The organism is Bacillus inaquosorum KCTC 13429 (genome assembly GCF_000332645.1).
GTDB lineage: Bacteria > Bacillota > Bacilli > Bacillales > Bacillaceae > Bacillus > Bacillus inaquosorum.
The window spans coordinates 230687-288357 of record NZ_AMXN01000005.1 but is presented as its reverse complement, the minus strand read 5'-3'; the positions used below and the strand labels follow the sequence as shown (position 1 = coordinate 288357).

General features: G+C 45.8%; 31 protein-coding genes (2 of these 31 running past the window's edge). 28 read left to right on the top strand and 3 right to left on the bottom strand.

Annotated features, from left to right (window positions below):
- The 6 genes from purL to purD form a co-directional block, all read left to right on the top strand.
- Window positions 1–1385: the 3' portion of a phosphoribosylformylglycinamidine synthase subunit PurL gene (gene purL / locus BSI_RS06505; RefSeq protein WP_004397714.1), read on the top strand. The gene continues 844 nt to the left of window position 1, outside the view; 1385 of the gene's 2229 nt are visible here — the last part of the coding sequence; the start codon falls outside the window, past its left edge; it ends in the stop codon at window positions 1383–1385.
- A complete protein-coding gene (purF, locus tag BSI_RS06510; protein ID WP_003233947.1) occupies window positions 1361–2791 on the top strand; it encodes an amidophosphoribosyltransferase in 1431 nt (476 codons plus the stop codon). Before purL ends, purF begins: the two co-directional genes overlap by 25 nt.
- A 100-nt stretch (window positions 2792–2891) precedes the next feature.
- Window positions 2892–3932, top strand: coding sequence for a phosphoribosylformylglycinamidine cyclo-ligase (gene purM, locus BSI_RS06515; RefSeq protein ID WP_004397697.1), 1041 nt, complete (start codon window positions 2892–2894; stop codon window positions 3930–3932).
- Complete coding sequence (purN, locus tag BSI_RS06520) at window positions 3929–4516, top strand: phosphoribosylglycinamide formyltransferase (protein WP_004397695.1); 588 nt, start codon at window positions 3929–3931, stop codon at window positions 4514–4516. The genes purM and purN overlap by 4 nt, the downstream gene beginning before the upstream one ends.
- Window positions 4513–6051, top strand: coding sequence for a bifunctional phosphoribosylaminoimidazolecarboxamide formyltransferase/IMP cyclohydrolase (gene purH / locus BSI_RS06525; protein ID WP_004397693.1), 1539 nt, complete (start codon window positions 4513–4515; stop codon window positions 6049–6051). Before purN ends, purH begins: the two co-directional genes overlap by 4 nt.
- Before the next feature lie 15 nt (window positions 6052–6066).
- A complete protein-coding gene (gene purD / locus BSI_RS06530; RefSeq protein ID WP_004397691.1) occupies window positions 6067–7335 on the top strand; it encodes a phosphoribosylamine--glycine ligase in 1269 nt (422 codons plus the stop codon).
- A 36-nt stretch (window positions 7336–7371) separates the two neighbouring features.
- On the opposite strand, the gene BSI_RS06535 is transcribed toward purD, so the two are convergent.
- Complete coding sequence (locus BSI_RS06535) at window positions 7372–7794, bottom strand: Lrp/AsnC family transcriptional regulator (RefSeq protein ID WP_004397689.1); 423 nt, start codon at window positions 7792–7794, stop codon at window positions 7372–7374.
- 143 nt (window positions 7795–7937) lie between these two features.
- Between BSI_RS06535 and BSI_RS06540 the strand changes: the two genes are divergently transcribed.
- Complete coding sequence (locus tag BSI_RS06540) at window positions 7938–9212, top strand: APC family permease (protein ID WP_004397687.1); 1275 nt, start codon at window positions 7938–7940, stop codon at window positions 9210–9212.
- Window positions 9213–9226: 14 nt separating this feature from the next.
- On the opposite strand, the gene BSI_RS06545 is transcribed toward BSI_RS06540, so the two are convergent.
- Complete coding sequence (locus tag BSI_RS06545; protein WP_004397684.1) at window positions 9227–9460, bottom strand: YgaP family membrane protein; 234 nt, start codon at window positions 9458–9460, stop codon at window positions 9227–9229.
- 130 nt (window positions 9461–9590) lie between these two features.
- Between BSI_RS06545 and BSI_RS06550 the strand changes: the two genes are divergently transcribed.
- The 3 genes from BSI_RS06550 to BSI_RS06560 are packed head-to-tail and all read left to right on the top strand — an operon-like array spanning window position 9591 to window position 12672.
- Window positions 9591–11333 carry an adenine deaminase gene (locus BSI_RS06550; RefSeq protein ID WP_004397681.1) on the top strand — a complete coding sequence of 581 codons (1743 nt, stop codon included), beginning with the start codon at window positions 9591–9593 and terminating at the stop codon, window positions 11331–11333.
- Between the two features lie 26 nt (window positions 11334–11359).
- Window positions 11360–12355 (top strand): DUF3048 domain-containing protein, encoded by a 996-nt coding sequence (locus tag BSI_RS06555; protein ID WP_004397666.1) that lies wholly within the window; start codon window positions 11360–11362, stop codon window positions 12353–12355.
- A gap of 2 nt (window positions 12356–12357) precedes the next feature.
- A complete protein-coding gene (locus tag BSI_RS06560; RefSeq protein WP_003219429.1) occupies window positions 12358–12672 on the top strand; it encodes a YerC/YecD family TrpR-related protein in 315 nt (104 codons plus the stop codon).
- A 37-nt stretch (window positions 12673–12709) separates the two neighbouring features.
- On the opposite strand, the gene BSI_RS06565 is transcribed toward BSI_RS06560, so the two are convergent.
- Entirely contained in the window at window positions 12710–14287 is a 1578-nt protein-coding gene (locus BSI_RS06565; protein ID WP_004397657.1) for an FMN-binding glutamate synthase family protein, read from the bottom strand.
- 282 nt (window positions 14288–14569) lie between these two features.
- On the opposite strand from BSI_RS06565, the gene pcrB reads away from it, so the two are divergent.
- The 18 genes from pcrB to BSI_RS06655 form a co-directional block, all read left to right on the top strand.
- Entirely contained in the window at window positions 14570–15256 is a 687-nt protein-coding gene (gene pcrB, locus BSI_RS06570; RefSeq protein ID WP_003240137.1) for a heptaprenylglyceryl phosphate synthase, read from the top strand.
- 61 nt (window positions 15257–15317) lie between these two features.
- Window positions 15318–17537, top strand: a complete 2220-nt coding sequence (gene pcrA / locus BSI_RS06575; protein WP_003240136.1) for a DNA helicase PcrA — start codon at window positions 15318–15320, stop codon at window positions 17535–17537.
- 23 nt (window positions 17538–17560) lie between these two features.
- Complete coding sequence (gene ligA, locus BSI_RS06580; protein WP_003240134.1) at window positions 17561–19567, top strand: NAD-dependent DNA ligase LigA; 2007 nt, start codon at window positions 17561–17563, stop codon at window positions 19565–19567.
- A gap of 15 nt (window positions 19568–19582) precedes the next feature.
- Complete coding sequence (locus tag BSI_RS06585; RefSeq protein ID WP_003240132.1) at window positions 19583–20773, top strand: CamS family sex pheromone protein; 1191 nt, start codon at window positions 19583–19585, stop codon at window positions 20771–20773.
- 124 nt (window positions 20774–20897) lie between these two features.
- Window positions 20898–22091: an MFS transporter gene (locus BSI_RS06590; RefSeq protein ID WP_003240131.1), complete on the top strand. Its 1194-nt coding sequence runs from the start codon at window positions 20898–20900 to the stop codon at window positions 22089–22091.
- Between the two features lie 81 nt (window positions 22092–22172).
- On the top strand, window positions 22173–26669 hold the full coding sequence (locus tag BSI_RS06595; RefSeq protein WP_032732205.1) for a non-ribosomal peptide synthetase: 4497 nt from the start codon (window positions 22173–22175) through the stop codon (window positions 26667–26669).
- Window positions 26666–28171, top strand: a complete 1506-nt coding sequence (locus BSI_RS06600; protein ID WP_003240126.1) for a serine hydrolase domain-containing protein — start codon at window positions 26666–26668, stop codon at window positions 28169–28171. The genes BSI_RS06595 and BSI_RS06600 overlap by 4 nt, the downstream gene beginning before the upstream one ends.
- Window positions 28161–29144: a cysteine peptidase family C39 domain-containing protein gene (locus tag BSI_RS06605; protein WP_003240124.1), complete on the top strand. Its 984-nt coding sequence runs from the start codon at window positions 28161–28163 to the stop codon at window positions 29142–29144. The genes BSI_RS06600 and BSI_RS06605 overlap by 11 nt, the downstream gene beginning before the upstream one ends.
- Window positions 29141–29842 carry a thioesterase II family protein gene (locus BSI_RS06610; protein WP_003240123.1) on the top strand — a complete coding sequence of 234 codons (702 nt, stop codon included), beginning with the start codon at window positions 29141–29143 and terminating at the stop codon, window positions 29840–29842. The genes BSI_RS06605 and BSI_RS06610 overlap by 4 nt, the downstream gene beginning before the upstream one ends.
- 1 nt (window position 29843) lies before the next feature.
- Window positions 29844–30698 carry a 3-hydroxyacyl-CoA dehydrogenase family protein gene (locus BSI_RS06615; RefSeq protein WP_003240121.1) on the top strand — a complete coding sequence of 285 codons (855 nt, stop codon included), beginning with the start codon at window positions 29844–29846 and terminating at the stop codon, window positions 30696–30698.
- Between the two features lie 15 nt (window positions 30699–30713).
- Window positions 30714–31775, top strand: a complete 1062-nt coding sequence (locus BSI_RS06620; protein WP_003240119.1) for an HAD-IIIC family phosphatase — start codon at window positions 30714–30716, stop codon at window positions 31773–31775.
- A gap of 25 nt (window positions 31776–31800) precedes the next feature.
- Window positions 31801–32070, top strand: coding sequence for an acyl carrier protein (locus BSI_RS06625; protein WP_003240117.1), 270 nt, complete (start codon window positions 31801–31803; stop codon window positions 32068–32070).
- Window positions 32057–33199 (top strand): acyl-CoA dehydrogenase family protein, encoded by a 1143-nt coding sequence (locus BSI_RS06630; protein WP_003240115.1) that lies wholly within the window; start codon window positions 32057–32059, stop codon window positions 33197–33199. The genes BSI_RS06625 and BSI_RS06630 overlap by 14 nt, the downstream gene beginning before the upstream one ends.
- Window positions 33200–33220: 21 nt before the next feature.
- Window positions 33221–42316, top strand: coding sequence for a hybrid non-ribosomal peptide synthetase/type I polyketide synthase (locus tag BSI_RS06635; protein WP_003240114.1), 9096 nt, complete (start codon window positions 33221–33223; stop codon window positions 42314–42316).
- A gap of 19 nt (window positions 42317–42335) precedes the next feature.
- Window positions 42336–45005, top strand: coding sequence for a non-ribosomal peptide synthetase (locus BSI_RS06640; RefSeq protein ID WP_003240112.1), 2670 nt, complete (start codon window positions 42336–42338; stop codon window positions 45003–45005).
- The gene (locus BSI_RS06645; protein WP_003240111.1) at window positions 44998–49524 is read left to right on the top strand and encodes a type I polyketide synthase; all 4527 of its coding nucleotides are present in this window, start codon (window positions 44998–45000) and stop codon (window positions 49522–49524) included. Before BSI_RS06640 ends, BSI_RS06645 begins: the two co-directional genes overlap by 8 nt.
- Before the next feature lie 17 nt (window positions 49525–49541).
- Entirely contained in the window at window positions 49542–57095 is a 7554-nt protein-coding gene (locus BSI_RS06650) for a type I polyketide synthase (protein WP_003240108.1), read from the top strand.
- Window position 57096: 1 nt separating this feature from the next.
- A protein-coding gene (locus BSI_RS06655; protein WP_003240106.1) for a type I polyketide synthase crosses the window boundary here: on the top strand, window positions 57097–57671 show its 5' end (the start). The gene runs 5854 nt beyond the window's last position; 575 of the gene's 6429 nt are visible here — the first part of the coding sequence; it begins with the start codon at window positions 57097–57099; its stop codon lies off the right edge, out of view.

Sequence of the window (57671 nt, the reverse complement as noted above, 5' to 3'; positions counted from 1 at the left end):
CAAGTGCCGAAATGGCAAGTAAAGCCGGTTCTGGTATTGAGATGAATCTTGACCTGATTCCTCAGCGTGAAACAGGCATGACCGCTTATGAAATGATGCTTTCTGAATCACAGGAACGGATGCTTTTGGTTATCGAACGCGGACGTGAGCAGGAAATCATCGATATTTTTGACAAGTACGATCTTGAAGCGGTTTCTGTCGGACGTGTGACAGATGATAAAATGCTTCGCCTGACACATAAAGGAGAGGTAGTGTGCGAGCTGCCTGTTGATGCCTTGGCAGAAGAAGCACCGGTTTACCACAAGCCTTCTCAAGAGCCTGCTTACTACCGCGAGTTTTTAGAGACAGACGTTCCGGCTCCTCAAATTGATGATGCCAATGAAACGCTGAAGGCCCTCCTCCAGCAGCCTACGATCGCAAGTAAAGAATGGGTTTACGATCAGTATGACTACATGGTGCGGACGAATACAGTTGTCGCTCCTGGGTCTGACGCAGGTGTTCTCAGAATCCGCGGAACGAAAAAGGCGCTGGCGATGACGACAGATTGTAATGCCCGTTATCTCTATCTTGATCCTGAAGTCGGCGGAAAAATCGCTGTCGCTGAAGCAGCGCGCAACATCATTTGCTCAGGTGCAGAACCGCTTGCCGTCACAGATAACCTTAACTTCGGAAACCCGGAGAAACCGGAAATCTTCTGGCAGATCGAAAAAGCGGCTGACGGCATCAGTGAGGCGTGCAATGTTCTCAGCACACCGGTTATCGGCGGAAACGTATCGCTTTATAACGAATCAAACGGCACAGCGATCTACCCGACACCTGTTATCGGCATGGTCGGCTTAATTGAAGATACAGCACACATTACAACACAGCATTTCAAACAAGCGGGAGATCTCGTTTACGTGATCGGTGAAACAAAACCTGAGTTTGCTGGTAGTGAGCTGCAAAAAATGACAGAAGGCAGCATTTACGGCAAAGCGCCGCAAATCGATCTTGATGTAGAGCTGTCACGCCAAAGAGCGCTACTTGGCGCGATTAAAAAAGGCTTCGTTCAATCTGCACATGATGTGTCTGAAGGCGGCTTAGGCGTAGCGATTGCAGAAAGTGTCATGACGACGGAAAACCTTGGCGCAAACGTGACTGTTGAAGGAGAGGCAGCGTTATTATTCTCTGAATCTCAATCCCGCTTTGTTGTTTCTGTGAAAAAAGAACATCAAGCAGCGTTTGAAGCAGCGGTGAAAGATGCGGTTCATATCGGTGAGGTAACAGCTGACGGACTTCTGGCGATTCAAAACCAAGACGGACAACAATTGATTCATGCGCAAACGAAAGAGCTTGAGCGCGCATGGAAAGGAGCTATCCCATGCTTGCTGAAATCAAAGGCTTAAATGAAGAATGCGGCGTTTTTGGGATTTGGGGACATGAAGAAGCCCCGCAAATCACATATTACGGCCTCCACAGCCTCCAGCACAGAGGACAGGAGGGCGCGGGAATTGTCGCAACTGACGGTGAAAAACTGACGGCGCACAAAGGCCAAGGCCTGATCACTGAAGTGTTTCAAAACGGCGAGCTCAGCAAAGTAAAGGGGAAAGGCGCAATCGGGCACGTTCGGTACGCGACGGCTGGAGGCGGCGGATATGAAAATGTTCAGCCGCTCCTCTTCCGGTCCCAAAACAACGGCAGCCTGGCGCTTGCCCATAACGGAAATCTCGTCAATGCCACTCAGCTGAAGCAGCAGCTTGAAAATCAAGGGAGCATTTTTCAAACCTCTTCGGACACAGAGGTTTTGGCTCACCTGATCAAAAGAAGCGGCCACTTCACGCTGAAGGATCAAATTAAAAACTCGCTTTCCATGCTGAAAGGCGCTTACGCGTTCTTGATCATGACCGAAACAGAAATGATTGTCGCGCTTGACCCGAACGGGCTTAGACCGCTGTCAATCGGAATGATGGGTGATGCTTATGTTGTCGCATCAGAAACATGCGCATTTGATGTGGTCGGCGCAACGTATCTTCGTGAGGTAGAACCGGGCGAAATGCTGATCATCAATGATGAAGGCATGAAATCAGAGCGTTTTTCCATGAATATCAACCGTTCCATTTGCAGCATGGAGTACATTTATTTCTCAAGGCCTGACAGCAACATTGACGGCATTAACGTGCACAGTGCGCGTAAAAACCTCGGGAAAATGCTGGCTCAGGAATCAGCAGTTGAAGCTGACGTCGTAACAGGGGTTCCGGATTCCAGTATTTCTGCGGCAATCGGCTATGCAGAAGCAACAGGCATCCCGTACGAGCTTGGCTTAATCAAAAACCGCTATGTCGGCAGAACGTTTATTCAGCCGTCTCAGGCTCTGCGCGAGCAAGGCGTCAGAATGAAGCTGTCTGCGGTGCGCGGGGTTGTGGAAGGCAAACGCGTCGTCATGGTGGATGACTCTATCGTGCGTGGAACAACAAGCCGCCGGATTGTCACGATGCTCAGAGAAGCGGGTGCGACAGAGGTGCATGTCAAAATCAGTTCACCGCCAATCGCTCATCCGTGCTTTTACGGCATTGATACGTCCACACATGAAGAACTGATCGCGTCTTCCCATTCTGTTGAAGAAATCCGTCAGGAAATCGGAGCCGACACTCTCTCATTTTTGAGTGTGGAAGGGCTGCTGAAAGGCATTGGCAGAAAATACGATGACTCTAATTGCGGACAGTGTCTCGCTTGCTTTACAGGGAAATATCCGACTGAAATTTACCAGGATACAGTGCTTCCTCATGTAAAAGAAGCGGTATTAACCAAATAAAACTTGAAAATGACATAAAGGCAGCGCAGTTCGGCTGCCTTTCTCATTCTGCCCTCGTTCGGGGAGATATTTTGAAAAGCGCCTTAAAGGAGTGAATAGGATGTCTGAAGCATATAAAAACGCAGGAGTTGACATCGAAGCCGGATATGAAGCTGTAAAACGAATGAAAAAACATGTGGAGCGCACAAAACGGCTTGGCGTTATGGGCAGCCTTGGCGGTTTTGGCGGCATGTTTGACCTGTCTGAGCTTTCTTATCAAAAACCTGTTTTAATTTCGGGAACGGACGGTGTCGGCACAAAATTAAAGCTAGCTTTTTCCATGGATAAGCATGACACGATTGGCGTGGACGCTGTTGCAATGTGTGTCAATGATGTGCTGGCACAAGGTGCAGAACCGCTGTTTTTCCTTGATTATTTAGCGGTCGGCAAAGCGGACCCTGTGAAAATTGAGCAGATCGTACAAGGTGTAGCAGACGGCTGTGAGCAGTCAGGTTCAGCCTTAGTTGGCGGCGAGACTGCTGAAATGCCGGGACTATATACAGCTGATGAATACGATATTGCCGGTTTCTCAGTCGGAGTGGCGGAAAAGGACGAAATCGTGACTGGAGAAAACATCAAAGAAGGTCATCTTTTGATCGGCCTGAGCTCCAGCGGCCTTCACAGCAACGGATTTTCCCTTGTCAGAAAAGTGCTTTTGGAGGATGCGGAGCTGGATCTTGATAAAACATACGAACCGTTTGACCGCCCCCTTGGCGAGGAGTTGCTTGAACCGACAAGAATTTACGTGAAGCCTGTGCTTGCGGCGGTGAAAAGCGGAAAAGTCGACGGCATGGCGCACGTGACAGGCGGAGGATTCATCGAAAATATCCCGCGCATGCTTCCAGAAGGCTTAAGTGCGGAAATCGATAACGGCTCATGGCCGATCCCGCCAATTTTCTCTTTCCTGCAAGAGTATGGCAAGCTGAAGGAAGAAGACATGTTCAACGTCTTTAATATGGGGATCGGCTTTGTTTTGGCAGTCAAAGAAGAGCATCTGACGGATGTGATCGGAACGCTTGAAAGCCATGGCGAAAAAGCCTATTTGATCGGGCGTGTGAAACAAGGAGAAGGCGTCACATTCGGCGGTGCGGCACTTTCATGAAAAAGTTTGCGGTATTTGCATCCGGAAACGGTTCAAACTTCGAAGCCATCGTCACGCGTTTGAAAGAGGAGAACTGGGATGCGTCCGTATCGCTCCTCGTTTGCGATAAACCGCAGGCGAAAGTCATCGAACGGGCGGAAACGTTCCATATTCCATCCTTTGCATTTGAGCCGAAGTCTTATGAAAACAAGGCCGCATTTGAACGGGCCATTATTGAACAGCTTCGCCTTCATGACGTTGAATTGATTGTTCTTGCCGGATATATGAGGCTGATCGGTGACACGCTGCTTCAGGCATACGGAGGAAAAATCATCAACATTCACCCGTCGCTTCTTCCCGCGTTTCCTGGGATTGATGCAGTCGGGCAGGCGTACCGCGCGGGTGTGAAGGTTGCCGGAATCACCGTGCATTATGTCGATGAAGGAATGGATACAGGCCCGATCATCGCTCAAAAGGCAATCGAAATTGACGAACACGATACATTGGAAACAATCGAACAGCGGATTCACAAGCTTGAGCATAAATGGTATCCGATTGTGATTAAACAGCTATTAGGATTAAATAACAGAGGTGAAAAGGCATGACCATTAAACGTGCATTAATCAGTGTTTCAGATAAAACAAATCTCGTTCCTTTTGTAAAAGAACTGACAGAGCTTGGCGTTGAAGTCATTTCAACAGGCGGAACGAAAAAGCTTCTTCAAGAAAACGGTGTGAATGTCATCGGAATTTCTGAAGTGACAGGCTTTCCTGAAATTATGGACGGACGGCTAAAAACACTTCATCCGAATATTCACGGCGGTCTTCTGGCAGTTCGCGGCAATGAAGAGCATATGGCGCAGATCAATGAACACGGGATTCAGCCGATTGACCTCGTTGTCGTCAACCTTTATCCATTTAAAGAAACGATTTCTAAAGAAGATGTCACATATGAAGATGCGATTGAAAATATCGACATCGGCGGCCCGGGTATGCTGCGTGCGGCATCAAAAAACCATCAGGATGTGACGGTTATCGTTGATCCGGCGGATTACAGCCCAGTGCTGAATCAAATCAAAGAAGAAGGCGGCGTATCACTTCAGAAAAAACGCGAGCTGGCGGCAAAAGTATTCCGTCATACTGCGGCATATGATGCACTGATCGCTGATTATCTGACAGATGTTGTCGGTGAAAAAGAACCGGAACAATTCACTGTAACATTTGAGAAAAAACAATCGCTTCGCTACGGAGAGAACCCGCATCAGGAAGCAACATTCTACCAAAGCGCGCTTCCTGTTAAAGGATCTATTGCGCAAGCAGAACAGCTCCACGGAAAAGAGCTTTCTTACAACAACATTAAAGACGCGGATGCAGCAGTTCAAATCGTTCGTGAATTCACTGAGCCGGCTGCGGTTGCCGTAAAGCATATGAATCCTTGCGGCGTAGGAACAGGAAAAACGATCGCAGAAGCGTTTGACAGAGCATTTGAAGCGGATAAAACATCTATCTTCGGCGGCATTATCGCGCTGAACCGTGAAGTGGACAAAGCAACTGCAGAGGCGCTTCACAACATTTTCTTAGAAATCATCATTGCGCCTTCATTCAGCCAAGAAGCGCTTGACATCCTGACTGCGAAGAAAAATCTTCGTCTGCTGACGCTTGATGTGACAGCTGCCGTTCAAAAAGAAAAACAGCTGACATCCGTTCAAGGCGGGCTGCTGATTCAAGATTTAGATATGCACGGCTTTGATGATGCTGAGATCAGCATTCCGACAAAAAGAGAGCCGAACGAGCAAGAGTGGGAAGACTTGAAGCTTGCTTGGAAAGTCGTAAAGCATGTGAAATCAAATGCGATCGTTCTCACAAAGGACAACATGACAGTCGGCGTTGGAGCAGGCCAAATGAACCGCGTCGGATCAGCGAAAATTGCCATTGAGCAAGCAGGAGAAAAAGCGAAAGGCAGCGCACTTGGATCTGATGCATTTTTCCCAATGCCGGATACTGTTGAAGAAGCGGCAAAAGCGGGCGTTACGGCTATCATTCAGCCGGGGGGATCTGTACGTGATGAGGATTCCATCAAAAAAGCGGATGAGTACGGCATTGCCATGGTATTCACCGGCATTAGACACTTCAAACATTAAGGGGATGAAAACGACGTGAATGTATTCATTATCGGTAAAGGCGGAAGAGAGCATACGCTGGCATGGAAGGTGGCGCAAAGCAGCCTCGTTGATACGGTATTTGCCGCTCCGGGAAATGACGGCATGGCAGCTTCCGCACAGCTTGTAAACATTGAGGAAAGCGACCACGCCGGGCTTGTCTCATTTGCAAAAGAAAATCAGGTCGGCCTGACCATTGTCGGCCCTGAGGTTCCTTTAATTGAAGGTCTGATTGATGAATTCGAAAAAGCCGGTTTGCGTGTATTCGGCCCGTCAAAAGCCGCTGCGATCATCGAAGGAAGCAAACAGTTCGCTAAGGATTTAATGAAGAAATATGATATTCCGACCGCAGAATACGACACGTTTACATCCTTTGAAGAGGCAAAGGCATATGTGCAGGAAAAAGGCGCTCCGATTGTCATAAAAGCGGATGGACTTGCGGCTGGAAAAGGCGTAACCGTTGCAATGACAGAGGAAGAAGCGATTGCATGTCTGCATGATTTTCTTGAGGATGAGAAGTTCGGTGATGCGAGCGCGTCTGTTGTCATTGAAGAATTTCTTTCCGGCGAAGAGTTTTCTCTTATGGCATTCGTCAAAGGAGAAAAGGTGTATCCAATGGTGATTGCCCAGGATCACAAGCGAGCGTTTGACGGAGACAAAGGCCCGAATACGGGCGGAATGGGCGCTTACTCTCCAGTTCCGCAAATTTCGGAAGAAACCGTCCGCCATGCCGTAGAAACAATCGTCAAGCCCGCTGCAAAAGCAATGGTACAAGAAGGCCGTTCCTTCACTGGCGTTTTGTACGCGGGATTGATGCTCACCGAAACCGGCTCGAAGGTCATCGAATTTAATGCCCGCTTTGGCGATCCTGAAACACAGGTCGTACTTCCGCGCATGGAATCTGATCTGGTACAAGTGCTTCTTGATCTTTTAGAAGATAAGGAAGTTGACTTGAAATGGAAGGATACTGCGGCAGTAAGTGTTGTGCTTGCTTCAGAAGGGTACCCGGAAAGCTACGCAAAAGGCACGCCGATCGGCAGCCTTGCAGCGGAAACTGAGCAGGTTGTGGTCTTCCATGCCGGAACGAAAGCAGAAGGTGGAGAGTTCGTCACAAACGGCGGCCGCGTCGCCAATGTGACTGCTTTTGATGAAACGTTTGAAGCGGCGAGAGACCGAGTGTACAAAGCCGTTGATGAGATCATCAAGCCGGGACTCTTTTTCAGAAAAGACATTGGGGCACGCGCTTTAAAAGCTGCCCAAAAATAAAATGTAGAAAACCCGCAGATTAAGCTGCGGGTTTTTTTATACAAAAGCGGGGTGGTGAGCGGAAGAAGAAAGCACAACCAGCGTAGTCGGTTTTCCGTGGGCCATCGAAGCGTCAATAAAATCTTCAAGCGTATGTACTGATTCTGTCACCACTTTTGTCACATAGCTGTACATCCCTGTAATGCGGTGGTTTTCTGCCACATCCGGGTGCGCTGCAGCAAAGGCGGCATAGTGTTTACAGCTTTTCGGCTCCATCAGAATAAAAGCCGTTACGTGCTTGTTTAGTTTTTCGTAACAGATATTCGCGCTGTAGCCGGTAATCACTCCTCTGTCTTCCAGCTTCCTGACACGTTCCGCCGCGCTTGGCGAGCTGAGTCCGACAAGCTTTCCCAGCTCAACCATCGTTAATCTGCCATTTCGCTGCAAATGCGAGAGAATTTGAAGGTCTGTATCGTCCATTTGTCTGGCTCCTTTACATGTTTAAGCAAATTCGTGAAAATTCCTTTTATCATAAGGTGATGCTGTTGATTTAACTTAATTGTAGCATATGGATGCCGTCTTATTTTTCCTATAATAAAGCCATCAACGGAAGAGGAGGCATCATGTTGCCAGAATTGCAGCGTTCTATCACTTGGATTCAAGGGACGGCATTAACGATTGGGGCCGTTTTAGGCTGCGGGATATTAATCCTGCCGTCTGTCACTGCTGACGCAGCCGGTCCCGCTTCTTTATTTGTTTGGGTGTTCATGTCTTTCTTATCTTTTCTTCTTGTCGGCACGCTGGCCCGGCTTGTGAAAATAGCGCCCAGCGCGGGAGGAATCACGGCTTATGTGCAGCTGGCTTTTCAGAAAAAAGCCGGAGCGATTTTGGGCTGGATCATGTTAGGGTCCGTTCCGATCGGCGTTCCTGTCATCGCTTTGACTGGCGCGCATTACGTCAGTTACGTTACAGAGGCTTCGGATTGGCAGATTACTTTAATTGCAGGTTGCATGCTGGCTGTCTCCATTTTGCTTCATATAAGAGGCATTCAACTATCTGCAAACATCAGTACACTCGTCATTTGTGTCATCGTATTTCTGCTTGTCGCTTCTATTGCCGTGTCATTGCCTCACGTCAGGATAGCAGAATTTAAGCCGTTACTTCCGCATGGCTGGTCTGCCGCAGGGTCTGTTTCTGTTATGATTTTTTTCTCTTTTGTAGGCTGGGAAATGATTACCCCATTGGCTGAGGAATTTCATCGCCCTGAGAAAGATGTCCCGCTCAGCTTGTTCTTGGCAGCGGCTTGTGTAGCAGGGCTGTATATCATGCTGTCTTTTGTGACGATAGGGACTCATTCCTATGGAGAGAATGGAGAAATCGCATCGCTTGCGATGCTTATCTCAAAAGGGGCCGGGGAAAGCGGAGTATATGTAACGGTATGTTTAGCACTGTTTATTACATTCGCCACCATTCACGCCAATATTGCGGGTTTTTCCCGAATGGTATACGCATTAGCGAGAGAGGGGCACATCCCCTTATATTTCGGGAAACTCAGTGAGACAAAACATACGCCTATCCGTGTATTGATAGTGCTGGCCGCAGTGTTTGGCTTAGTGCTTGCGGCGCATGGCTTGTTTCAAATCGATTTGACGGCTCTGTTAAAAGGGCCGAGTGCGGCATTCATTGCCTCTTACATATGTACAATGGCAGCAGCACTGAAACTGCTGAAATGGAGAGATTCAGGCTGGTGGATGGCGCTCGGGGCGTTTATGGCGTGCGCAGTGATTTACACGTTCAGCGGCTGGGCACTCCTTTATCCGGCAGCTCTGGCAGCCGCAGGGTATCTCTATATGAAGACAACGGGATGTCATGAGAAAAAGCTTGATCATGTTTTGTGATCAAGCTTTTCCGTTTATCTGTCTTGATGCTCTTGTTCGTTAATTCCGATAGCGCCGTTTTGAAACATGTAGGTCACAGGGCAGAAGCGCAAGATTCCCGAACCTGCTTTCAAGGCCCCCATAAAGATGTAAAAGAGGTGCATTCTGCACCAAGGCTTTTTCGTAAACTTTGCGCTGGCGGCTGACATAATCGTCAGTCCGCAGGCGATTCTGAAGACGGCATTGATGAGACTGATGTTTGGCTTCATGGAAATCCGCTCCTTTTTACTTGAAAAAGTTTTTTAAATTGAACCTTCAAAAATTTGTAACGTTTTTATCGTGCGTGATGAGTAAGGATGTGATAACATGAGTCTAATACATGTAAAGGAGAGTATGTGAATGTCCGAACGCACCTTTAACTGGAAAAACAAAGACATCAGGGCACAGGTTGATGTTGTAGACTCAAAGCTGCTTCCAACGCTCCTTTTACGGAATGCTCTCGTCTTAAATCCATATGTAAAACAATGGCTGAAAAAAAACATTTGGATTTATCAGGACCGTATTGTTTATGTAGGTCATGAACTTCCGAATAGAGCCGAAGAAATTCATACGATTGATTGTGAAGGAAAATACATTGTGCCAGGGTATATCGAACCGCACGCACATCCTTTTCAAATATATAATCCCCAAACGCTGGCGGAATATGTGTCTCAATACGGAACAACGACATTTGTGAATGATAACTTATTTTTGCTTTTACAAAGCGGAAAAAAGAAAGCGCTTACGATTTTAAATGAACTCAAAAAGCAGCCGGTCCAGTATTTTTGGTGGTCACGCTATGACCTCCAGACCGAGGTTCTGAACGAGGATCACGTTCTTCCGTTTGACGTCAGAAAACAGTGGATTGAACATCCGGATGTCATTCAAGGCGGAGAAATGACCGGATGGCCTCGTTTGGTAGATGGTGATGATTTAATGCTTCACTGCATGCAAGCTACAAAGAAACAGCGGAAACGCATTGAAGGGCATTTTCCCGGCGCTTCAGATAAAACGCTTACAAAAATGAAGCTGTTCGGAGCGGATTGTGATCATGAAGCGATGACAGGTAATGAAGTGATGAGAAGGCTGGAACTGGGCTACTATGTTTCCCTTCGGAACTCTTCCATTCGCCCTGATGTAAGAAACATATTGCAGGAGCTGCATGAGAAGGGCTTCCGCTATTATGACCACTTCTTTTATACGACAGACGGCGCGACGCCGAATTTCTATAAAGGCGGCATGACAAACGAGCTGATCCGCATCGCGTTAGAAGAAGGAGTTCCGGCAATCGATGCCTACAATATGGCATCATTTAATATCGCGAAGTATTACCAAATGGATGACTATTTAGGAGTTGTCGGACCGGGTAGACTGGCATCACTGAACATACTTGAAGACCCGTTAAACCCGAATCCTGTGACCGTTCTATCAAAAGGGATTATCCTTCGTGAAGACGGCAGTGATATGAAGGCGTTTACAAAGATGGACTGGAACAAAGGCGGTCTTGTCCCGCTTGAGCTTTCATATGATATGACGATGGATGATTTGCAGTTTTCGATGCCGATGGGCGTGAAAATGCGGAATGCGGTCATTATGGAGCCGTATATGATTGAGATCGACAATTCGATGGAGCAGCTCTCGTTTGACCATGATGAAAGTTATTTGACGATGCTTGACAAACATGGGAAATGGCGCGTCAATACGATGATAAAAGGGTTTGCCTCAAGCGTGCAGGGATTTGTGAGCTCCTTTACGACGACGGGGGATATTGTCGCGATTGGAAAAAATAAAGCGGATATGCTGCTCGCTTTCGCTCGCATGAAAGAAATCGGAGGAGGAATTGTTCTTGCGGAAAACGGGAACATTCTGCATGAAATTCCGCTTGCGCTGTGCGGATGCGCCTCTTCGGAAACGTATGAAGATGTACTTGAGAAGGAACAAAAGCTGAGAGATCTTTTGACTGAAAGAGGCTACGAATTTTGTGATCCCGTCTATACGCTGCTCTTTTTGCAAAGTACGCACCTTCCGTATATACGTATTACGCCGAGAGGAATCTTCGACGTCATGAAAAAAACTGTACTCTTTCCATCGATAATGCGTTAAAATATAAAAGAGCGGGGAGCCGACATATGAAAAAATGGATGACAGTTTGCGTGCTGTGTTTCGTGTTTTTTCTGCTTGTATCCTGTCAGCAGAAGGATGCTGTCCCTGATTCTGCAAAGAAGCCGAAAGCTTCTTTGACGGGACTGGCGACTGAACAGAAGGTGACTGAACGCCGGCCTGTTGCTGTTGTGGTGAACAATCACCCGAAGGCGAGGCCGCAGTCAGGACTGTCTAAAGCCGACATTGTCATAGAAGCGCTTGCCGAAGGGCAAATTACAAGATTTCTGGCCATTTTTCAAAGCCAGATGCCTGAAACTGTCGGCCCTGTGCGGAGCGCGCGGGAATATTTCGTCACTCTCAGCAATGGCTTTGACAGCATATTTGTCCATCACGGCTGGAGTCCCGGCGCCAAAGAGCAGCTGGAATCCGGAGCTGCCGATTATATTAACGGATTGGATTTTGACGGAAGCTTATTTTGGAGAGCCGATTTCAGCAAACCGCCCCACAATTCCTACACGTCTTATGATTACATAAAAAAGGCGGCGGAACAAAAGGGATATAAGCTGAAGCGGAAAACAGATCCGCTGCTGTTTCAAACATCAGAAGCAAAACCTGTAAATGAATCTTACAATGTTCGGGTAGATTATGGAACAAAGAACGTTACAAATCTTGTCGAATACAACTATGATAAAAAAGCTGAAGCTTATAAAAGAAGCTCTGATGGTGTCATAACGACAGACCGGGAAACCGGAAAGCCGGTTGCAATGCAAAATATTTTCATTGTTGAAGCCAGCCATCATACTATTGATCAAGATGGAAGGCGGGACATCGATCTGGAATCAGGAGGGAAAGGTCTGTTGTTTCAGCACGGAAACGTCATTGAAACAGACTGGAAACAAGTAAACGGAAGAATTGTGTCGGTAAAAGACGGCAAATGGCTGCCGTTTGTGCCAGGAAAGACTTGGATTAATATCGTGCCTGATCTCGATGCGGCTTCCATTAGTAAAGGAGAAGGTGTGTAACGATGCAAATCGATAAATTACGCGGCAAAGAGCTGGACCAGTTATTCAACTCGATCTTATCGCTGAAAGACCTGGAGGAATGTTACCGGTTCTTCGATGATCTTTGCACAATTAACGAAATTCAATCGCTGGCTCAGCGCCTTGAAGTGGCGCGCATGCTTCGCGAAGGAAACACGTACCATAAGATTGAAACAGAAACAGGCGCTTCCACAGCTACGATTTCCCGTGTGAAACGCTGCTTAAATTACGGTAATGACGCTTATGAAATGGCGCTTGACCGTGTGAAGGAGACGGAAACAGAGTCTTCTTCGAAATAACAAAGAACCGCCCTGCCGTTCGGCAAGGGCGGTTTCTTTATGAAACAAATTGGTGAATGAGTTTGTCGATGTCGACGATGCTGCCATCCTCTTTTCGATAGACAACATGCTCCTTGGAAAAGTGGATCGGCGAATTAATGCCGGCTGCGGCAGCGAGGTTAAACAGCCCCTCGCGTAGCGAAATGACGTAGTTGCAGACACGGTGCTGCTTTTCCTCGACGCTTAGTGCTTTTTGCAGTTTGGGATCTGTTGTCGCCACACCTGCCGGACAAGTGTTGGTGTGGCATACGAGAGCGCGGATGCAGCCGACCGAAAACATCATGCCGCGTGCAATGTTAACAAAGTCAGCGCCGAGGGCTAAGGCCACCGCGATTTTGTCAGGAGTCAGGAGCTTTCCGGAAGCAAAGATTTTCAGTTGGCCGCGCAAGCCGTATTGTCTAAGCAGCGTATCAACAAGAGGCAGGGCTGTCATAATCGGAAGGCCGACTGTGTCAGCGAGCTCATAAAAGGAAGCGCCGGTACCGCCTTCGCTCCCGTCGATCGTGATAAAATCCGGATGCTTTCCGCTTTTCTTCATATAAGAAAAAAGCTCGTGTAATTCGTCAGGATGGCCTGCGACAAGTTTGATTCCGACTGGCTTTTGTCCGACATCTCTAAGTTTCTCAATAAAGTCGAGCATTTCAGGAGTGCTTGAAAATTCATGAAAGCGGTTCGGGCTGTCAATCGACTTCCCGGGTTCAACATTCCGTATGTCTGCCACTTCTTCTGATACCTTGGCGCCATCCACATGGCCGCCGCGGGTTTTGGCTCCTTGCGCCAGCTTTAGCTCAAACGCTTTAATTTGGTCAAGCCTGCTTTTTCTTTTAAACTCCTCCCATGAAAATTCCCCATTTCTTTTGCGTACGCCAAAAAGCCCCGGCCCGATTTGGCAAATGATATCGGCGCCTCCCTTTAAGTGATACTCAGACAATCCCCCTTCACCGGTATTCATCCAAGTGCCGCCTGCCTGATGAAGCCCGTTTGAGAGCGCCGTAATCGCCCGTTCTCCAAGGGAACCGTAGCTCATGGCAGACTGGCCGACTAATCCCTTTACATAAAAAGGCTGCTCGCATGTATGCTCGCCGATCACTTGCACATCATCAGGGTGGAGAAAATACGGATCGGCCTTGATGTGCTCGGCGTGTTCCTTGCGTTTGAACAGATTGTCAGCATCGAGTTGATAGATTTGGGTTTCAATTTTAGGCGTTTGGTTTACACGCATTTCTTCTTTTTGTTTCGGAAACAGAGCGTTACGGATATAATAGCCCGGTTTATCAAAATCTCTTACAGATCCAAAGCCCATCATTCTGCTTTTGTATTTGCCCGAGATGACGGTTTGCTCATATTCCTTTCGTGAAAAAGGCTGCTCCTCGTTGTCATTGCTGTATAAATACTGCCTGAGCTCCGGCCCGATTTTTTCAAGGATATATCGAAACCTTCCGATCACAGGATAGTTGCGGAGGATCGAATGCTCCTGCTGTTTTTCATCCTTTATGTAGATCCAGACAAACAAAATGATGGGGATGGCAATGATCCCGATGATAAATGCGATGAGTGCAATGATGATGGTTTCCATCTGTCAGCCTCCCTTTTTTATGTAATCATTTCCACAGTTGAACGCTTTCCAAACAATAACAGTTTGGACGGAAGAAATTACAGAAACTCTTTTGGGGGACTTACAGCGTAGGTGCTTCCACATGTCATACGAATGCTCATGAGCGCTCTCTTTTTTTATGAAAAAAGAATCAAAACACCTTTTTCAGTGAATAACGAGATTAACGGCTTTTTCCGTTTTTCCGCGCTATGTGAATTTGTTATAATGTTTAAATGGTAACAAACGAATGGAGGAACGTATGACGTGTACGATGTAACGGAGTGGAAGCATGTCTTTAAACTCGATCCAAATAAAGATTTGCCTGATGAACAGCTGGAGATTCTTTGTGAATCAGGAACGGATGCGGTCATAATCGGAGGAAGCGATGGTGTGACAGAGGACAATGTCCTGCGGATGATGTCTAAGGTGAGACGGTTTTTAGTGCCGTGTGTCCTTGAGGTGTCAGCGATTGAAGCGATCGTTCCCGGCTTTGACTTATATTTTATTCCGAGTGTATTAAATAGTAAAAATGCGGACTGGATTGTCGGAATGCACCAGAGAGCCATGAAGGAATTCGGAGAACTGATGTCTATGGAAGAAATCGTGGCGGAAGGCTACTGCATTGCAAATCCGGATTGCAAAGCCGCGGCATTGACTGAAGCGCAAGCCGATCTGAGTATTGACGATATTGTCGCCTATGCGCGTGTGTCTGAGCTGCTGCATCTTCCGATTTTTTATTTAGAATACAGCGGCGTGCTTGGAGACATAGAAGCCGTGAAGAAAACGAAGGCTGTATTGGAAACGTCCACCTTGTTTTACGGCGGCGGCATCAAGGATGCGGAAACGGCAAAGCAATATGCAGAGCATGCCGACGTGATCGTTGTAGGCAATGCGGTGTATGAGGATTTTGACCGGGCTTTGAAAACAGTAGCGGCTGTGAAAGGCGAGTAGTAAATTGACCGGATTTGGTTTATGATAGAACATATGTTTTGTATAGGCGGGTGAACAAATTTTGAATTACATTAGCAATCAATTATTAAGCGGACTAAACCCTGTTCAGCAGGAAGCTGTCAAAACAACGGACGGGCCTCTCTTGCTGATGGCCGGAGCGGGAAGCGGAAAGACGCGTGTCCTGACACACAGAATCGCTTATTTAATGGCGGAAAAGCATGTGGCGCCGTGGAATATTCTGGCGATCACATTTACAAATAAAGCGGCACGCGAAATGAAAGAACGTGTGGAAAGCATTCTTGGACCGGGTGCGGACGATATCTGGATTTCTACATTCCACAGCATGTGCGTGCGGATCTTGCGCAGAGATATCGACCGGATTGGGATCAACCGCAATTTCTCCATCCTTGATACGGCTGACCAGCTTTCAGTGATCAAGGGAATTTTGAAGGAGCGCAATCTTGATCCAAAGAAGTTTGACCCAAGAAGCATCCTCGGCACGATCAGCAGTGCCAAAAACGAATTGACCGAACCGGAGGAATTCTCTAAAGTTGCCGGCGGCTACTACGATCAGGTGGTCAGCGATGTGTATGTTGATTATCAGAAGAAGCTTTTAAAAAACCAGTCGCTCGATTTCGACGATTTAATTATGACAACGATTAAACTGTTTGACCGTGTGCCGGAAGTGCTTGAATTTTATCAGCGCAAATTCCAGTACATCCACGTCGATGAGTATCAGGATACGAACAGAGCCCAATACATGCTCGTGAAGCAGCTTGCGGAGCGCTTCCAGAACCTTTGCGTTGTTGGGGACTCTGACCAGTCGATCTACAGATGGCGCGGAGCGGACATCGCCAACATTCTTTCCTTTGAAAAAGATTATCCGAACGCGAGCGTGATACTGCTTGAACAAAACTACCGTTCAACGAAACGGATTTTGCGCGCGGCTAACGAGGTCATCAAAAACAACTCAAACCGCAAACCGAAAAATTTGTGGACGGAAAACGATGAAGGCATCAAAATCTCCTATTACCGAGGAGATAATGAGTTCGGCGAAGGACAGTTTGTGGCCGGTAAAATTCATCAGCTTCACAGCTCAGGCAAGCGGAAGCTGTCGGATATCGCCATTTTGTACCGGACAAATGCGCAGTCGCGTGTGATTGAGGAAACGCTTCTCAAAGCAGGCTTGAACTATAACATTGTCGGCGGCACAAAGTTCTATGACAGAAAAGAAATTAAAGACATTCTCGCGTACCTGCGCCTCGTATCCAATCCGGATGACGATATCAGTTTCACGCGCATTGTCAATGTGCCGAAGCGCGGAGTCGGCGCGACATCACTTGAAAAGATCGCTTCGTATGCGGCGATGAACGGCTTGTCCTTTTTCCAAGCGATTCAGCAGGTCGATTTTATCGGCGTCAGCGCCAAGGCGGCCAACGCGCTCGACAGTTTCAGGCAGATGATTGAGAACCTGACCAATATGCAGGATTATTTATCCATTACAGAGCTGACAGAAGAAATTCTTGATAAGACGGAATACAGAGAAATGCTGAAGGCCGAGAAATCAATCGAAGCCCAAAGTCGTTTAGAAAACATCGACGAGTTCCTGTCCGTAACGAAAAACTTTGAACAGAAAAGCGAAGACAAAACACTCGTTGCGTTTTTGACAGACTTGGCGCTGATCGCAGACATCGATCAGCTTGATCAGAAAGAAGAGGAGTCCGGCGGCAAGGATGCAATTACCCTGATGACACTGCACGCAGCAAAAGGACTGGAGTTCCCGGTTGTTTTCTTGATGGGGCTTGAAGAAGGCGTCTTCCCGCACAGCCGTTCTCTCATGGAGGAAGAGGAAATGGAAGAAGAACGCCGCCTTGCTTACGTTGGGATTACAAGGGCGGAGCAGGAGCTTTATCTGACCAACGCTAAAATGCGCACCTTGTTTGGCCGAACAAATATGAACCCGGAATCTCGCTTTATTGCTGAAATACCGGATGATTTATTGGAAAACCTAAATGAGAAAAAAGAAACGAGAGCGCCGTCTGCGAGAAAAATGCAGCCGAGACGCGGTCCTGTTTCACGTCCGGTATCCTACGCCAGCAAAACAGGCGGCGACACCTTAAACTGGGCAGTCGGAGATAAGGCGGGCCATAAAAAATGGGGAACAGGAACTGTCGTCAGTGTGAAAGGCGAAGGAGAAGGAACGGAGCTCGATATTGCCTTCCCGAGCCCTGTCGGCGTGAAACGCCTGTTAGCAGCATTCGCTCCCATTGAAAAGCAGTAATTGAAGAGGAAAGGAAGAAGCAGATGGACAAAGAAACAGCGAAGCAGCGGGCAGACGAACTGCGCCGCACCATCAACAAGTATAGCCATGAATATTACACCTTAGATGAACCGAGCGTCCCTGATGCCGAATACGACAGATTGATGCAGGAGCTGATTGCGATCGAGGAGGAGCATCCAGACCTCAAAACGCCTGACTCTCCTACGCAGCGTGTCGGCGGAGCCGTGCTTGAAGCGTTTCAGAAAGTCACCCACGGCACGCCGATGCTCAGTTTGGGCAACGCCTTTAACGCAGATGATCTCCGTGATTTCGACCGCCGGGTTCGCCAGGCCGTCGGTGACGATGTGGCGTATAATGTGGAGCTGAAAATAGACGGTCTTGCTGTTTCTCTCCGTTATGAAGACGGCTATTTTGTCAGAGGGGCCACAAGGGGTGACGGAACGACGGGAGAGGATATTACGGAGAATCTGAAGACGATCCGCAATATTCCGCTCAAAATGAAACGTGATCTGTCAATCGAAGTGCGCGGCGAGGCGTATATGCCAAAGCGTTCGTTTGAAACGCTCAATGAGGAACGGATCAAAAACGAAGAAGAACCATTCGCCAATCCGCGAAATGCCGCCGCGGGATCACTCAGACAGCTCGATCCGAAAATTGCAGCGAAACGAAATCTTGATATCTTCGTCTACAGTATAGCGGAGCTTGATGAGATGGGTGTGGAGACGCAAAGCCAGGGGCTTGATTTTCTCGACGAAATCGGATTTAAAACGAACCAGGAACGAAAAAAATGCGGCAGCATAGAAGAAGTCATTGCGCTGATCGATGAGTTTCAGGCTAAGCGCGCTGACCTTCCGTATGAAATTGACGGCATCGTGATTAAGGTAGATTCCCTTGATCAGCAGGAAGAGCTTGGTTTTACGGCGAAAAGCCCGCGCTGGGCCATCGCGTATAAATTTCCTGCTGAAGAGGTCGTGACAAAGCTTCTCGATATCGAATTAAATGTCGGCAGAACGGGTGTGATTACGCCGACTGCGATTCTTGAGCCGGTAAAAGTTGCCGGCACAACGGTCTCAAGAGCATCCCTTCATAACGAAGATTTAATTAAAGAGAAGGACATTCGGATATTGGATAAGGTCGTCGTCAAAAAAGCGGGCGATATCATTCCGGAAGTCGTGAACGTCCTCGTTGAACAGCGCACAGGAGAAGAAAAGGAATTCAGCATGCCGACGGAATGTCCTGAATGCGGAAGCGAACTCGTCCGTATCGAAGGAGAAGTGGCACTTCGCTGCATTAACCCTGAATGTCCGGCGCAAATCCGAGAAGGGCTGATCCATTTCGTTTCCCGCAATGCCATGAACATTGACGGGCTTGGCGAACGAGTGATCACACAGCTGTTTGGGGAGAACCTCGTCCGCAATGTCGCGGATTTGTATAAGCTGACGAAGGAACAGGTCATTCAGCTCGAACGCATGGGCGAAAAGTCCACAGAAAACCTGATCAGCTCCATCCAAAAATCAAAAGAAAATTCGTTAGAGCGCTTGCTATTCGGACTCGGCATCCGCTTTATCGGTTCAAAGGCTGCAAAGACGCTCGCCATGCATTTTGAAAGCCTGGAGAACCTGAAAAACGCCTCTAAAGAGGAACTTCTCGCGGTAGATGAGATCGGTGAAAAAATGGCTGACGCGGTCATCACCTATTTTCATAAAGAAGAAATGCTTGAACTCTTGAATGAACTTCAGGAGCTGGGCGTAAACACACTCTATAAGGGCCCGAAAAAAGTAAAAGCAGAGGACAGCGATTCTTACTTTGCCGGTAAAACAATTGTCCTGACAGGAAAGCTGGAACAACTGTCAAGAAACGATGCCAAAGCGCAAATCGAAGCGCTCGGCGGCAAGCTGACTGGCAGCGTCAGCAAAAACACAGACTTGGTCATCGCCGGAGAAGCGGCGGGAAGCAAGCTGACAAAAGCGCAAGAGCTGAACATTGAAGTATGGAATGAAGAACAGTTAATGGGAGAGCTAAAGAAATAAGAGGAGTGTTTTCTATTGAAAAAGACGTTGGTAATGGCGGCAACGGCGGCAGTATTAATGCTGTCTGCCTGCTCGTCAGGTTTTGGGGGGGAGAAGGAGGAAGAGATCACGCAAAAGACGGCGAAGTCGTCAGAAAAAGCGATTGTCCCGAAATATAATATCTCTGACTCCTATTACAAAATGGTGCTGCCGTTTAAGGCGGGAAAAGCGCGCGGCTTGACGACGGAACAGCTGAATACAAGACTGGACATTGATGAGTTTGAAACAGGGCTGATGCGTCTTGCCCAAGATTCTTTCTCTACTGACGATTATCTGTTCCAAGAAGGGCAATATTTAGATGAAGATACAGTATTAAGCTGGCTGGCACGGAAAAAAACAGGCTCTGATCTGAAAAAAGCCCAAAAAGAAGATAAAAACTTCAAAAATGAAGGCTTGAACCCAGCGCTTCCGAGCTCCGGTTCAACAGAAGAAAAGAACGAAAGCAGCCCGGTTTATTTAGCGTCCATGCTGGAGCACGATTATTTAGTCAGAAAAGACAAGAATTCCATCCAGCTTGGCGGCGTGATGATCGGACTGGCGTTAAACTCCGTGTATTACTATCGTGAAAAAACAGGCGACCCTCAAAAAGAAGTGGAGATTAAAGAAAGCACGCTTCGCGAGCAGGGTGAAAAAATCGCACAAGAGGTCATTAACCGCCTCCGAAAAAAAGATAACCTGAAGAATGTGCCGATTACCGTCGCGCTCTACAAGCAGGCGTCAAAAACATCGATTGTGCCGGGGAACTTTATTGCCAAAACAGAAGTCAAAGCAGGCTCCACGGATATCTCAAACTGGGATGACATAAACGAAAAATATGTTTTCTATCCGGCGGATACAACCACAGCAGAAAAATACCCGGATGACACCGAGGTCTTTAAGCGGTTCAAAAACTCAATTGAAGAATATTTTCCGAACTACACAGGCGTTGTAGGGACTGCCCTGTATGAAAAAGATGAAATGACGAAAATGAAAATTGATATTCCAATGCAATTCTACGGAAAAAGTGAAGTTGTCGCGTTTACCCAGTTCTTAACGGGTGAAGTAATGGATTACTACTCCAAGAGCTCAGTTGATGTCGAAGTCAATATCACATCCTCAGACGGACAGGAAGCGGTCATTATCCGCAATGCGGGAGATAAAGAGCCGACTGTTCACATTTATGACTAATATTGGATGACCCCTTGTGCCGCTGCGGCGCAGGGGTTTTTTGCGTTTTTTTGAAGGTTAAGTAGCATTGGAGAGGGTATTTATTTATGTTATGATGTTCTAAAAATAGAAAAGGGTTGAAATTATGAAAAATAAATCCTTTTATTTCATATGGGCGGGCCAGTCAATTGCCAATTTAGGAGATTCTTTATACGTGCTGGTACTGACCCTGTTTACGTATCAAGTCACAGACTCGGCCTTTTTGGCTTCGCTGGTAGCCATGATGCAGTTCGTGGGTCAGTCATTAAGCGCAGTATTTATACCGGTTTTTATTCATAAATACAGATTAAAGCACATTTTGATTTTTTTACAGTTAACGCAAACCATTCTGTTATCTTTGTTGCTTCTCATATTTATGATAGATTTTAAATCTATTTTTATTTTTTTCTTTATTGTATTTTTAATGTCGCTGTTAGATGGAGGAACTATTCCGGTCAGAAATTCAATGATTCCCCGTTTTGTTCCAAAATCTATGTTGTTGAAAGCAAACAGCCTGGTGCTGACCTCTGATCAAATCGTGCTTTTGCTCGGTTGGCTGCTCGGCGGTATTTTGATCAAATGGCTCGGGCCGCAATTGCTTCTATTGTTGACTTTTGCACTTTATGGCACCTCTACAGTATCTTTATTTTTTGTCAAGGATGCGGGAAAAGGAGATGCCGAAAAGGAAGAAAACGAGTCCTTTATGGATAAAATTTCCTCCGGGTGGAAAGCAATTTATCAAATGCCTGTTATCAGAATGCTGACTGTTCTTGAGCTTTTATCCATGTTCGGCAGAAGTATTTGGACAGGAGCCATTATCCTTGTTTATGTCGATGAAGTGCTGCATCAAAACGAAACATGGTGGGGGTTTATTAATGCGAGCTATTTCGCCGGCACCATTACAGGCGGTTTAATCGTTTGGAAACTTTCAAAAATAATGAACGGAAAACTGTTCTCGATGATTTTATGGACATCACTTGCCATCGGGGCTTGCACACTATGCCTTGCGCTTAACAAGTATGCGTTGGCATCGCTGCTTTTTGTCTTTATTTTAGGACCTTCATTTCAGCTCCGGGGAATTGCGATCAGAACTTATGTGCAGGAGAGCATAAACGAAACTTTGCTTCCGAAAATACTGTCGGCTCAGCATACAATAAGTACATTTGTATACGGCGCATCGATCTTAATTATGAGTAGCCTTACTGATTGGCTGGGTGTTCAATATGTATTTTTCTTGAATTTTATTATTTTTACCGTTTCAGCGCTTTTATCTTTAAAACTAAAAAATGAACAAATATAGACAATGTTTTATAAATATTTACAAATTATTTGTTGTGTGTTTAAATTGGTGATGTAAAATACTACTTGTAAAGAGGTGGATATGTTGAATGGTAATTTGAATTTATTTCCTCTTTCTCATCATCAAAAAAGGATATTAAATATCGAAAATTTATACCCAGAAACAGCTATTAATCATATTGGCGGCCTCATCCAAATCAATGGAAAACTTCATCTTGAGACGTTAAAAAAAGCCATTCAGCATTGTATCAGACAGACAGAGTCCCTCAGAATACGGCTCATGAAGCAGGAAGGATCAGTTCTTCAATACATAGACGAAAAAGCGCAGGCCCGTGTGCCATCAGTCGATTTTACTTCAGCAGACCATCCATATGAAAGAATGCTAGATTGGGCCGAACGGGAATTTAAAATACCTTTCTCTTTATATGATGGCGCGCTTGTTCAATTTTATGTTTTCCAAACAGATGAAGCAACCTGCGGGTATTTAATCAAATGCCATCATATTGTTGCTGACGGCTGGTCTATGAAAATCATCATTGATAAGATTAAGGATCTGTACATGCTTCTGGCAAATGGAGAACTGCCTGAAGAAGCCGCTGACGACTATTCGATTCTCATAGAAAAAGAGAAAAAATACCTTTCTTCGCCACGATATCAAAAAGATGCCGCATTTTGGAAAGAGGAATTTTCTCATTTGCCGGACAGCTTCTTGTCAAAAAGTTCAGCGAACATTGCGGGAAAACGCAAACGATTTAAACTTGACCAAGAACATTCTGCTACTGTTTATGAATTTATTCAAAAGCAAGGCTCTTCGTTAAACGCATTGTTTACCGCATCGCTGTTTTGGTATTTAAGCAAAGCAACGGGAGAGAATGATTTCATTATCGGCACGCCGGTACTAAACAGGTCTGGAAAGAAGGAAAAAAGCACGGCGGGGATGACTGTCAGTACGATGCCGTTCAGAAAGAAAACAGACCTGGACCAGCGTTTTTCAGACTTTTTACAAGAAGTCAATTCAGACTACCTGAAATACTTTCTCCACCAACGGTACCCCTATGACGAACTGATAAAGGAATTACAGCTGGCAAAACAGGGATACGACCAGCTCTTCCAAATGTATATCAATTCATACAACACCGATCTTGCTTCTGATATAGATGGATGCCATGTCGAATATGAAGAATTATATAACGGATCACAGCCTTATTCCCTTCAAATTGCGGTTAAAGAATGGGACGAAGGCGGAGCAATCGAATTGCAGTTCGACTACAAGGTTGCGGATTACAGCGAAGCGGAAATTCAGCAATTGAAAGACCGTTTACTCCGCCTGATTTTATTGCTTATCGAGGATCCAGACATTCAATTTAGACATTTGTCTATATTAACTGAACAAGAAAAAAGGGACGAGATATTTAAGTGGAATCAGACGCAGGCCGACTATCCGAAAGAGCAGACAATCAATCAATTAATTCAAGCAACAGCCTTGCAGCATCCGTTTCGCACAGCGATAGAGGATGGGGGCAGACATGTTTCTTATCAAGAACTGGATGAACGCTCCAACCAAATTGCTCGCTGCCTTATACATCAAGGAATAAGCCGCGGTGATTTTGTTGCCGTGAGCATGAAACACTCACCGGAGTTGATTGCTGTTTTACTGGGCATTTTAAAAGCAGGCGGCGCTTATGTGCCGATCGACCCCGAGTATCCCGCGGAACGAATCAAGTATATTTTAGAAAATAGTGAAGCGGCGTTTTTTATTACAGACCCTCTTTTTAAAATAGACTGCTGTTTGCCAAGGCACGTAAAACAAATCAGTATTGACTGCACCATGTTTAATGATTTAGATACGGGACAGTTAGACATCAGGAACGATCCTTCCGACATCGCATATATGATTTACACTTCTGGATCAACAGGGCAGCCGAAAGGCGTGATGATCGAACATCAAAGCCTTGTGAACTACATTACATCAGCCTCTCAGAATTATACTTCTTCCCAAGAGGACAGCTTTGCGCTGTACTCATCCATAGCTTTTGATTTAACCGTTACATCCATTTACACCCCATTAGTGACAGGAAATAAGATTGTCATTTACAGACAAGAAGATATCCCGGAATTTATACTACATCAAATCGTAAAAGAAATGAAAACAGCTGTCATCAAGCTGACACCAGCACATTTAGCGTTGCTGAAAGATGCAAACTTAAAAGATTCCTCTATAAAAAGAATGATCGTTGGCGGAGAGCAGCTGTCTGTTTCTTTAGCACGCCAAATAACAGAAGCATCAGATCACCGCATCGAGATCTTTAATGAATACGGGCCGACAGAAGCGACCGTTGGGTGTATGATCCACAAATATGACCGAGAACAGGATCAGCAAGCTTCGGTTCCAATTGGGGTTCCGCTGCAGAATACAGAAATTTATTTATTAGATGAACAGCTGCAGCCTGTATTGCCGGGAACTCAAGGTGAAATGTATATTTCGGGCGATAATGTTGCCAGAGGATATTGGAAGCGTCCGGATTTGCAAACCGAGCGTTTTCTGGATAACCCTTTCATGAAGGGCAGAAAAATGTATAAGACAGGCGATCTGGCGAAAAGAACGAATAATGGATTGCTTGAATATGCAGGGCGTAAAGACCATCAAATCAAATTGAAAGGCTACCGTATAGAACTGGGAGAAATTGAATTAGCCCTGCTTTCTCTCGAGGAAATAGAAGAAGCGGTTGTCATTGATTTTGGTGATTCACAGGGCAGAAAGCAATTGGCGGCATATGTAGTGAGCTCTGCACCTACGCCAGTGCTGGAGCTTAGGAAAAAGCTTTCTGGCAAACTGCCCGTTTTTATGGTTCCGGCCTACTTTATCAAGATGGATCATATTCCGCTTACGCAAAATGGAAAAACGGATAAAAAAGCACTTCCTGATCCTTTACTGTATCAAGAACAGACAGATTACGGATTGTTAAATGAAGAGCAGAAGGAAACAGAGGCGGTTCTTTTGGAGACCGCGAAGGAGATTCTCGGCCAGACTGATATTTGCCCAGAGGATCATTTTTATCAGCTTGGCGGAGATTCTATCAAAGCCATTCAATTCGTTTCGAAAATGAAAGAAAAAGGTCTTTTTATTAAGACTCAGGATATTATGACTTATCCCGTATTTAGAGAACTGGTCAGTGCTGTGACTAGCAAACAATCGCCTGCAATTTCTCAACAACAAGCAGAAGGCAGAGTGATGGGCACGCCGATTACCCAATGGTTCTGGTCCTTGGATTTAAAGTGCGCTCATTTCTGGCATCAATCGGTTATGCTAACTGCTGAAAAAGAGGTTCACCTTGAAGATGTAAAGGCGGTTCTGTCTCTTTTAATCAATCATCACGACAGCTTGCGAATGAATGTAGAAAAAGAAACGAATACCTTGGTCTATCACAATACAAATATCGAACCTTATATCGAATACCATGATTTGTCTAATCTTTCCGAGGAAGAGCAAACCAAACAAATAGCGGTGATCGGGCAGGAAATGAGAGAAAGCACGGACTTATACAATGGAGTGCTTTTTAAAACCGGTGTGATCAAAGCAAACGAAAAAACGCATTTGTTATTTACAGCCCATCACCTGATCGCGGACGGTGTATCATGGCAAATCCTGATTGATGATTTTCTTGCTCTTTTACATTCAATAGATAAGAAGGAAGAGAAGAGACTGCCTTTAAAGACACATTCTTATCAGGAATTTTCAAATTCGATCCATGAATACGCTTATTCGCGTGAGGCGGAAGAAGAATGCAGCTATTGGAATAAAAAAGTGAAAAAGATTGAGCCGCTCTATGGGATTTGTCTGGAAAATTCCAAAGTTGAAAATAGCATAAAACTGAAACGGTCTTTGAGCAGCCAGATGACTCAAAAACTGCTCAGTGAAGCAAATGAGGCGTATCAAACCCAAACAAATGATTTGCTTATCACTGCGTTAATCCGGGCTTGCCATCATTGCACAGGCAAAGAGGTTATTTCTTTGGAATTGGAAGGTCACGGAAGAGAGACATTAAAGGAAGACTTAGATTTTTCAAGAACGTTCGGGTGGTTTACAGCAATGTATCCCGCCGTGTTTCAGGCAGAGGCTGATCTGCCGGCGCAAATCCGTTCAGTGAAAGAAAACCTGCGGAATATTCCCAATAAGGGTATTGGCTACGGCGCTCTCACCTATTTGAGTAAACGAATGCCGGATCACAGGAAGCCTGAGCTGCGCTTTAATTATCTGGGAGAAGTTGACCGTTTTTTAGCAGACAAATCAGAATACCGCATGACTTATTTAAATTCAGGCGCCGAGTCATCACCTGAAAATAGTCTGACAGTCAGTCTTGATTTGACTGCGGGAATCTATGACGGACAGCTAACGTTGGATTTAATCTGCAGCGATCTTTATCAGACAGAGGATATGGAACAGCTTTTAGATGAATTTTTTGTACAGCTGAAGGAGCTGACTGAACATTGCTGTAAACAAGAGTCTGTCGAATATACGCCATCAGATTTTGAAACCGCCTCATTATCTATTGAAGAATTGGATTCCTTGTTCAAATGATGAGAAACGCATGGCTGGTTTTATGTCTTTGTATCCTGTCAATTCAAATCTGGGGTGGCGGACAGGCAAGCGCTCAGACGCCAGTTGATAAGCGCATTGACGCTCTGATCGAAAAGCAGATGAAGGAAAGCGGAATACCGGGGATCTCAGTGACAGTGGTAAAAGGAAATGATGTGGTATACGAAAAGGGGTTTGGTTATGCCGGTGAAAGACATAGCCGCCCTGTAACCGCCTCGACATTGTTTGAGATGGGCTCAACCTCTAAAGCGTTTACTGCACTGGGTGTGCTTAAGCTTGTACGTTCGGGGGCAATCAATCTAAATGACCCTGTCAGCCGGTATATCAGCGGATTTTATGCAGTTTACAACGGAAAGAAAACAGATATCACCATTCAACAGCTGCTGCATCATACAAGCGGAATTCCTTTTTTATCGATAGCGGATATCAAAGTTGATTCAAAGGAAGATGCTTTGGAGAAAACGGCGAAGGGATTAAAGGGAGTTGAACTTAGTCATAAGCCGGGAAGCACATTTGAATATGCCACAATCAATTATGATGTGCTGGGATATATCATTGAACAGGCATCAGGCCAGCCGTACGAGCAATATATGGCTGAGCACGTTTTTAAGCAGTTAGATATGTCAAACACGTATGCGGGGCGGCACGCTGGTCATGCCGGCGATGTATCATCAGGTTTTAAAATTGGATTTTTAAAAGCCAGAGCCTATAAAGCGCCTGAGTATAGGGGGAACACGCCTGCCGGATATATTATCACGAACGCAGAGGATGTATCCAAATGGCTTCGATTTCAGCTGAATCAAAGTGACGGTGATATAAGCCGCTTGATTGAGCAGAGCCACCTGCCTGATAAAAGCGTAAAAACCGACGAGCCGGGCGTGTATTATGGTGCGGGATGGTCAATTTTTGAAAAAAAGGGCAGAGTCAAAGAAATGTTCCATGCCGGCTCCAACCCCAACTTTTCTTCGTTTATTATCGTCAGCCCTGATGATAATGCGGCTGTAGGGGTTTTGGCCAATATGAACAGCGCGTACCCTGAGAAAATCGCTCGTTCTGTTTTACAAGTGATTGCCGATCCAAATCAAAAACAGGACGGTTCTGTCACTGATCCGTTCCAGGTCATTGATAAAGCTGCGGCTGCCATGCTGGTTTTATTCAGTTTATTGCTTATTGTTCTGCTGTGGAGAATTTATATTTTTCTAAAAGGCGTAAAATCGAAAAATGTTCCTGTTCAGCAGCGAACAAGAATAAAGGCACTGCTTTGGGTGATTTTGCTGGCAGCCGGAATAGTGGCGCCTAAGCTCATTTCAGTCTTCGCCTTTAATGGCTTGCCTTGGAGCATGATATTTATTTGGGGGCCCGGTTCTCTTCTTTATTTGGCGGCGGTTTATTATATGCTGCTCCTTGCCTCCTGTATATTCGGTTTAACCGCTTGTTTTTTCAATCACCGTGCCGCAAGAAGGAGTGAGACGCATGAAATGTGAAACATCTATCCCTGATATTCAGCCGTTTAACGACCTATTTTATCGCAGCTGTTTTTTTAACTGTTATTTTTCAGTGGTTCGCTCGTTTCAGCAAGAAATCTATCCTTATCTTTTAAATGACATATATTCGTATCAATTGGATGAAGACGGTTATCCAATGATTGATCGGACTGAAGTTTATGATCCTGAGTATGTCATGAATCAGCAGGGAATAAGCGCGGATAAGCAATCGGTGAGCAGCAGTCTCATAGATGATGTGAAACGGGATGTTCTTAAAAATAAACCCGTCATCATTTGGTTGGATACATATGCACAGCCTTATAGACAGGAATATATGTCTAAGCATAAGCGGAACAGCATACTGATTTATGGCTTTCATGACGTAGATCAGACTGTTCTTGCTATTGAAAACCGTTATCCCGATAACTTGTCATATGAAGCCAGACATATTTCATATCAGCATTTGGCCAAAGCCTATCAAGGCTTTCACAGTTATTTTCAGCCTCCTGCCGCTTTTCATTCTTATGCCTCCTTTTCTTATGATCCGGACAGGGATCGCTCAGGGCAAAGCATTTTCAAGGATGCGGCTGCCTTCTTTGTTCATAACATCACCGAGCATGTAGATCGGATGTTATCCGGTTTGGCGTCCTTCAGCCGGTTTACTGAGCAATTTCACAGCATAAGAGACAGCGAAAAGCTCCTTCATTCATTTAATGGAATTTTAAATGTAAAAAAAACAGAGCAATACCGCCTCGCATTTCTTCCAGCGTTTGAACAGCTTGCCGCTGTGACGTCTGACATTATTGATGAGTGGGAAGCAGCGCGGCATCTTGCGGCTAAGCTTTATTTTTCGGAAGGATCTTCTTCTGGTTATGAAGACCGGATCAAAGATTCACTGAAAAAAGTGCTGGAACTTGAAGCAGCCCATATTGAATGCCTGAAGGATATTGGTAAAGAGGAGAGGGTCAAATGATCAAATTATTCTGTCTGCCGTATGCCGGGGGTTCGAGCACCATCTTCAGCGGGTGGAAAAGATTTCTTGATGCATCAGTTGAACTGGTGGCCTTAGAGCTTCCGGGACATGGAACGAGAATGTCTGAGCCATTGCTGAATCATGCAGGATCCGTGACGGAAGATCTTTTTGAGCAAGCAAAATCCCATTTGGGTGATTCGGATTATGCCATTTTTGGACACAGCATGGGATCGCTGCTTGCATACGAATTGCAAAAGAAATTAACTATGGAAAATAAACAGCCGATCCATATGTTCTTTTCCGGGCGTTTCCCGCCTCATATCCCGGAAAAGAAAGTGCTTCATCAGCTTTCAAATGCCGCTTTAAAACAAGCGATTATTGAGATGGGGGGTGTACCCGAAGAATTCAGCAAAAATGAGCAGGTGCTTGACTTTTTCCTTCCTATTTTAAGAGCTGACTTTGAGTTGCTGGAAACATACAGGAATACAGCTGTTGCTCCTTTATCGTGCGATATTTCGGTTTTTTACGGAAAACGTGATCTGCCGTCAGTGCTGTTTGATTTATCTGATTGGAATCAGTACACCGATCAGACATGCAGATTTTACGAATTTGAAGGAGATCATTTTTTCATTAATCAGAAGATAAAAGAAGTGACAGCTAAAATCAATCATATTTTGAATCAGACAGGAGTGGTATGAAATGGATTTCAGAACTGCCGGTGTTATCGGAGGAGGCGTCATGGGGGCCGATATGGCTCTTGATTTATCTGCGAATGGGTATCAAGTGATTTTGCTGGATATCAGTGATGAAAAACTGAAAGCCGCAGAGGAAAATATTAAAAAGACATTCAGGCTTGTTCAACTGATGCGGAAAGAAAAGTTCAGCATGTCACTTGAAGATGTGCTTGATAACATTCAATTCACGACTGAGCCGCACAATGTGGAGCCGGCTGATATCATCATTGAAAACGTAACAGAAGATTGGGAGATAAAAAGACAAGTGTATTTACAATTAAAAGATATCTGCCGAGAGGATACCATCTACCTTGTAAATACAAGCTGTATCTCAATTACGAAGGTCGGTTCACTGATGCATCGTCCGGAAAAGGTAATTGGAGCACATTTCATGAATCCTGTTCCTCTGAAAGAACTTGTAGAGGTGATTCGGGGCGATGCCACCACTGATGAGACTGTCAATGCAACCGTGGAGTTTTTGAAATCTTTCGACAAAAACCCTGTCGTTGTTCATGATTTGCCTGGCTTTGTGTCAAATCGTGTGTTAATGCTGACCATTAATGAAAGCATTTGGACGGTTCAAGATCAAGTGGCGACACCAGCCAATGTGGATAAAATCTTCCGCGGCGGGTTTGGGCATAAAATGGGTCCGCTCGCGACTGCGGATTTAATTGGTCTTGATACGATCCTTAACTCCTTGCTGGTTCTATATGAAAGCTACAAAGATTCAAAATTCAGGCCATGTCCGCTGCTCGTGAAAATGGTAGACGCAGGAAAGCTAGGGAGAAAGTCAGGACAAGGATTCTTTCAATATAGTTAAAGGAGGAGCAGACCATTGAAAAAGGGAGTTAAGTGTGTTGTCTGGGATTTAGATCATACGCTATGGGATGGTATTCTGCTTGAATCTGATGATGTAAAGCTGAAGGACAATATCAAAGAAATTTTGACTGAGCTTGATGAACGCGGCATATTGCTGTCTGTCGCAAGCAGAAATGACGAAGCTGCTGTTATGGAAAAATTAAAGGAATTTGGAATTGACCATTTCTTTTTATATCCGGAAATCAGCTGGAATGCCAAATCAGTTTCTTTGGAAAAAATCAGCAAAAACCTCAATATCCATAAGGATACGCTTCTCTTTATTGACGACCAAGCATTTGAAAGGGAAGAAGTGCAAAATGCCCATCCGGAGATTTCGTGCTGGGATGCCGTTCGGTATAAGGATCTAATCGTCGATCCTTTGCTGAAGCCTGCATTCGTAACGGAGGATGCCAAAAGACGCCGGCAGATGTATCTGGAGGATGATCGCAGAAAAGAGGACGAAGAGCAGTTTGAAGGACCGTCCGAACAATTTCTTGCCACTCTGAATATGAAGTTTACGATCAGCCATGCGCAAGAAAGCGACTTGCAGCGGGCAGAAGAGCTTACGGTGCGTACAAACCAGCTGAATGCAAGCGGAAAAACATACGATTATCAGGAATTAAATTATTTCCGAAAGTCAGATTCTCATATGCTGCTAGTCTGCGAGCTTGAGGACAAGTACGGCTCTTATGGAAAGATCGGACTCTCTTTAATAGAAGAAAAGGGAGATGAATGGCATATTAATCTTCTTTTAATGTCATGCCGGGTTATGTCCCGCGGTGTCGGTACGATTTTACTGACAGCTATTTTAAATGAAGCGAAACAAAAAGGGAAAAAACTGTTTGCTGATTTTAAACAAACAGATCGAAACAGAGTCATGTATATCACGTATAAATTTGCCAATTTCAAAGAACATACGAAGGGCCCGGACGGCTTCATTTTATTTGAAAATGACCTGAGCCGGATTCAGCCGTATCCTGCGTATGTCGAGGTCAAAACGGAATTCAGCCAATCACCTGTTGCGGGAAGCAGCAATTAATCTAAATAGCGGGGAGAGCAAATAGATGAATCTACATGAACAAATTAGAGAATATATTGAACAAAATTTGGTGGTCTTTGACGATGAAATCGAATTAACCAATGATGATCACATTTTTGAAATGGGATTTGTGAATTCTTTATTTGCGATGAAGCTTGTAACATTTCTTGAGCAAAACTTTGGGTTTCAGCTTGATAACGAAGATTTAGATATTGCTAACTTCAGCACAGTAAACCGAATCGTCAGCCTAATTGAAAAGAAACAGAACGGAGCGCTTGCTAATGAAAACAGCTGAGAAGAAAACCGACATCATTCAAGATTTCCGGGGTTACTGTGACGAAAAAATCAGACCTTTTGCAGGCGAGTTTGATGAGAAGGAATGCATCCCGGCAGAATTAATAAAAGAGTTAGGGAGCAAATCTTATTTTGCTGCGGGTATTCCGGAGGTCTATCACGGATTGGGATTGAACCCTGTCGAGTACGGTTTGTTTACTGAACAAGCAGGTAAAGCGTGCTGTAATATTCGAACCCTTTTGACTGTGAATTCGTTAGTCGGTGAATCTCTGCTGCGGTACGGTACTGAGCGCCAAAAAGAAGAATGGCTTGTCCCCATCGGAAAAGGAGAGAAAATCGGAGCGTTTGCATTGTCTGAACCAAACATTGGTTCAGACGCAAACCACATTGAAACATCGTATACAAAAAACGGAAACTGCTATGTCATCAACGGCAGAAAAAAATGGATTTCCTTTGGGGCCATTGCTGACTTTTTTCTGGTTATAGCCCGTGATGGAGAAGTGGTTACAGCCTTTATTGTAGACAGCAGCCAGAGCGGCGTAACGGTAAAAAAAATGGAAGGCATGATGGCCAATAGAGCTTCTTATCTTGCGGAAATAGAGTTTGATGGCGTTGAGGTTTCTGATGACCAGATATTAGGGCCAATCGGGGGCGGTTTTAATTATATCGTTAACTTGGCTTTAGATCATGGCAGATACAGTGTAGCATGGGCCGGATTGGCGATTGCACAGGAAGCCGTCGATTCTTTAGTAACATACTCACGGAAGAGAAGCCAATTCGGAGAGAAGCTCTACAAACATCAAATGATTAAAGGAATGATCGGTGATGCCGTAACACAGCTGCATGCAGCCCGCGCCTTATGTATGAAAGCCGGCGAAATGCGGATGAAACAAGATCCAGAGGCCGTGACGGAAACGTCTATCGCGAAATATTTCACTTCAAAGGTTGCTGTTGAGATTACCAATTCAAATGTGCAGATCCATGGAGGAAGCGGCTTCAGCAGAGATCATTCAGCTGCCCGCCTGTACAGAGAAGCCAAAGTATTGGAGATCATTGAAGGAACATCTCAAATTCAGCAGCAAGTTATAGCGAATTATGGATTGAGACGATATTTTGTCAAACACATATAGGCAGAGGATGGAGAGGATTCTGTGAGTGAGCAAATGAATAAAATAGATAAAAATAATATAGCCAACATTCTCGGACTGACAACCATTCAGGAAGGTCTGCTTTTTCATTATTTAATGGAGCCAGAAGGTAATGCTTATTTTGAACAAATGCTGATAAAACTGGAGAGCGAACCAGCCCGCGATCTTTTTGAAAAAGCATGGCAGCAAACGGTTCGGCAAAATGAAATGCTGCGGACGGTGTTTAGGTGGAAGGAAACAGCTAAGCCCATTCAAGTTATATTAAAGCATCATAAAATAGATATCCGTTATCAGAGCATCTCGTTCGAGAAAGGCATTTCCCAGGAAAAGCTGAAGGAGGAGCTTGCGGCGCGTGATCGGAAAGAGCCGTTTCAGCTTCAAGAAGTACCTTTTCGTGTCACGCTTTATCAAATAGAAGAAAACGGGATCTGGATGATGATCAGCTTTCATCATATCCTGATGGACGGCTGGAGCATGGGGATTGTCCTCAAAGAGTGGATGGAGTCATATCAATCGTTATCCATGGGCCAAACATCTGTTATTTCTCAAAAACCGTCATATCAAGCATTTGTGAAATGGCAGCAGGAACAGCAGCGTAAAACAAAAGACAGCCAGGCGTCATTTTGGAAAGGGTTATTGAAAGACTGGGAGCCTGTACAATTGCTGCCGAATACAGAAAGACCAGGGAAGCGAAATGCTATTTTTTCTAAACATGAAATACAGCTTCCGGTTTCAGTAGGAAAAGCTCTTCGCTCACTCGCTGCTGAACGGCAAGTTACGCTTGCTTCAATTCTATATAGTGTCTGGGGTCTGCTGCTAAAGAAATATTCTGATCAAGAAGAAGTGGTGTTCGGGACAACCGTGTCAGGAAGAAGCGCCGATGTACCGGGAATAGAACAAATGACGGGGCTGTTTATTAATACCATTCCGCTTCGTCTTCGCTTTGCGCCTCAATCCACGCCTTTAGATTTGATTCAGCTTGCACATGAGCAGATTGCCAAAAGAAGTGAATATGAACATACACCGCTGTCTGATTTAAAAACATATGCGGGGCTGACGGCTGAGCAGTCATTATTTGACACGATTGTCGTGATTGAAAATTATCCGCTTGATCAGATGCTTAAGTCAAACAGTCTTCCTCTTTCAATCGAACAATATGACATGTTTGAGCAAACTGAGTTTGATTTGACATTGAGTGTACAAGCTTTTGATGAACATATCCATTTTTCATTTATATACAATCCTGGTGTCATGTCTGCTCTTCAAGTGAAGCAGCTGGGGGATCATTTTCTCAACCTGTTATCGGAAGTGATTGAGTATCCGGCAGACAGATCTGTGCATCGCTTGAATATGCTTTCACAAGATGAGGTGCATTATCAGCTTGAAGAGTTTTGCAATTATAAAGGTCTGACCGGCAACGAACATCAAACTGTTATTGATTTGTTTGAACGGCAGACAGAAAAGACGCCGGACGCTCTTGCTGTGGAATTTCGCTCGGAATCCCTGACCTATGATCAATTAAATAAAAAAGTGAATCAGCTTGCCCGCTTTTTAGAAAGTCAGGGAGTCAAACCCGCACAAAGAGTCGGTATTTTAACAGAACATTCAATTGAAATGGTGATCGCGTGTCTCGCTGTATTAAAAGCGGGCGGCGCTTATGTTCCAGTTGATCCCGATTATCCTCCGGAAAGAATTGAATATCTTCTTCAGGACAGCGGGGTAAACCTGCTGCTGACAGAGGATATTGAGGGGCTGGTTTACTCGTACGATGGTGTGAAAATAGATATTACCGATCAGAGCATTTATCAAGGAAACGACAGCAATCTGGTGAAACGTTACGGTCCGCAGGATATTGCGTATTGTATATATACCTCTGGAACAACAGGCAGGCCAAAAGGGGTGCTTGTTAAGCATCTTGGTCTTGAAAATTATATTTCCTGGGCCGCCGAGCAATATGTAAGAGGTGATAATAGAGATTTTGCCCTTTATACGTCTTTATCTTTTGATTTAACAGTAACTTCTATCTTTACCCCGCTTATAACCGGAAACGCAATTATTGTGTATCGGGATACAAACAAGCAGCTTCTTGTGGAACAAATTTTGAAAGATAATCGAGCCCACGTTATGAAGTTAACGCCGTCCCATCTGCATTTCATTTCCGGGATGCCGTTTCAGGACAGTGTAATGAAGTGCCTGATACTGGGGGGAGAGCAATTAGAAACCTCCTTGGCGGCGAAAATTGAAGAGAACTTCGATGGGAAAATTGAAATTTTTAATGAATATGGCCCGACGGAAACGGTAGTCGGCTGCATGATTCACCGCTACTCATCTGAAAGGGATAAAGATCTGTATGTGCCGATCGGCCAGCCTGCAGCACATACTGATATATACATTCTTGATTCACATATGAACCTGCTGCCCCAGGGAGCAGCGGGAGAACTATATATTGCCGGAAAAGGAGTGGCAGAAGGCTACTTAGGCCGGAAGGAACTGACGGCAGAGCGCTTTGTGGCTCATCCTTTTAAACCCGGAGAAAAAATGTATAAAACAGGAGACGCAGCTCGCTTTTTACCGGATGGAACCATTCAGTTTTTAGGCAGAAACGATGACCAAATCAAACTTAGGGGCTATCGGATTGAGAGCGGGGAGATTGAACACTGGCTCTGCCGGTACGGACGTATAAAAGGGGCGGCGGCTGTCGTGAAGAAGGACGCGTCCCAGACACCATGCCTGGCTGCTTATCTTTTCACTGATGAGACGATTGATGAAAAGCAGCTGCGTGAATACTTGCGCCGTCATTTGCCGGAATATATGATTCCATCCCGATTTATTGTGATGGATGAGATGCCGCTGACGGCCAATGGAAAACTGGATAAAAAAGCACTGCCGGAGCTTGCTGCAGAGACAAAACGAAAGGCACTTGCGGCAGCACCAGCTTCTGAAACAGAAAAGATGGTGCTGGAGATTTGGAAACGTGTACTTGGTCAAGACAGCATCGATGTTCAGGATAAATTTTTTGAAATCGGCGGCACTTCCCTGCATTTGATCCAAGTCAATCAGCAGCTTTCTAAGGAAACGGGAAAAAGTATTCCGATGGTTGAGATGTTCCGCCGTCCAACAGTTCAGATGCTTGCTGAATTCTTATCAGGTCATGATGAAGAGCAATCAAAAAAGAAAACACCATTCATATCAAAGCGGAAGGATCCTTCAGATGACAGCATCGCCATCATCGGGATGGCCGGGCGTTTCCCCGGAGCTAAAAACATAGATGAATTTTGGCATAACCTGCAAAATGGCAAGGAATCCATCTCTTTTTTCACTGATGAAGAGCTGTTTGCGGAAGGCATTGATGAACAAACATTTACGAGAACTGATTATGTAAGGGCGAAAGGAATCATCGACGGCCCCGATTTATTTGACGCCTCCTTCTTCGGCTATTCACCGGGACAGGCAGAGGTCATGGATCCGCAAATCCGTCTTCTTCATGAGTATGTATGGAAAACCCTGGAGGATGCAGGGTGTGTTTCAGCTGAATATGAAGGAAAAATCGGTTTGTTTACAGGAACAACCTCAAATTTTCAATGGCTCCAGCATTTCGCTGACTCATTAGACGGCAGGATGTCAGAGCTGTTTGAAATCGGCTCTTTAAATGATACCTATACGATCAGCACGCGGGTTGCTCATAAACTTAATTTAAAAGGTCCAGCCATTACCCTGCAGACAGCTTGTTCAACCTCCTTGGTCGCGCTGCATTTGGCTTGCAAATCAGTGCTGAATGGAGAATCTGATATGGCTCTCGCAGGCGGTGTGTCCATTCTCCATCCGGTTAAGTCAGGCTACATCTATCAAGAGAATATGGTGAAATCGCCAGACGGCCATTGCCGAGCCTTTGATAAAGACGCGAAAGGCACTGTAGGAGGCGATGGTGTCGGATTTGTCGCAGTGAAATCGTTGAGCCGCGCTTTGGCTGACGGCGATAGGATCTATGCGGTTGTAAAAGGATCTGCGGTCAACAATGATGGTGACCAAAAGGTAGGCTTCAATGCGCCGAGTGTGGAAGGCCAGACAGAGGTTATAAGAGATGCGATTGCCGACGCGGGGATTGAACCGGAAACCATCAGCTATGTGGAAACCCATGGGACAGGCACAGCTCTCGGAGATCCAATTGAAATTGAAGCCTTAACTAAAGCGTTTCAAACAAATAAGACCGCGTTTTGCCGGATTGGTTCCGTAAAAACGAATATCGGACACCTTGATGCTGCTGCCGGAGCGGCGGGTCTCATTAAAACAGTTCTCTCTCTGCAGCATCAACAACTTGTGCCTAGTCTTCATTTTAAAGAAGCGAATCCGAATATTGATTTTCAAAACAGTCCTTTCCTAGTGAATGACAAGCTCCGAGTGTGGAAGAGAACAAATAACCCAAGACGAGCAGGCGTGAGCTCATTCGGTATGGGCGGCACCAATGCCCATGTGATTCTGGAGGAAGCGCCTGTCAGTGAACGTGAAAAACATTCGCGTTCGTATCAGCTGTTTCCTCTTTCAGCAAAAACGATGAATGCTTTAGAAAAAACGAAAGACCTTTTGCTCGAACACATGGAAAGGAACTCTGAGCTTAATGCAGCAGACGCCGCTTATACGCTGCAGGCCGGAAGACAGCACTTTGATTATAGGCAAATGTTTGTGGCAAAGGACAGACAGGATGTCATCCGCCTGCTTTCCGAGAAGAAGGACAGAGGACTCAGCCGAATGTCGCGGATTCAGGAAAAAAAGGAGAAAAAATTGATCTTCATGTTCTCGGGCCAAGGCAGTCAATATGTGAACATGGGCAGGGATTTATACACGGAGGAGCCGTTTTTCAAAGAGACGATGGATCACTGTTTTCAAGAATTCTATGAAGCGACCGGTGAGAGGCTTGAGGATATTCTATACCCTGACCAGCAGGATGAAGACGCTGCCGCGATGAAGCTTCAAGAGACGAAATATGCCCAGCCGGCTATTTTTATGCTGGAATATGCGCTGTCACTTTTGCTGATGAAGTGGGGGCTGCGGCCATGGGCTATGATCGGCTACAGCTTCGGTGAATTAACGGCTGCCGCGGTATCGGGAGTGTTTACGCTAAGTGATGCCATCAAGCTAATCAGCTTACGTGGACAAGCGATGCACGAAGCGCCGTCAGGCATCATGCTAAGCGTGCCAATGCCAGAGGAAGAACTGAAAGCGATTCTCCCTGATTGCATTTCATTGGCTGTTGTTAATGACGCTTCTTGCATTGTGTCGGGGCTTGAGTCTGACATTTCCGCATTTGAAGAACAGTTAAAAGCCAAAAAAGTGCTTTGTATGAGAGTAAAAGGTTCAATTGCTGCTCACTCACACGTCATGGCTTCCGCCGCTGAACGATTTGGAAATACGGCTAAGCGCATTTCTTATCAAAAACCGGATGTTCCTTTCTTTTCGAATTTAACGGGAGACTGGATAGCGGATGAAGAAGCTGCGGACTATGACTATTGGAAACGGCACATGACTGAGACTGTTCGCTTTGCCGAGGGTATTGGCGTGTTAACGAAACAGGAAGATGCTATTTTTATCGAAATCGGCCCGGGACAAGATTTAAGTGTGCTGGTGAAGAGATCGATTAACGATGAGCTGCGCCAGCATGCTTGCAATGTGCTGAAACACAGCAGACAGAGTATGTCAGATGTCCAATTTTTACTCAGCAGAATTGGCACGCTGTGGATGTATGGCGCGGACATTGATTGGCGCGGGCTGCACGAGGGCAGACATCCTGAAAAGATTACTATGCCTCAATATCCTTTTGAAAAGGAATCCTTCTGGCACAAACGGAAACATACCGCCAGCGGAAAAGGCAAAAAACATTCAGGAGGAAAGCTCCCGCTTCAGGAGTGGTTTTATCTGCCGCAATGGGAAAAAGAAATCCTGCCGATTCCCCGCGAGATTGAAGCGACGGAACAACGTTTGCTTGTCTTCATGGAGGATGGAGATTTTTCCCATAAGCTTATTCAGGGGCTGCAATCCACCTGTGCTTATTGTGTCATCGTTAAAAAAGGACATAACTTTCAGCAGGTTGAAAAAGGAGTGTACACACTCAGCCCAGACTCTGCGGAAGATTACTGCCGTCTTTTTGAAGTGTTGGAGAAGGAAAAGATTCAGTACAGCCGGATTTTGCACCTCTGGGGGCTGGCAGAGAAGAATGAAACCGCTGCTGCCGAGTGGATTGAGCAGATGCAAAACGAATCCTATTACTCTTTGCTTTACTTAGGGCAAGCATTGAAAAAGAAAGGAACAAAGCAGGACATTTCGATCTTTGTGTTATCGTCCCTTACGTATCAGCTAGGCGGAGAAGACATGCTGTATCCAGAGAAAGCCGTACATCTGGGGCCGAGTATGGTCATATCTCAGGAAACACCGTTCCTTCGCTATCGAGTGATTGATATAGACAGACAGAAAGAAGATTCCTGGAAAGAAGACAAGCTGCTGGGACTCATCAGATCAGAGCTGATGACCGAATCAGGCAATCTCCTAACGGTTTACAGAAATAATAAAAGGTACACCAGGAATTTTATTCACAAAGCCGTGCCTGCAGAATCATCGCAGGGGCACCTTCGTCCTGGAGGCGTATATATTCTGATTGGCGGGCTGGGCTTCATCGGTTTACATGCTGCAAAAACCATTGCTGAGAAAACAAAAGGAAAACTGATTCTGACAAGCCGTTCCGGCCTACCGCCACGGAGTGAATGGGAGTCCTTAATCAGCACGCATGCTGAGGATGATCCAATCGTTAAAAAAATAAAATCAATATATGAGATAGAAAAAACAGGCGCAGAAGTCACTGCTGTTGCTGCGGATGCAAGCTGTGAAGCGGATATGTCTGAACTGGTTCATGTGGCTGAACGTAAGTACGGCTCCATTCATGGTGTAATTTATGCAGCTGGAATAACAGGCGAACAATCATTCAGGATGATGGAACAAACGGATAAAAGTTTTTCGAATACTCACTTTCGAGCAAAAATGACGGGCGTTGCGGTATTAGAAAAAGTGTTGGCCGATCGACCGCTTGATTTCTGCTTTTTGATTTCGTCCTTGTCTCCGATATTGGGAGGACTTGGATTTACCGCCTATACTGCAGTTAACCAGTTTGTTGATGCCTTTGTATATAAACATAATACGCAGCATCCTGTTCAGTGGACAGCCCTAAATTTAGACGGCTGGGAATTTGAAGACGGCAAAAAACCGGATATTCCAGTCGGAGGGGATTTAGAAAATACCCTGATTCGTGCGCATGAGGGCAGAGAGGTTTTCGAGAAAATTTTCACATTTGATCTTATGGATCAGATTGTAGTGTCTGCCACGGATCTGCAGGAGAGGATACAAAAATATGTGAATCGTCTGCAGCAGCCTAACGGTGAAGAGCAAGAGGACGTTTCGCTGTACGGGCGGCCAGAACTTACCGCTGAATATGTTGAACCAGTAACTGATATAGAGAAAGAACTCCTTGTTCATTGGCAGTCATTTTTCAAGATTGATCAAATCGGCATAGACGATGATTTCTTTGAGATGGGCGGGGATTCGTTAAAAGCGATTACTTTCATTTCCATTATTCATCAAGCATTCAATGTGGAAATTGCGCTGCCGGATTTCTTTAACATTCCGACGATCAGGCAGATGGCCGAATTTATCAGCCAAGCCGACAAGAAGATGTACAGAAAGATAGAAAAAGCTGAAAAACGGGATTATTATCCGTTGTCCTCAGCGCAAAAACGGCTTTATCTTGTTCAGCAGTTAGATCAAACAAGCACTGGCTACAATGAGTTCACTGCCGGCCGGATTGCAGGAAAGCTTGATATGCAAAGGCTTGAGAATGTGTTCCGGCAATTGATTAATCGTCATGAGAGTTTAAGAACATCCTTTAAAGCAATAGACGGTGTTCCTATGCAGTGCATAGCTGAGCATGCGGAATTTCATGCAGACTTTTTTGACCTATCAAATGTGGCAGGCCAGGAAGGGCAAAACCAAAAAGAACAAGAAGTCATCAGCAGCTTTTTAAAGCCGTTCCAGCTTGATCAGGCTCCCCTGATGAGAGCTGGTGTTATTAAGAACTCTGAAAACGAGTATATTCTGATGCTCGATATGCACCATATTATTTCTGACGGTTTATCTCAGGATATCTTGGTCAGCGAATTTATGGATCTGTATGACGGCAAAGAGCTTGCACCGCTTGAACTGCAATATAAAGATTTCTCAGAATGGCAGAATCAGATGCTTCAGTCTGAAGATCTGAATGAGGTGAAAACATATTGGCTGAAACGGCTTGACGGCTTCCGTGAGCTTCAGCTGCCGGCTGATTACCAGAGACCTGATGTCAAAAGCTTTGCCGGCGCCCATTATCGTTTTTATATAAGCAAAAAAGAGCTTGAGGCGTTTAAATCCATTATGGCCGATGAAGATGCCACGCTGTTTATGGGACTTTTATCAATCTATCAAATCCTGCTGCACAAGCTCACTGGACAGTCCGACATTGTAGTCGGCGTTCCGGTCGCAGGGAGAAGGCAGGAGGAACTGCAGCGGATCATCGGTATATTCGTTAATATGCTTCCGCTTCGGTTTTATCCGAAAAAAGAGATGACGTTCACTCAATTTCTGCACCATGTCAAGCAGTTGGTGATTGATGACTTTGATCATCAAGATTATCAGTATGAACATATGGTTCAAGATTTGAAGTTAGATAGGACGTTAAATAGGAATCATATTTTTGATACCGTTTTTGCTCTGCAGAATCTAAGCCAGCCTGCTTTAGAGGTAGACGGGATCACACTAACCGACTATGAATATGAAACAGCGGTTTCCCGGTTTGATTTGCTTTGGATCGCTTCAGAAGACGAAAACGGTTTATCTTCTGTCATTGAATACAGCACTGAGCTGTTTACAAGAGAAACCATTGAAAGCGTTGCGAAAGGGATTAAAAAGGTGCTGTCAGCCGTGATTGATTGTAAGCAAACCGCTCTCAAGGATATTGACCTGACTTCAGGCATCAATGATTTAGAAAAGGTATCGTTGCTGGAACTAGACGATCTGAAAATCTAGCAGAAATAGGTGAATAACAATGAACCAAACCGATGTCTTTCAATTGAAAACCGCAGCTCTTGAAAAAGTGAAGGAGCGGCAATATTGGACTTCTCTATTATCTCAAATCCCGTCGGACTGCCGTTTTCCTTATGATTCACAGCTTCTTGATCAAAACGATGAAGAAGCTTCATTCACTTTTTCATTCCCGGCTCAGCTGGAAAAGGCCATCTTAAAGGCATCCGGAGCTTCAGATTTGCGTATGTTTATCATTTTTATGACTGCGGCAGTCACATTGCTGCACAGGTACAGCGGAAGAACGGATATCATGGCGTCGGCCCCTGTGTTGAGACAGCGGGAAACACAGCCGGTGATCAATGATCTTCTTCCGCTGTTGGTGAAAATCAATCCTTCTATGAGTTTCAGAGACTGTCTAGAGCATGTGAAACAAGCTTTTCAAGAAGTGTATGCCCATCAAAATTATCCTGTGAAAATACTATTGGACGAGCTTCATCCTTTGCATAAAAAAGAGGAGCCCCGCTTCGGCGTTTCCCTTGCTATGAATGATCTTCAGCAGCCGTCCTCTTTGAAAGCGCTGGACACGAATATACTTATTTCCATTCAGCGTGATGAAGGGACATTGACTGGAAAGTTGAGCTGGAATTTGAAGCATTACACATTCGATACTGCTAAACGGATAGCCGGCCATTTTTGTATGCTGGCGGACCGGGCTTTGTCGGCGCCTGAGACTCTGGTCTCTGAGCTGCAGTTACTTTCTCATGAGGAGAGAGAGAGAATCATCACGACATTTAATCACACAAATCAGCCCTATCCGAAAGAAAAATCGATTGTCGATCTCTTCAAAGAACAGGCAGCTCTCAAACCTAATCAGCCTGCAATTGTGTATGAAGATGTCAGTTTCACATACGGTGAGGCTGATGAATTGTCAGACCGGGTTGCTGCTTTTTTGATAAAAGAAGGTGTTCGTCATGAGGAGCCTGTGGGGCTGATGGTTCATCGCTCAGCAGAAATGGTTATTGGCATATTAGGCATATTGAAAGCAGGATGTCCTTATTTGCCGATAGATGTAAATATGCCGTCCGAACGGATGGATTATATGCTGAAAAACAGCGGTTCGCGGTTTGTGATCACGAACGAGGATTATGACATTTCTGCTGAGGATCAAAAAAGCTTATTTATAGAGGAAATGATGAAATTTGAAGGGGCGGCGGAACATGGGCGTCTGCCGTCTCCTGAAAATCTCGCTTATGTGCTGTATACATCAGGGACAACAGGAAAACCGAAAGGCGTGATGGTGGAGCATCGTCAAGTCATCAATTTAGTATATGGCATAGACAGCCTTCATTTTGAGCCGTTTTCACAAGAGCATCTCCGCATCGGCATGCTTGCTTCACATATTTTTGACGCATCCGTGCAAACGATATTTCCGGCAGTGCTTCTTGGACACACCTTATATATTGCACCGGATCATGCAAGGATGGATGGAAAGCAGCTGTGGTCTTTTTATGAGGAGAACCGCATTCATATTTCAGATGCGACACCTTCTCATTTGCGCTTAATGCTCAAAGCCGCTGAGAAAGAGCCGCATCACGTTGACGAATTGAAGTTAATAATGGCTGGCGGCGAAATTCTGCCTCCCCAATTGGTTCAGCAATATTTACAAACGTTTCGTGCTGATAAGCCGGTGATGACAAATAATTATGGTCCGACGGAATGTACTGTACAGTCAGCGGCTTTTACCATACCTGATTCTTGGAATGAACCCGTCGTACCGATCGGCAGGCCGATGCCGAATGAACAGATTTATATTTTAGATCATTGCGGACAGCCTGTGCCCATTGGCGTATACGGAGAACTGTGCATTGCCGGAGATGGGGTGGCAAGAGGATATATCTGTCAGCCAGAGCTGACGGCAGAAAAATTTACAGAACCGCAGCATATTCCTGCCGGCAAGCTTTATCATACCGGCGACTTGGCGAGATGGCGTTCTGACGGCTTAATCGAATTTTTTGGCAGGTATGATGATCAAGTGAAAATAAGAGGATTCAGAGTAGAGCTTGATGAGATTAGAAAAGCCTTGCTTGATTACCGGGAGTCGGGACAAATCATTCATGACGCGGTGATTATTCCAGTTCAAAAGGAATCAGATGATCAGTTTCTTGTGGCGTATCTCATTTCCGATCAAAAACTGAAAACTCGAAAAATGAGAGGGTTTTTAGGAGAAAAGCTGCCGGGTTATATGATTCCGAGACGATTCATCCGCGTGGACTCATTTCCAATGAACCTGTCAGGGAAGCTTGATCTCAAGGAGCTTCCAGATCCTATGGAAGAGCCTGAATCTGACGAGCAGGTCATAAAACCGCACAATGAAACTGAGAAAAAGCTGGTTTCCATTTTTGCTGGCATTTTGAATATACCTGAATCTGATATCAGCATGGAAGATAACTTTTTTGATATCGGCGGAAACTCATTTCACATCGTAGAATTATCGAACAAATTGAAAGAGCAGTTTGGACAAGAGCTGTCTGTTGTTCAGCTGTTTCAATATACCTCCGTATCGGCAATAGCTGCCCAGCTCAGCAGGCAAACGGAGTCTGAGGGTTCTCAGGCAAATGCTGAGAGTGGGGAAGAGGCAGCGGAGGATTTAGAAAATGTCGCACAACTGTTAGGCGGGATTTCTGATGAGTAAAACAACAGGCTTAGAAATAGCGGTTATCGGAATGGCTTGCCGTTTCCCCGGTGCCAAAAATATTGAAGAGTTTTGGGAGAATATCAAAACGGGCACGGAATCCATTACATTTTTCTCAAAAGAAGAGCTTATGGAAGCCGGTGTGCCTAAAGAACAGCTCGATCATAAGAATTATGTCAGGGCCAAAGGAAAAGTAGACCGGCATGACCACTTTGACGCAGCGTTTTTCGGCTACTCACAGCGCGAAGCCGAGGTAATGGACCCGCAAGTGCGGATGTTTCATGAAGTCGCGTGGGAATCCCTTGAAAACGCCGGCTATAATCCCGAAACCTATTCACAGCCTATCGGCTTATTCGGCGCTGCGTCTGCGAATTTGTACTGGCAAGCAAGTTCAATGCTGCTGAGAAGCAGCAGTTCTTCTGAGCAGTTTGCTGCTGTTCAGTTGACGGACAAGGATTTTATGAATACACAAATTTCATACAAATTGAATTTGAAAGGGCCGAGTATCGCAGTGGATACAGCCTGTTCATCTTCTCTGACCGCTGTGCATCTCGCATCCAGAGCTTTGCTTACCGGCGACTGCAAAATGGCGCTGGCGGGAGGAGTAACGGTGACTTGTCCCCATAAAAAGGGCTATATGTATCAAGAAGGGATGATTATGTCGCCGGACGGCCGCTGCCGCGCATTTGACGCGGAAGCAAAAGGGACAGTCGGGGGTGAAGGCTGCGGTGTTGTAGTGCTGAAAACCTTAAAGCAGGCGCTGAAGGATCAAGATCATATTTACGCTGTCATTAAAGGATCAGCATATAACAATGACGGCAGCCGTAAAGTCGGTTACACCGCGCCAAGTATCGAAGGGCAGGCAGATGTCATTAGAAAAGCACTGAACATCAGCCGTGTAGAGTCCGAAAGTATTTCTTATGTCGAAGCGCATGGCACGGGCACCTCGTTAGGTGATCCAGTTGAAATAGAGGCGCTTAAACAAGCGTTTCAAACAGAAAAGAAGCAATTCTGCGCGATCGGCTCTGTTAAAACGAATATCGGTCATTTGGATTCCGCCGCGGGAATTGCGGGGTTTATTAAAACGGCGCTGAGTCTCAAAGCGAGAACCCTGCCGCCAAGCCTTCATTACAAAAAGCCCAATCCTAAAATTGATTTTGAAAACAGTCCTTTTTATGTCAGCACATCAGCAAAACAATGGACAGCATCTGACCGGGTGTTTCGAGCGGGCGTCAGTTCCTTTGGGATCGGCGGCACGAATGTTCATGTTGTCATGGAGGAGCCTCCGATGAAGGAAAGACGTCATCAAGAGGATCATGAAGACTGCCTTATGCTTATTTCTGCCCGATCTGAAAAAGCTGCAATGAAGGCCGCGGATCAGGTCAAGCAATTTATAAAAGAGAATGAAGAGGTACCGCTCCAAGACGTTTCATATACACTGCAAGAGGGCCGCAGGCATTTTCAGTATCGTCAGGCATTTACGGCTGGTCCTTTAGGGATAACAAGCGATATGGCAAATTCTTCAATAGCGCTGGAGAAGCCGGCAGTTGTCTTTATGTTTTCCGGGCAAGGCTCTCAATACGTCAATATGGGGAAACAACTGTATGAAATGGAGCCCGTATTCCAGGAGGAGCTGGAGCGCTGTTTTACCATTCTGCAAGCTGAGGAAGGACTCAATATTAGAAGCATCATGTTTCCGGCTAATGAGGCAGAAAGCAAAGAAGCCGAACAGCTTATCCATGAAACCTCATATACGCAGCCTATTTTATTTTCTTTTGAATATGCGCTGGCGTCCTTCTTGAGCAAAAAAGGTTTAAAACCGCAATACATGATTGGCCACAGCATAGGGGAATTAACGGCAGCCTGTCTGTCAGGCATTTGTTCATTGGAAGACGCGCTTCATATGGTTGTGATGAGAGGCCGATTGATGCAGGAAATGCCGGAGGGAGAAATGTTGAGCGTCAGACTGTCTGGCAGAGAGACAGAAATGGAATTGACAGAGGGGGTTGAGCTGTCGGCTTCAAACAGCTCTGATTTATCGGTTGTATCAGGTCTTATGGAGCCAATCAATGCTTTTGCCGCGCGCCTTCAGTCGAAAGGAGTGGCAATTCAGCACTTAAAAACGTCCCATGCGTTTCATTCAAGCATGATGAAGCCGGCAGCATCTCGTTTTGCTGATATTCTGCAAGATATGGAATTCACAGCACCCGTCCTTCCGTTTATTTCAAATGTGACAGGCGATTGGATACAAGCAGAGCAGGCCGCAGATCCGAAATACTGGGCTTCACAAATCATGGAAAAGGTTGATTTTCATTCAGGGCTGAACACACTTTTACAAATGGGCAATGTTGTATTTGTTGAGATCGGGCCAGGAAACACGTTGACGCAGTTTGTGAGAAAACATGAGGGTTTTATGACGGAGCAACATGCTGCGGTAAACATGATCAGGCATCCAAAGGAAGTATCATCTGATCGTGTCTATCTGTTAAACCGCATCGGCAGGCTTTGGACGCATGGTGTAAACATGAACTGGGAGCACTTTCGCCAAGGGGGCTCATACGAAAGGGTCCCGCTTCCGACTTATCCTTTTGAGCATCAAGTATTTCCCGATCCGCAAACATCTCAGGGCGGCATGGAAGAAAAGATCAAAAACGAATTGAAATTAAACGTTGCTTCAAGTGAAAAACAGCTTCCTTTTGATAAGTGGTTTTCCGTACCGTTCTGGGAACGAATGGAACCAGTCAATGAGACATTCACTCATCAAGGAAAGAGGATACTTGTCTTTGAAGAAAACAGTAATGTCAGCCAATATCTCCTAAAACAGCAAGCGGAAGCCGTGTCTGTCCACCCGGGTGATTACTTTGCGGAAACAGACAGAAACACGTTTACGGTAAACCATCGTGATACGGCCCACTTTCGGAAGCTGCTGGATGAACTGAATGCAAGGGGGTTTATCCCTGATGAAATCATCTGGATGTGGCTGCAAGACTGTGATGGTCGTGATGGAGATATTGCAGAGCACACAATAGCCGGTTATCTTCCTCTCCTTGATCTTGTCCGTTTACTTGGGACAGAGAGCAACAAAAGGTTAAACATGACCGTAGTGACCAATCAAGCTCACGATGTGACGGGAATGGAGGATCTTCAGCCTCATCAGGCTGCGCTGACCGGAGTCTGTTTGACCATTCCGCAAGAGTATAAGCAGATCAGCTGTAAAGCTGTTGATCTTTGTCCGGACCCGCGACTCGGTCAATCAAGCTGGCCTGAAATGATTTCTTATGAACTTAAAAAAGAGGATGATCAGCCTATTGTGGCTTATCGCGGAAACAGCAGATGGATTCGGCAGGCGAAGCAGCCTCGCAAGCAAGATGAGATTGATATGGCCGGCAATCTCAGGCATAAAGGAGTTTATATCATTACAGGCGGCCTTGGGGGGATTGGATTATCTCTTGCATCTCATTTAGCTGAAACAGTTCAAGCAAAGCTTGTGCTGCTAAGCCGGACAGGACTGCCCGATAAACTAAGAGCAAATGACGATACAGCCAAAAAACTCAAGGCTGTGGAAGAGCTCGAGAAGGCTGGAGCCGAGGTGCTGGTATTGCAGGCGGATATTTCAGACGAGACAGAGCTTCAAAAAGCCTTGCAAACGGCAGAATCTCGTTTCGGACAAGCCATTCATGGCGTTATTCATGCAGCAGGCATTCCTGATGGCAAAGTGATTCACGCAAGGACACCAGACGATGAGAGGCATATGGCGAAAGCCAAAATAACCGGAACCGCTCTGTTAAGAAAAGCGCTTAGAAACAAACAGCCGGACTTCTTCTTCATTTGTTCCTCTCTTGTTTCATTTTTAGGAGCGGGGGGCCAAGTCGGCTACGCTGCATCAAACGCATTCTTGGACAGTTATGCTCACGCATGCCGAAAAGAAGGTGAAAACATGGTGACGGTTAACTGGGACCGTTGGGAACAAGTAGGGATGGCATATGAATCAGAAACGGCAGCCATTCTTTCGAAGATAGTGGACAAAGAGGAGCAACACCAAGGAATCCTGCCGGCTCAAGGAGCGAAAGCGTTTATGAGAGCTTTGCAGCTGCGCTACCCGCAAGTCCTGATTTCGCTGCAGGATGTAAACAAACGAATGAAAGACAGCTATGTGAAAGAGGACAGACAAACCGCAGCGCATGTGCTGACAAAAGACCGATTGGACACACTTGAAGAAAGGTTAATGAATATTTTCAAAGATTATTTTCATTCTGAGACAGATGTAAATATGAATTTCTTTGAATTAGGAGCCTCTTCACTTGATCTGCTTCAGGTGAGCGGGAGAATCAAAAACGAGCTTGGCGTGGATATCCCGGTTGTGATGATGTATGCCCACCCGACGGTTGCATCATTAACCCAAGCTGTCAAAGCACAGCAAAGCGGTGATGACTTACACATAAAAGGAATAGAGCCAGATCGCCAAAAAGCCATAAATGAAGGGAAAAATCGGCGAAAACAGCGAATGAGACGAAAATAGATGGGAGGCTGATTTCCATGGCTGACGAGAAACAATGGACAGAAACAGGACTGGAAATAGCGGTAGTCGGTATGGCGGGCAAGTTTCCAGGCGCGGCAAACATTGATGAGTATTGGAGCAACATTTCAAAAGGAATAGAATCGGTCACTCAATTTACCGATGAAGAACTAAAAGAAGCCGGGGTAGATGAGACGCTGCTTCGTCAAGAGGCATATGTAAAAGCAAAACCGATCATTGATGAGGTTTCGGACTTTGACGCGGAGTTTTTCGGCTATTCACCGAGAGAAGCTGCCTTGATGGATCCGCAAATCAGACTCATGCATGAATGTACCTGGGAGGCGCTGGAGCATGCGGGCTGTGACGCTGAACGGTTTAACGGGCTGATCGGGCTGTATGCTGGTGCTTCCAGCAATTTGTCCTGGATGGGCCGTCATATGTCTTCTCTTCATAAGAATGAAGACGCTTTTCAAATCATGCATTTAAATGATTCGTCGTTTGCGTCACGAATCGCTTATAAACTTAATTTGAAAGGGCCGAGTGTATCAGTTCAAACCGCTTGCTCGACTTCTCTTGTCGCGATACATATGGCGTGCCAGGGCTTGATTGGAGGAGAATGTGACCTTGCATTAGCCGGAGGTGTTACCCTGAGCCTGCCGCATATATCTGGGTACCTTTATCAGGAAGGAATGATCTATTCAGCAGATGGTCATTGCCGTCCGTTTGACGAAAAGGCGAACGGAACCATTTTTGGTGAAGGAGCCGGAGTGGTGGCGTTAAAGCGATTGAAAGACGCACAAGCTGACGGTGATGTGATTTATGCGGTCATCAAGGGCTCTGCAATTAATAATGATGGAAACAATAAGGCTGGGTATACGGCTCCAAGTGCTGAAGGCCAGGCGAATGTCATTGCCACAGCTATGGAGATGGCGGAAACGGAACCGGAAAGCATTGGTTATGTTGAGGCCCACGGGACAGGAACGCCTGTCGGAGATCCGATTGAAATTGAGGCGCTGACCCGTGCTTTCAATACAGATAAAAAAGCATATTGCCGAATTGGTTCTGTCAAAGCGAATATCGGGCATCTGGACGCCGCCTCCGGGGTAGCGGGATTTATAAAAACCGTTATGATTCTCCATCATAAAATGCTGCCGCCCGCTTTTCACTATCAAAAATCGAACCCGCGCATCAAGTTTGAGAACACGCCGTTTTTTGTAAATACAGAGCTGACTGAATGGGAATCTCTGCAAGGGCCGAGAAGAGCCGGCGTGAGCGCCTTTGGAATCGGCGGCGCTAATGCTCACGTTGTCCTTGAAGAGCCCCCATCTCATACTGATGAAATGCCAGCCGGCGGTCCTGAGCTTGTTGTTCTTTCTGCGAGAACAAGGCAGGAGCTTACCCGTTCAATGGATCAATTGGCTGATTTTCTTCGCCGGAACCCGAAAGCGCCGCTGCCAGCCATAGCCCGTACGTTACAGCTTGGCAGAAAGCAATTCCAGTACAGAATCTCCTTTGTTGCTTCACATCAAAAGGATCTTCTTGATCAGCTTTCTGAACATCGGCATAAAAAACAAATCACCGAATCGGCGGTTGTTCCAAGCAGCACCATGTTTGTATTTGCGGGAGACGTTCAAGAGGGCTTTGGCCGATATGCACAGCTGTACCGCACGGAAAACCTGTTCAAAAAAGAAGTCGATGCTTGCCTTGAAAAGGTGCAAAATGCTTTTCAGCAGGATGTACTCAGCTTCTTTAAAGCATGTATTTCTGCTCCAGAAACGTACCGGGAAGAGGAAAATCTGGGATTGGTCCATGCGGTGTCGTTCATCATGGAATACGCCGCAGTCCGTTTCTTACAGCACATCGGCATAACACCAGACCGCTTTATCGGGCGGGGATTCGGGGAGTTTACGGCGGCCTGCGCGGCAGGGATGTTTTCCTTTGAAGAAGGGGCCGCAGCCGCATATAAACGCGGAGAGTTAATCAGTATGTCGCCGGCAGGAAAAATGCTCGGTGTCAGCCTGTCAGAACCGGATATCGTTCAATACTTAGAAAAATCATTATCCCTTGCGCTGATTGATGAGCGGTATTGTGCCGTCTCCGGTTTGCCAGAGGATGTGTATCAGCTGAAGGAGCGGCTTGAACAAAAAGGGATTGCTGCTGAGTTATTTGATGGGGATATCGCGTATCAATCGGATCTGCTGGTCGACGCTGCGGAAGAATTCATGCACTTCCTTGGCACGCTGGACATGAAGTCACCAGACATTCCAGTCGTTTCATCTGTCACTGGAAAAGTGATAACAGATGACGAAGCAGCGGATGCCAGTTATTGGGCCGGCCAAATCTGCAAGCCGATACGGTTTTTTGAACACATCTCGTCTTGTTTGCGGGAGGAACCTGCTATTTGCATAGACCTGCGTTTGACTCAGGGGGCATCAGTGTTTACAGAGCGCCAATCAATTGGCATGACAGGTGATCTCGGCACACAAGGACACACAGACGTTTTAAAGTTACATATATACGGAGCGTTGTGGAGTCTCGGGTCTGAGGTTGATTTCAGCGTCCTGCATGAACCTCAGCATAATAAAAGGTTAGCTCTGCCGACTTACCCTTTTACAAAGCAGCATTTCCCGTTGCCTGACGGCTTAGTACGGGCTGAACTTGAAGAAGATGAGCCTCACCAGCCGGCAGAACCGTTTCGTGCAATGCCGTTATCTGCTATTGAAAAGACAATCAGAGAAATTGTCATAAAGCATTTTGGATTCAATGAGCTTGACGATGATGCGCCGTTTTTTGAGCTGGGGGCTACGTCGCTTGATATCTCTCAATTAGCGGCAAAATTAACAGATCAGTTGAATTGGAAGGTGGAACCAGTTCTGCTTTATCAATTTGCCGCAGTTCGCAGCCTGGCGAAGCATCTTCATCAACAGGTTCAAACGAAGGCCGGGCAGCCAGAAATGACGCAGCATCAAAAGGTGTCGCAAAGCCGTCTGAACGGTCAGGGATCTGATATCGCGATTATCGGTATGGCAGGGCGTTTTCCGGGAGCCGGCAATTTGGATGAGTTTTGGAATAATCTCGTAAACGGCAAAGAAACTATCAGCTTCTTTACGGATGAAGAATTAAAAGCGTCAGGCATTGATGACCAGCTCTTGCAGCACCCCGATTATGTAAAAGCGAAGGGGATCATCGAGAACTCTGATATGTTTGATGCGGATTTTTTCCAATATTCCTCAAGAGAAGCAGAATTGATGGATCCGCAATTCAGGCTTTTACATGAATGTGCCTGGGAGGCCTTAGAAGATGCGGGCTGCGACCCTGAGCGGACAACAGGGAAAATCGGCGTCTACACTGGGACAAGCCCGAACCTCGAATGGATTACACGTTTCGCAGGGAAACTGGATGGGACTGAACAGTTTAGCTCCATGCTGTTAAATGACAGAGAATTTTTCAGTACCCAGCTTGCTTATAAATTAAACCTGCATGGGCCGAGCATCACAATGCAAACAGCCTGCTCCACTTCTTTAGTCAATATTGGAGCGGCATGTCAAGCGCTGCAAAACGGAGCATGTGACGCGGCGCTTGCGGGAGGCGTAACTGTCAGCACACCTTTGCGGTCAGGCTATGTTTATCAGGATGGCATGATTCAATCACCTGATGGGCATTGCCGTCCTTTTGATGAGGATGCAGGCGGCACAGTTTTTGGCGATGGCGCGGGGATTGTCGTTTTAAAAAGATATGAGGACGCCGTTAAAGAAGGGCATACCATTTATGCGGTCATAAAAGGGGTCGGAATGAATAATGACGGAAGCCGAAAAGTTGGTTTTACCGCCCCGAGCGTAGAAGGCCAGGCCGAAGTGTTAAAGAATGCATATGAGAATGCAGGGATTGATCCGAACACAGTAGGGTATATCGAAGCTCACGGAACCGGTACAAAAATGGGTGATCCAATCGAAATGGAAGCGCTGAGCCAGGTTTTTAAAAGTGGCAGGCCAATGTCAATTCCAATCGGGTCAGTGAAAAGCAATGTTGGACATTTAAACAGCGCTGCCGGGATTGCCGGACTCTTTAAGGCCGTTTTATCGCTAAAACATAAAACAATTTTGCCAAGCTTGAACTACACAACACCTAATCCGCATATTCATTTTGACCGGACGCCATTTTATGTCAATACCGAAGCGACATACTGGAAGGAATCCGCTGATCCAAGGCGGGCGGGTGTCAGCTCCTTCGGAATTGGCGGCACAAATGCGCACATTGTACTGGAAGAAGAGCCGGAGTCAGGCAGAGAAGCTTCCGAGAGCCAGCGGCATTTGCTAGTTCTGTCAGCAAAAACAGACACAGCCTTAGAGCAGATGACAAATCGATTGAAGGAATTTCTTCGAACGCATCCAAACGTTCCGTTAGAGGATGTGGCATACACCTTGCAAGTTGGCAGAAAACAATTTTCATACCGAAAAGCGGTCGTGCTCTCAAAATCAACGGAATGGGAAAGCGGTGCAGAGCTCACAGCCTATCAAAGACACAGCGGGCGCCCGACTGCCTTTATGTTCTCCGGGCAAGGCTCTCAGTATATTGATATGATGAAAGATTTATATGAAGCTGAACCTGTATTTCAGAAAGAAGCGGACCGCTGTTTTGCCTTCGCACAGAAGTCACAACAAATTGATTTGAAGGCGATCGTCTTCCCAGATTCAAATGATGGGGCGAAGCTGACGGAGACCGCTGTTGTGCAGCCGCTGCTGTTCATCTTTGAATACGCGCTCGCAAAGCTGCTGCAAAGTGCAGGCATCTCACCGGATTATATGATTGGACACAGCATTGGTGAATACACTGCTGCATGCCTGTCAGGCGTGTTCTCATTAGACACGGCTTTAACGCTCGTAATGGAGCGGGGAAGGCTGATGCAGCAGCTGGAATCTGGAGCAATGATGAGTGTTCAGCTATCAGAGGAAGAGCTGCAGCCGCTGCTTACGAACAGTCTGTCACTTGCGGCTGTCAATGCTCATGACTTATGCGTAGTATCCGGAAAAAGCGAAGACATTGAGACGTTTGCGGTTCTCCTTGAAGAAAAGGGCGTTGCCGGCCGCCAGCTGCATACTTCTCACGCTTTTCATTCTTATATGATGGAACCCATTCTTGAGGAATTTGCCGCGATTGTAAAGCAACAGGATATGAACACCCCTCGGATTCCATTTGTTTCGAATGTAACGGGAACATGGATAACACCGGAACAAGCAGCAGACCCGGCTTATTGGTCTCAGCACTTAAGAGGCACAGTCCGCTTCCATGAAGGATTAGAACAGATTTTGAGTGACGATAACGTTCTGTTAATAGAAGTCGGACCGGGCAGCACGTTAAGCACATTTGCCAGAAGGCATAAGAAGAGATCTAGCCAGCATGACATCGTCAATCTCGTCAGACATGTTCAAGAACCAGCGCATGATCATTCCTATTTCTTGAAGAAATTAGGTCAGCTTTGGGTCTGCGGCTGTGAAATTGACTGGAGGCAGTATGGCGGTGATAAGCCTAAGCGTCTGATATCGCTTCCGCCTTATCCTTTTGAGAAAAAACGCTATTGGATAGAAGCGGCTGACAATGCGGCTGCTTTCACCGCAGTTGATGAATGGAATAAAAAGAAACCGATGGATCAATGGTTCTATCTGCCGTCATGGGAAAGAAAGATCAAGTCCGCTGACAGCCGAAAGAAAGAGCAGCCAGCTGAAAGCGGAAAAACCCTGGTTTTCCATGAAGGAACAGCCTTTGGAGATCGGCTGGTGCAAGCGATACGCCGCCAAGGACATGAGACCGTAATTGTCACGAGAGACCGGCAATTCAAAAAAATAAACAGCGGATTGTATGTCATCAATCCAGCTGATGGGACACATTATGAGCGTTTATTTTCTTCACTTGCTTCAGACGGGCTACTTCCAAACTGTATGATGCATCTGTGGAGTGTTTCGGAGCAAGGGGAATCCTCCAAAACTTTCAGCACGTACAGTGAACACGGCTATTATAGTTTGATTTTCACTGCACAGGCGGCATCTAATCAAAAACAAATGAACGAATGTAATATGTTTGTGCTGACAAGCGGGATTCATGAGGTGACTGGAGAAGAACAAATCAATGCTGAAAAATCGACGATTTTGGGGCCGTTGAAAGTCATCCCGCAGGAATATAACCATTTGAAGTGCTGGAACATCGACATTCCTCCTTTACCGGATACATTGACATGGAAAGAAGAGGAGTTGATTGACCAAATCCTGACGGAAACTGATGCAGCGGGCGAGGATCAAATTATCGCATACCGAAACCGCCGCCGATGGGTGCAGATGTATCAGCCTGTTCAGTTAAATAAAGCGTCCGGCTTGCCGAATATGATCCGCCCGAAAGGTGTTTATCTTATTACGGGAGGGCTTGGCGGAATCGGATTTGTGTTATCAAAGCTGCTTGCACAAGAAGGAAACGTCCGTCTGATTCTGACAGGAAGAAGTGAACTTCCGCAGCGCAGCCAGTGGGAAAGCTGGTGCGAGAAACATGAGGAAGATGATCCGATTAAGGCGAAAATCCTGAAAATAAAAGAATTGGAACGGTTAGGCGCAAAGGTGACAGCTCTTCAGGCAGATGCGGGAAGCCTGTCGGATATGCAGGCTGTTATGAGAAAGGTTCATACTGAGTTTGGCCAGCTGAACGGCGTCTTTCACGCTGCCGGGCTTCCGGGAAGTTCGTCTTTCAGGGCGATTACAGATATACCTGCAACGATTGAAGGCGGAGAAGACCAGTTCCAGTCTAAAGTCAGAGGATTGAAAGTGCTTGAATCTCTATTAGAAAACGAAAATATAGATTTTTGTTTCTTATTTTCATCGATTAGTGCTTTGCTTGGAGGTCTCGGTTTCTCAGCTTATTCTGCAGCGAATATTTATATGGATGCTTTTGCGGCGAGGGTAAATCAGCGCAGCAAGACTCCTTGGGTTTGCGTGAACTGGGATGCATGGAACTTCTGGGGCCAGCTTGAATCTACTATCGGAGAATCTATTGCTGAACTTGCCATTTTGCCTGAAGAAGGAGCAGCTCTTTTTCAATATGTGCTGTCAGATATCAACAATCGCCATTTATTAGTTTCAACAGGTGATTTGGGACACAGAATGAAGCAATGGATATCCATGAATGCCGATAGCATAGCGAAAGAGGAGAAGAAGACGGGCGCCTTACACACCCGACCTGAATTGAATAATCCGTATGTCGCCCCCCGCAACAAAACAGAACAGGTCATATGCGGCATTTGGCAAGATTTCATGGGTCTGGAGCAAGTCGGCATACATGATAACTTTTTTGATTTGGGAGCCAGCTCTTTAGACATTGTACAAGTGACAAACCGTTTAAATAAAGAATTGGGAACCAACGAGGCTGTGGTGACTTTATTCACATACCCGTCTGTAGCTGCTTTAGCGCAATTTATCAGTCCTGATCAAGAAGAAAGTGAAGAGGAGAAAGAAGAAATGGCGGCTGTATCCAAGGGACAGAGAAAAACGCGGATACGCAATCAGCGAGATAAAAGATTGAGAGGCGGCGAATAGAATGAGTAATTCTCATTATGCGAATCATGGAGCTGAAATTGCGGTAATCGGTATGGCAGGCCGATTTCCGGGAGCAAAAAACGTGCAGGAGTTTTGGAGCAATTTAAAAAATGCGAAAGAGACGATTTCTTTTTTCACTGATGAGGAGCTGAGAGAAGAGGGGGTTAATGAAGAACTGCTGAATGATCCGCGATTTGTCAAAGCAAAAGGAATTGTGGAGGATGTAGATCTGTTTGATGCCGGCTTCTTTGATTATACGCCGAAGGAAGCTGCCATGATGGATCCGCAGTTCCGTATCTTTCATGAATGCGTGTGGACGGCCTTGGAAGACGCCGGCTACGATCCTTTCACTTATAAAGGGCAGATCGGCCTTTATACCGGAGCGGGCCTCAATGCAGAATGGGTGCTGAGGGCTCTTCAGGGAGCAAAGTCTGGAGAAGACTCAAAGACGCTGGAAACAGCCGTTTTGAATATGAGAGATTACATGGCAACACTTATTTCTTATAAGCTTAACCTGAAAGGGCCGAGCATGATGGTGCAGACTGCTTGCTCAACCTCGATGGTCTCTATTCACCT

Coding starts and splice junctions, on each gene's coding strand:
- purF (WP_003233947.1), top strand. CDS start 1,361: ATGCTTGCTGAAATCAAAGGCTTAAATGAAGAATGCGGCGTTTTTGGG.
- purM (WP_004397697.1), top strand. CDS start 2,892: ATGTCTGAAGCATATAAAAACGCAGGAGTTGACATCGAAGCCGGATAT.
- purN (WP_004397695.1), top strand. CDS start 3,929: ATGAAAAAGTTTGCGGTATTTGCATCCGGAAACGGTTCAAACTTCGAA.
- purH (WP_004397693.1), top strand. CDS start 4,513: ATGACCATTAAACGTGCATTAATCAGTGTTTCAGATAAAACAAATCTC.
- BSI_RS06535 (WP_004397689.1), bottom strand. CDS start 7,794: ATGGACGATACAGACCTTCAAATTCTCTCGCATTTGCAGCGAAATGGC.
- BSI_RS06540 (WP_004397687.1), top strand. CDS start 7,938: ATGTTGCCAGAATTGCAGCGTTCTATCACTTGGATTCAAGGGACGGCA.
- BSI_RS06545 (WP_004397684.1), bottom strand. CDS start 9,460: ATGAAGCCAAACATCAGTCTCATCAATGCCGTCTTCAGAATCGCCTGC.
- BSI_RS06550 (WP_004397681.1), top strand. CDS start 9,591: ATGTCCGAACGCACCTTTAACTGGAAAAACAAAGACATCAGGGCACAG.
- BSI_RS06555 (WP_004397666.1), top strand. CDS start 11,360: ATGAAAAAATGGATGACAGTTTGCGTGCTGTGTTTCGTGTTTTTTCTG.
- BSI_RS06560 (WP_003219429.1), top strand. CDS start 12,358: ATGCAAATCGATAAATTACGCGGCAAAGAGCTGGACCAGTTATTCAAC.
- BSI_RS06565 (WP_004397657.1), bottom strand. CDS start 14,287: ATGGAAACCATCATCATTGCACTCATCGCATTTATCATCGGGATCATT.
- ligA (WP_003240134.1), top strand. CDS start 17,561: ATGGACAAAGAAACAGCGAAGCAGCGGGCAGACGAACTGCGCCGCACC.
- BSI_RS06590 (WP_003240131.1), top strand. CDS start 20,898: ATGAAAAATAAATCCTTTTATTTCATATGGGCGGGCCAGTCAATTGCC.
- BSI_RS06595 (WP_032732205.1), top strand. CDS start 22,173: ATGTTGAATGGTAATTTGAATTTATTTCCTCTTTCTCATCATCAAAAA.
- BSI_RS06600 (WP_003240126.1), top strand. CDS start 26,666: ATGATGAGAAACGCATGGCTGGTTTTATGTCTTTGTATCCTGTCAATT.
- BSI_RS06605 (WP_003240124.1), top strand. CDS start 28,161: ATGAAATGTGAAACATCTATCCCTGATATTCAGCCGTTTAACGACCTA.
- BSI_RS06610 (WP_003240123.1), top strand. CDS start 29,141: ATGATCAAATTATTCTGTCTGCCGTATGCCGGGGGTTCGAGCACCATC.
- BSI_RS06615 (WP_003240121.1), top strand. CDS start 29,844: ATGGATTTCAGAACTGCCGGTGTTATCGGAGGAGGCGTCATGGGGGCC.
- BSI_RS06625 (WP_003240117.1), top strand. CDS start 31,801: ATGAATCTACATGAACAAATTAGAGAATATATTGAACAAAATTTGGTG.
- BSI_RS06630 (WP_003240115.1), top strand. CDS start 32,057: ATGAAAACAGCTGAGAAGAAAACCGACATCATTCAAGATTTCCGGGGT.
- BSI_RS06640 (WP_003240112.1), top strand. CDS start 42,336: ATGAACCAAACCGATGTCTTTCAATTGAAAACCGCAGCTCTTGAAAAA.
- BSI_RS06645 (WP_003240111.1), top strand. CDS start 44,998: ATGAGTAAAACAACAGGCTTAGAAATAGCGGTTATCGGAATGGCTTGC.
- BSI_RS06650 (WP_003240108.1), top strand. CDS start 49,542: ATGGCTGACGAGAAACAATGGACAGAAACAGGACTGGAAATAGCGGTA.